Source organism: Nostoc sp. (assembly GCF_036917975.1).
In the GTDB taxonomy this organism is placed as follows: domain Bacteria; phylum Cyanobacteriota; class Cyanobacteriia; order Cyanobacteriales; family Nostocaceae; genus Nostoc.
In genome coordinates, this window is the sequence record NZ_JBALEJ010000014.1 from 115,344 (window position 1) to 173,014 (window position 57,671).

Below are 57,671 nucleotides of genomic sequence, written 5' to 3' on the forward strand. Positions count from 1 at the left end.
AAAAGACTGTAATTTAATTAGTGCGCGGCTGCGTTGGCACAACTGGTTGCGTTGGAAATGGCGTAGTCTCGATACTCGGACTTGACCCCGCAGGAATTAAAGTTCCAGGTGTAGATGAAGCGCCGATAACACTGTCGCTAGCATCGATACAAGTATCCAATGCCTGAGTAGGGGGAAGGTCGATTTTACTACGCAAACCAACCACACACTGACCAAAACGCACGGGCAATAAACTACGACCACAGTAATCTAAAGCAGCAGGATTAACTGCTTCCTTAGTACTAGAACTGACCCCAACTACACATGTAGCTAACTCCTCAGGACGGCGGGCTTTCCCACAAGAAGAAAGCGCATCTGTCGCGGCAATTTGGGTCTTCTTCTCAATTTTAACCACGCAAGCAGCCAAATCCCTGGGACGCAGTGCCTTTGCACAAGCTGGTGATGCCGCTTCTGCCGTGACACCCACGCTTAAAAGTCCAGTGGCACAGACACTATAATCATTAGTGTAAGAGGCAGCAACAGCCACATTAGGCAAGATTGTTGTCAACCATCCAGCTACAGCCAAAACTGGTACTATTAAAATCCTAGAGGTGGAATTGCTTTGTTTGTTCTTAGCTTTATTAACCACTTTTTTGCTCATTGATATTGCCAATTCTCCAAACACCCAAAGTTATGCTAACTCAAATCTCTTAAAAATCCTCTGTAATCGAAGAATTTCGGCGGTAGTAAAGTATAGACATAATTAATTATGTCGAAAGTTGTGTTAATATAACTGTTTGAAAGATAAGTAGGCAACGTAAAAAGTATTTCAGAGTAAGAATACTGCGTAAACCAATCTGATGATTGAGTAGCCTACGAAACTAAATAAACACAAAAAACTTATTGGCAGGAGTACGGCGGGGCACGTCGGAATTCAAGCTTGGATGCTAGTACGTCGGCTTTGCCGAATTAAACAACTGGCGCAAAAAAGATGCCTCTACATTGGTAGGATACGTCATACCAAGGCAAGCAGTCTCAAAAAACCAAGAATCCCCTGATTTTTAATCGGTGGAATGTCAAAATGGAATGTCTGAGTAAAGTTTAAACAGGATTAGATTAAGGAAACTCATGTCCCGATATAGAGGGCCACGCCTCAGAATTGTCCGTCGCTTGGGCGACTTACCAGGATTGACTCGTAAAAGCGCTAGACGAGCTTACCCGCCTGGTATGCATGGTCAGAACCGCAAAAAGCGCTCTGAGTATGCCATCCGTCTAGAAGAAAAGCAAAAGCTCCGCTTCAACTACGGTTTGACTGAAAAGCAATTGCTCCGCTATGTACGGAAAGCCAGACGGGTTACTGGTTCTACCGGACAAGTGCTACTGCAATTGCTAGAAATGCGCTTGGATAATACCGTTTTCCGCTTGGGTATAGCCCCGACTATCCCCGCAGCTCGTCAACTGGTAAATCACGGTCACGTAACTGTTAACGGTCGTGTAGTGAATATTGCCAGCTACCAATGCCGTCCTGGTGAAGTAATTGCGGTTAGGGATCGGGCACAATCTAGGAAGTTGGTGGAAGCTAACTTGCAATATCCCGGTTTGGCAAACCTCCCCAGTCATTTGGAGTTTGACAAAAATAAGTTGGTTGGTAAAGTCAACAGCGTTATTGAGCGCGAATGGGTGGCATTACAAGTTAATGAACTACTTGTGGTGGAATACTACTCACGACAAGCGTAATAGTCATTTGTCCTTAGTCATTTGTCCTTAGTTATTTGCAAAGGACAAATGACCAATGACTAACCTCCAATTTGCGACATGGTGCGGGTATATGTACCTGTAACGCCAGAATCGCGCCCTTTAAAGTTAATTTCTGACTTGATTCCGAGTAAATGTCTAACTTGCTCTTGTAATTTAGCGGTGCTGACACCAGAACGCAGGGCAGTTTTTAAATCTATTTGACCAGTTTCATTCAATAAACAGGGACGCAGCCAGCCATCAGCACTCAGGCGCATCCGGTTACAACGATCGCAAAAACATTCCGACATCTGACTAATAAATCCTAGTGTCCCCTTCGCACCAGGAATTTGAAAAACATCAGCAGGGCCAGCACCACGAACTTGAGATTCTGTCAAGCCCCAGCGATCGCGAATGCGTTCTCGTAAATCGGCTGAAGATACCCAACCGCGATCGCCAAATAAATGCACATTACCAATGGGCATAAACTCAATAAATCTAACGTGCCACTGTTTATCAATTGTCAGGGCGGCTAAATCGAGAACTTCGTGGTCATTAACGCCAGGAATCACCACTACATTTAGCTTCAGGGGGTCGAATCCGACCTGATGGGCAGCTTGAATACCATGCCAAACTTGTTGCCAACGAGAGCGCCCCTGATTACCAATAATTTGATCAAAAATGTCGGGATCAAGAGAGTCCAGGCTAATATTAATTCGTCGCAAACCAGCATTGTACAGGTTTTGTGCCATCGGAGCCAGCAAAAAACCGTTGGTAGTCATTGAGATATCTTGAGTTTGGGGGAGAGTTGCGATCGCACTTACCAAATCCACCACCCCCGGACGTAATAAGGGTTCACCCCCAGTCAAACGAAATCGGGTAAAGCCGACTGGAATAAATACCTCTTGAATTAAGGTGAGTAGTTCTTCATCACTCAATAACTGTTGCTTAAGAATATAGTCCAGTTCTACTCCCTCTGGCATACAGTACTGACAACGAAAATTGCAGCGATCGATTAAGCTAATGCGGAGGTAATCTACCTGGTTCATCGTTTTATTTTTATAAGAAGAATTCAGAATTCAGGAGTCAGAATTCAGTATGAATTCTGTACGAGTGGGTAATGAATATTGGTTAAAACCGTACAACTCTTAGAGACGCTACCGCGTAGCAAGATCCCCGTAGGGGTACGTCCCGCTACGCGCTTTCGCCCACCAGGGGCGAAAGAAATTAAAATATTCTCGCCTTAAAACTCTATCCCTTTATGGGTAGAGTATTCACCAATTCTGAATTCTGAATTCTGACTCCTGTTTTATTGTCTCTGATTAATTAAAGACTTTACAAAGGTGGTTTACCCCTTCTTACTATATTTGTTGTAACTCAAAATACCGTACTCCCCCTTAAGTGGGAGTCCACAGATTGTGGCATAATAAGCCGATCGCATCCACTAGTTAGTCATCAATCGTGCAAGACACCGACTCCATTAACGACCTTGCTGCTGCCCTACTACAGCCAGCCGATATCAGCTTTGAACTGCCCGATCCAGAAGATGAACAGATTCTAGAGTCAGATTTTCAACAGCAGCTAGAAATAGCTTGGCAGGTATGCGATCGCTTTGATTTGCAAACTGAAATCTGGCGGGGGCGAATTTTACGGGCGATCCGCGACAGAGAAAAAGTAGGTGGTGACGGACGCGGTACTGGCTTTCTGCGATGGCTAAAAGAGCGGGAAATCAGCAAAAGTCAAGCTTATGCTTGGATTCAATTGGCGAATAGTGCCGATACTTTGATTGAAGATGGTAAACTTGACCCCGGTTCTGTGAACAATTTCAGCAAACGGGCATTTGTTGAAACCTCCAAAGCATCCCCAGAAGTGCAACAGATGGTGAGTGAAGCCGCCCAAAAAGGCGATCGCATCACTAGGCGCGAAGTCCGTCAACTCAGCGATGAATGGACAGCCATGTCCTCAGATTTATTACCTGAAGCAGTTAAAGAAAAAGCCGCAGATAACACCCTTCCTCCGCGCTACATCGCCCCTCTGGTGAAGGAAATGGAAAAACTGCCAGAATCACACCAAAAGTTTATTCAAAAGGAAATAGCTGCCAATCCCGATGTGGATACCTTGAAACAGGTAACTACCGAAGCGCGTAACTTGGCGAAATATCTCAAAGGGGCGGCTCAAGTTCAAGCGCTGACGAAGGAAGATGTTGATATTGAAACAGCCTTAGAAGAAGCGCAAAGAGTCGGCTGTTTGAGCATTGCTGCTGATTTGGTCAATCAAGCATCGCAAATTGAACAAACGATCGCTAAATTGTACATGACTTGGAAACGCATCGGGAATTTAGCAGATCGATTATATGTAGATACTGGGGCAAGTACACCTAACTTGCGATCGCTCCTAACTTGCTTGGAACCTCTGGGTGGTGAAATTATGGAATTGCAACTTAGTGGTGCGACTGAACACACTATTCGTTTGCAAATTCAGGAAACGAGTTAGGGGAAGTTCATTAGGACGCGTACCGCAAAGCGGTACTAAACCACCCAATACTGTTCGGTTAACGTGAGTTCAACGAACCTCTCCCTGCCTTGAACTAAAGTTCAAGTCTGTCCCTCTCCGAGTCGGAGAGGGACAGTTTTGCGTAGTAAAACCTTCTTAGAGGTTTTTTGATTGAGCAAATTGGGTAGATATTGAATTCACGTTCGGTTAAGGCAAGAGACGCGATGAATCGCCGTCTTTACAATAATCAGCCTTTCGTGTTGACGGCGATTTATCGCGTCTTTGTGATGATTTATCGGAACTTTGCGATCTATAATTTTCATCAAAAAAGCCCAAATCTCTCACAAGATATCTGGATTTTCCCCTAGTTCTCTTAATCTAGCCGCTAAACGAGCCGCCTGTGCAACTGCTACTTCTGCTTGTGCAACTGCTACTTCAACCTGTGCAACTGCGGCTTCTACCTGTATAGCTGCGGCTTCTGCCTGTGCAATTGCAGCCTCTTCTGGTAACAAAACTAAATTGCCAGCCACATCATAAAACCGCAACCATATTGCCGTTTCTCTATCTATTGTTCCCTCAATCGTCCCCAACCATAAACCTAAACGCTTAGACCATAGCCATCCGCGATCGTTTGGGGTCAAAGGTTGATACTGCTGATTATCATCCAAATGCCACCCTTGCAAAGAATTAGGATCAAAGGGATCATAAACAAAATAATCTGAGGTACGGAAAGTTTGCTCATAAAGATTTTTCTTAAGACCCTTGTCTATTGCTGCTGTAGATGGTGACATTAATTCCACGATTACATCAGGATAACGACCATTTTCTTCCCAGACTACCCAGCCTTGTCTTGAGTTATTGCCGTCAACATTTAGCACTGCAAAGAAATCTGGGCCTCGGAAATCACGGTTACGAACTTGGGTACTGCTGTAGTAAATAAACATATTGCCCCCAGTGAAGAAATCATTGCGGTCAGCCCAAGCTTGTTGCAATGACCGAATCAACACATTCATAGCAATGCGGTGGCGATTTGATTCCAAGGGTTCACCATCATCAAAAATTAAATCTGTAGGTGGCATGGGGGGTTCCCAGTCCACAATGGCTGCTGGATTTGTCTCAGTAGTCATGAGCGATCGCCTTTCTCAGAAAGCCTTAGATTTCTATCATAATCTGCCGAGAGCTTCCTGAATTAAGGCGTACAGTTAACAATTCAAAATTCAAAATTCAAAATTCAAGATATTTCAGACGGGGATTTAGCGAGAAACGCGGTCTTGGGATGCATCCCAAATGGAGCGATTTCTCAAGACAAACCCCAACTGAAATGGGTGCTACATGTAGATTGCCGGTTCTTAAACCCTTTAATTTATGATAAATGGTTATAAATTATTCTTGACCCAATCTCGAAAATTACGCATAGCTTGACTTCTACCAATTGTTAAACACTGCTGAACATACTCATTGACTAATTCAACAATTGGAATATTAGGAAAATTAGGACTAGATTGAGATTTAATATACTTTCTGTCTTGTAATAATAAAATTTCTAACCCTTGTTGTGTATGTCGCCAAAGTTCAGGAACTCCTAAAATTTCATAATTATCAAATCTAGTGCGAGAAGTAATATCAATTTCGATTGCTAAATCTGGTGGTGAATCTATATTTAAATCAATGCGATTTTTTCCAATTATCGCAGCTTGATTTTGAATATAAAAACTGGTATCTGGTTCTACTGCTTGCCCCATTCTCTCATTTTTTAGTGTTGTGGAACCAAAAGGCTCAAAATCAATTTGGAGTATTTCTAACAAGATTTTGACTAAATCACCAATAAGTTCTTTATCTTTTTCGTGTTCTGGTAGGGGAACCATAATTTCTAACCAGCCATGACTATAAGAAATACGTGCGGCACGCCTTTCTCCCATTTCTGTTAAAATATTTTCTAACTGCTGCCAACTAATATCTTGGAGCAACATTTGTTGACCAGGTTTGACAACGATTTGTTGCAGTTTTAGAAGCATATCACCTCAGAGAATTGATGTAGCAATGATTATAAGCTGTTGCGCCTGCAAATTGCATCACAAGCATGATTAGGCAAAACCTGTAAATCCTCTCCCTTGCTCCCTGCACCCTGCTCCCCTGCCGCCTCAATGTGCAAACTCTAATCACAACAGCTTATGTAGGAGATGGAATTTCCAAATCAACTTTCTTAAAGTATATCGCCTCTAAGTATGAGTTTAGCAATTAGCCAAAATGAATATTTGGAAAAATATTTTTATCAGTAATTTTTAACAAAGTCCGTGGGTTTAAGTCCCCCGGTTCAATAACCGGCAAGTTTTGGGTCGGGGTCTAAATCCCCGTCACAAAACTTAATTACGAATTACGAATTACGAATTACGAATTATTTAATTTTTCCTTGTTAAAGGAATACGGATGGTAAACTCTGTGCCATATCCTGGGGTAGAATCAACTTCAATAGTTCCTGCATGTTTATCTACAATAATTTGATAGGCGATCGCCATTCCTAATCCGATTCCTTTGCCCACAGGTTTTGTAGTAAACATGTGGTCAAATACCCGATGCTTCACATCGTCGCACATCCCAATACCATTATCATAAATTTGAACCATCGCGTAATTACTTGATTTGTCAATTTGGGTTTGGATCTTAATTTGATTAGGGTTGGTTTTAAGTTCTTCAATACTCCGTTTTTGGCTAGCTTCTTCCAATGCATCGATTGCATTTACCAGAACATTCATAAACACCTGATTCAGTTGCCCGGCATAGCATTCTACTAGTGGTAAATCACCGTATTTCTTCACGATCTGAATTTCTGGTAGATTGGGTGTGGCTGTGAGGCGACGGTTCAGAATCATCAGAGTGTTGTCTAATCCTTCATGAATATCTACAGATTTCATATCTGCTTCATCAAGGCGCGAGAAATTACGCAGTGACAGCACAATTTCACGAATCCGCTTAGTTCCCACTTGCATTGATGCCATTAGCTTGGGTAAATCTTCTGCCAGAAACTCAATATCAAGGTCTTGAGCGCGATCGCGAATTTCGGGTGTAGGATTTGGGTAGGTTTGTTCATAAAGCTTTAGTAAATCGAGGATGCCTTGGCTGTATTCATTGGCATGGTTGAGGTTGGCATGAATAAAGTTGGCAGGATTATTGATTTCGTGTGCCACCCCAGCAACTAATTGTCCTAGACTAGACATTTTTTCGGTTTGGATGAGTTGAGATTGGGTATTTTGCAGTTCTTTCAAGGTTTTGCTGAGTTGCTGCGCCTGCTGGCTAGAAACCAAGGCGCGATCGCGAATCTGTTCATATAGTTGCACCTGTCGCCATGCACCGATCAACCCCACCACCAGCAATCCTCCCAAAACCGTCGCTAACAGGTTCAACGCCTGCAATGGCGATTCAATATTTTCTTGTGGCACAATCAACGCTACTGACCAATTTGCCTCTCTGAGGGGTGTGTAAGCAACATAGCTCCATCTACCATCCAATTGAGTTAATTTAATATTTGTGCGTTTAGCCACCATTTGTTGAGTAATTTCAACTAACCTGGGATTGGGTGAATTGAGGAAACTTTGGGCGGCTTTTTCGGGTGTGCCGATTAGTTCTATATTGGGATGGGCAATGGGAACTCCTTGAGAATTCAGTGCAAAGGCATAGCTACCTTTACCTTGATGTAAATTGCTGATTACCTCAACTACACGATTAACTTTAATCCCTCCCATTAACACACTTGCTGGTTTTGTGCCTGTTTTGGCAAAAATTGGCGAACTAATCTGAACCTGTAACCGATTGCTTGTGCGGCCAATAATTGGATCGGCGGCTACCGTTTCACCCGCCATACTCCGCCGAAAAAATTCCCGATCTTTAACATTGGGACGACCCCCTTGAGTATTAATTAATGCACCATCTGGTGTGATCAAAGCCATGAGCAAAAACGTTTGCAGCCGCTTCACCTCAGACTGCAAGTAAGGTTCCATCACAGACCAATCTAGCGATCGCACCACTGGAGAATTTGCCAAAGTCTTAATTTCTGTCTTCCGAATGGCTAACCAATTATCAATATCATTTTGACCTTGGTGTGTTTTTAATAGTACTTGTTCTTTAAGACTATCAAGCAACAATCCCTTAACAATCTTGTAACTAGTGATGGCGGTGGCGCTAATACTAATGGACAGAATCACCACAATTGATAACAATACTATGCTTCGCGAGTGGTATTTCAATGAGTAGTAATCTTTATCAGTTTTACCATACCGTCTAGGCATGATTTCCAACCATACTTTCCACAATTTAATTATCATTGTTGCTTGATTCTAAGTTAAAATTTAAAAGGCAAAAATCAAGAGTGTTGAGTAAACTAGAAATTACTTAGTACAGCTTTGCATAAGTTCGTAACTTTTTTTAAACGCAGAGGAACACAGAGGTACGCAGAGTTTTGCCAAAGTCAATTCGCTATGAATTAATGAAATGTTGTACTTAGCACTGGCTAAACGCACCACTAACAAAACTCAAAACTCAAAACTCATTATTGTTGTTAAGTAGATATTTGAATAACAAACTCTGTACCTTTTCCAAGTTCGGAAGTGCAGGAGAGTGAACCGCCATGTGCTTCCACCACAATTTGACGAGCGATCGCTAATCCTAATCCAGTGCCTTTTCCTACAGGTTTGGTGGTGAATAAATGGTCAAATACTTTTTGTTTAACCTCTGGTGACATTCCTACACCATTATCAGCAATCTTAATCAAAATGTACTGACCTGAGTCTGCTAAACGAGTTTCAATAGTGATGCAATTGGGGTTAGCGAGAATCGCTTCCAAACTATGCTCTGAATTGTATTGTTCAAGTGCATCAATGGCATTTGCTAATAAGTTCATAAACACCTGATTAAGTTGTCCAGCAAAGCATTCTACGAGGGGGAGTTTGCCATAATTCCTAACCACCTCAATCGCGGGACGGTTTTCGTTAGCTTTTAAACGGTGTCTGAGAATCAGAATAGTGCTGTCAATGCCTTCGTGAATATCAAAGGGAACTTTATAATCCTTATCGGCGCGGGAGAAGGTTCGCAAACTGGTACTAATACTGCGGATACGGCTAACACCCAATTTCATCGAGTCTAGCAATTTAGGTAAATCTTCGCGTAAATAATTCAAATCGATGGCATCAATTTCATCTTGAATATCTGAACCAGGATTAGGAAATTTCTTTTGATAAAGGTTAATTAGTGCAAACAAATCTCTGACATAATTTTTGGCTGGTTCTAAGTTGCCAGCAATAAAACCCACAGGATTATTGATTTCATGGGCAACACCTGCTACCAAATTACCAAGGGCAGACATTTTTTCACCTTGCACCAATTGTAATTGCATTGTTTGGAGTTCTTGCAAAGCTTGTTCTAATTGTTGCTTTTGCTGTTGTAACAATTGTTGTGCTTCATGGCGTTCGGTGATGTCTTCAGACGTGCCAAGAATGCCAAAAATATTTCCTTCTCTATCTCGTAAGGGAATTTTATTTGTATTCGACCATGTTTGTTTTTCGTCTACTTTTTGGATGGTTTCAATAATGTTGAGTTCAGCTTGTCCAGATTCCAAAATGCGGCGATCGCGCTCTACATAATAATCTGATTTTCCCCGAATCCAGGGAAGGTCGTAGTCTGTTTTACCAATAACATTTTCTGGCACTCCTACACCAGAAATTTGAGCAAATTTCTGGTTACATCCTAAATAAACACTATTGCGGTCTTTCCAAAAAACATACTGGGGGATATTGTCGATAATTAACCGCAAGCATTCTTCAGTCTGTCCAAGATTTTCGAGGGTATCTTGTGCTTGCTGATAAAGTCGGGCATTTTCTAGGGAGATTGCAGCTTGAGTACATAATAGATTGAGAATTTCAACGCGATCGCTTGTAAATGCCCCTGTAGTAAGATTGTTTTCTAAATACAAAATTCCCAATAGTTTGCCTTGATGCAAAATCGGCGTACACAGCAAGCTTTTGGGTTGCTGACGAATGATATAGGGATCGGCTATTAGCGCCGGATACACTGTTGCATTAATGATGACGGTAGGTTGTAGGCTGCGTTTGACGGTGTAAATTAGGCTATGGGGAACGTCTGCGCTGTCTTCCACAAAAATGGACTGTAGAACGGTTGATTGTTGCCCAACTTTGGCAGTGGCCTCAATTAGCAATCTATCTTCTTTAAGAAGTAGTAACGCACACTTATCTGCACCTGCATTTTCAATCACCACTTGCAACAGCTTCGTAAGTAATTTATCTAGTTCGATTTCACTAGAAAGAGTCTGAGAGGCTTTGAGAACTGCTGCCAAATCTAGCATTACTGATGCACTACTGCTAGAAGTTACTGATTTATTAAGACTTGGGTGTAAGGTAGCAATGCGGTCAATCTTGGCGATCGTCTCATTGGGTGTGAATGGTGATACTCTTTCAGAGTCGCTTCGTGAACGCGTCTGTTGTAAGATGGGAGCTAGCAATTGTGGATAACGCTCTTCTAGTTCATCAACTTTAGTTTTAGCGCCCCAGCGAGTGTAACAATAGTAAGCATTAATCAAATACTCTTGGGCAATGCGTTCTTTATCCCATTCTAAATAAAACTTCGCTGCGAGTTCGTTGGCGAGAGCTTCTTCATTGAGGTATTCGTTTTCTTTGGCTTTGGCAATGGCGCGATCGTATGATTCAATTGCATCCATATACTTGCCAGAAATTCTTGCTATTTCCGCAGATAACAATAGATATCGATGTAGAAAGTTTTTTGGGCAATTATTCGCCCAGTTTTTCTGGGTTTGTTGATGCTCTCGAATAATATCCCAATACTGTTTTTTCTTCTCTAATGTTGCATTGGGATAGAGAGCTACCAAGCTGAGGGGATAATAAAAATGATACTGAATAATTGGAAAAAAGCCAGAGTTGGCAGCAAGAGTTTTATCAGCTTCTTCTGCCGCTTTTACAGCATCTTCATAACGAGCATAAAGGTACGACAATTGAATTTTGAGAAAGCAGTACCAATTAATTCCATGCTCAAAGTTATTCTTCTGCCTCCAAACTTCTATGTAGGGAATATCTTCGCTCTTGTAATCATCTAATAAATCGGTACTTTGAGATATATCTTGCAAGTTTAGTAGAAACTGCCTCTGTAAAGTAAACGCATACAGCATATTTGTATCATTTACCTGCTGTACATAGCTGAGATATTTCTCAGTTTCCGCGTAGACATCTGAGAGGCGATCGCCCTTAATTAACATCGCCCAAATCAGAAATGAAACTGCCCAAACACCAAACACCAAATTTCCAGTTTCTTGACATACTTGGAATGATTGCTGTGAGAGTGACAAATTTGTTTTTAAATGCTGATTATAGGGATTAATCGTGTGTGCAAAGATATTATTCGTCTTAAAAATAAATTGGGTACTATTGAAGTGACGATCGAGTTTTAGTGCTAATGTACCAAACTGATATGCAGTTTGATAGTTTCCTTGATTTGCCAGATTCATTCCATATAGACAGTAAGCAAAACCAGAGCTTTCTGCATTCCCATATTTCAACGATAAACCGACCATTAATAAAGGAGCCAAGCAACTAAGATGTTGATCTCCTCCCATATAAGCGGCTGCCCAAACATCAGCTAAAAGACCCATGCAGACCTTCTTCTCTGGATCTGTCATCTCAGGTAAATCGAATAAATCTGCTATCTGAACTGTTTGAAGTTTAGTCTTTAATTCTTGAAGTTCAGTTTCGATGGCAGTTTGCTGTTCTTCAGAAGTCACAGGCAAAGGCATTCCCATGATGCTCAAACCTTTTAGCCCAGCTTTAAAGCCAGCTTCGATATTTTCGCCCTGAGTCATTTTCAGGTACATCTGAATTCCATAAATATCTGCTTTTTCAAACTTATCTTGGCTATGATTTAAAGCGAGATTGAATAATGTCTCTGCTTGATTAAAGTTGCCAGTTAGATATTCGCATTCCGCAGATTCTCGATATAATTCAAACGTTAGCTGATAATTAGTTATCCAACTTTCCTCTATTAGTAATTCTCTGCCTAATGTAAAATATTTCACGGCTGCTCGATAAGCAGTAGAAGCCTTGGCTTTTTTCCCAGCAATTAGATTCAGTTGAGCCAATTCATATTTTTGGGATTGTTCATCAATTATATCAATTCCCTCATTTAACTGATTAACAATATCAAAAATCTTGGCTTCAAGGTCTTCAATTGGTGTATTGCTTAAAAGTAATTGCCCGATTTTGAGATGAGTTGCTTTTCTTTGTGATTCAGGAATTAAAGAATAGGCAGCTTGCTGAACCCGATCGTGGAGAAATTTGTAAGAACAGGAATCAGCAAAACTATGTTGCTGAAATTCTGAATTCCGAATCCTGAATTCGGAATTATCTTGATAAAACTTGTAAACTTCATTGGTAGGAATAATCAACCCATCTTGCACAGCCTTCCAAAAGTCTGCGGCTGTTTCTAGCTGGGATTTTTCATAGACGATCGCTAATGTGGCTAAATCAAATTTGTTTCCCACACAAGCTGCTAATTTCAAAACTTCTTGAGTTTCTGTTGATAACTTCTGAAGTTGAATTGCCATAAACTCTACTACATCATCGGTCAAAGCGAGCGATCGCACCTGAGCAATATCACATTCCCACCCCCCTTGACTTCCCCCCTTGGTAAGGGGGGACTGAGGGGGGTTAAATGTAATTAGTTGATCTTGATGTAGCGCTTTGAGAAACTGGGTACTGAAAAAAGGATTGCCTTTGGTTTTGCTCAATACTAACTCTGTTAACGGTGCAGCTAACGCTAGGGAGCAACTCAATGTATCTGCAACCAAATGATTGATAGAAATCTGCTCAAGGGGAGCTAAAGTAATCGTATTGACTGTAGCATCTAACTTCTGAATCTCTTCCAAAGTCAGCATTAGCGGATGTACTGGATTGACTTCGTTATCTCGATAAGCACCAATTAAAAGTAGATAACCAATATCAGCTTCACTCATTAACAAGTGCATTAACTTTAAAGAAGCAGCATCTACCCATTGCAAGTCATCAATAAAGATTACTAATGGATGCTCTGATGCCGTAAAGACTTGAGTGAATTTCAAGAACAGCAAATTGAAGCGATTTTGTGCCGCACTCCCAGAAAGTTCCGGTGCAGGGGGCTGTTTCCCAATCATACTTTCTAGTTCAGGAATCACCTCAATCATCACTTGTCCGTTCTCACCCAAAGCAGAGAGAATTTTGGATTTCCATTGCTCAAATTGAGCATCAGTTTCACTCAGCAGTTGCCCGATTAAGTCTCGGAAGGCTTGCACAAACGCAGAGAAGGGAATGTTGCGCTGGAACTGGTCAAATTTACCTTTAATGAAATAACCCCGTTGTCGCACAATTGGCTTGTGGACTTCGTTAACCACAGCAGTTTTGCCAATCCCAGAGAAGCCTGCTATCAAAATAATTTCACTGCTTCCCTGACTGACTCTCTCGAAAGCATCTAATAAACTTTGAACTTCAGCTTGGCGACCGTAGAGTTTTTCTGGGATGATGAAGCGATCGCAAATATCCCTTTGGGCAATTGGGAAACTCTCAATTCTACCCGTGTTCTTCAGTTGCTCCAAACATTGTTCTAAATCATGCTTTAGCCCTAACGCACTCTGATAGCGGTCTTCAGCATTTTTCGCCATCAATTTCATCACAATGTCACAAAGAACCTGCGGAATTTCCTCTTCCCTCCCGCCCCCTGCCCCCTGCCCCCTGCCTCCTAATTGATCTGGTTGCTTGGCAATATGACAGTGAACCAACTCCATCGGATCATTAGACTGGAAAGGTAGGTGTCCGGCAAGTAATTCAAAGAAGGTAACGCCAAGGGAGTAGTAATCACTGCGATAATCAATTCCGCGATTCATCCGCCCAGTTTGTTCTGGGGAAAGGTAAGCGAGAGTACCTTCTAAGACATTAGGACTGTAAATTTCCTGAGTTTCTCTGGGTAAAAGAGAAGCAATGCTAAAGTCAATTAACTTGACTTGCTTGGTTTCTGGGTTAATCAGGATATTGGCAGGCTTAATATCTTTGTGGATAATCCGATGGTGATAGAGTCCATCAAGAATATTGCTCAGAGCGATCGCAACATCCAAGAATTCTGTCAAAGTATATTGGTTATCCCCCATTTTCCTGTTCATCCAATCTCTGAGGGAAATGCCGCCAAAATCCTCCATCACCAAAGCATAGCTGTTGCGGTAAGGTTCCAAACTGTAAGGACGAACAATACCAGGTAGATCAATATTTTTAGCGATCGTGTACTGATTACGGAATAACAGCAGTTCGTTGAAGGTGGGATACTCCTGCTGAAATAGTTTGATCACAACCGGAAGTTGATCGGCCTCTCGAATTCCACGATAAACTAAGGTTCTAGAGCCTGCATAAAGTTGCTCACTAATTCTGTAGTTAAAAAGCTTGTCCATTGGCTCAACTGCTTTATTCATAACTCGATCAACTCTTGTGAAATCAGCTATTTATTTAAAGTAGTCTGCCCAAAAACCAGCTTTTTCTAACTCAGTTTTCTTTTAGGCGTTGCATTTAACCTGCGTGATATATCTGTAGCTCCTCAAGCAAAACTCCCACTATTTCCGGTAAAATCAAATTCTGAGGACTGTGGATTTGGGAGAAACTTGGGGTGCCTACACTTGGCGTTAACATTGACCACATTGCCACCATCCGGCAAGCACGGCGGACGGTAGAACCAGATCCCGTAGCAGCGGCGGTGCTGGCAGAACTAGGCGGTGCAGATGGGATTACAGTACATCTGCGCGAAGATCGGCGGCATATCCAAGATCGGGATGTGCGGATATTGCGGCAAACAGTGCGATCGCATCTTAATTTAGAAATGGCCGCTACAGAAGAAATGCTTGCGATCGCTCTTGATATCAAACCAGATTACGTGACTTTAGTCCCCGAAAAACGCGAAGAAGTCACAACAGAAGGCGGATTAGATATCATCGGGAAAATTGCTAGAATAGGTGAAATCGTCGATAAATTGCAAAGCGCTAATATTCCAGTTAGTTTATTTATCGATGCCGAACTAGCACAAATTGAAGCATCTGTCAAGGTACAAGCGCAGTTTATTGAATTGCACACCGGACAATACGCTGAGGCTAAAGATGAAACAAATCGCCACCGAGAATTAGCCATATTAGCTAAAGGTTGTGAACAAGCGATTCAAGCTGGATTGCGAGTCAACGCTGGACACGGACTCACCTATTGGAACGTCTATCCCGTGGCTGCGCTTTCAGGCATGGAAGAACTGAATATTGGTCATACCATCATCAGTCGGGCAGCATTAGTAGGAATAGAAAGGGCAGTCCGCGAGATGAAAGAAGCTATAAGGGGGAATGGAGCTATTCAATTTTAGATTTTGGATTTTAGATTTTAGATTGAAATTTAATCCAAAATTTAAAATCTAAAATCTAAAATTCTTACTTCCCAATCCCCCAAAGAGGGTTGTCACTGCGAAATCTAGAAATTGGGATCAAATCTTCAGCAAAAACTTCTATGAGCGCAACACAATCTAACAACCTGCCACTTTGGGTACAGGATCGAGATCAGGTGATAGCAGAAAGCACTGATGTCGAGTGGCGCTATCAGACACCGCCTGATTATTCCCGTTCAAAAGAGAATCTCGCGAAAGAAAGTATCTACAATCACCTTGAAGGTACACTAGAAGCGATCGTGCAAAACTTAGTGCGAACCTTAGAGATGGAGGTATCCTTCAAATCTAACCCCCAACAGTGGTTATCTATTGTGAATGAACAGTTTCGCGTCAGTACCAACGGCGGAGTAGAATACACCGCAGCAGATTTATCAGCCCAAGGTACTTACAATCTATTTATGGCTGATTCAGAGTATTACAAGGCTTCAGAAGAAAGCTTTGAATCATCAGCAAAACTCTTCCACACAACATTTCCCCAAGGATTTCCTTGGGAAGTAATGGAAGTTTACTCAGGGCCACCGAATGTCACATTCAAATGGCGGCATTGGGGACATTTTAAAGGAGAATATAAAGACTATGCACCTACTGGAGAAACAGTAGAAATTATCGGCATAACTATTGCAAAAGTTACCGATGACTTGAAGGTTGTTTCCTTAGAACACTACTTTGACAATAGTCTGTTCTTGGAAAAGCTAACATCTGGTGGCAAACAGACAAAAGCTGAAAATCAGAAAAGTGCTTGTCCGTTTAGTTCTTGGTTCAAGAAATCCCAAAAAAGTTAGTTCATAAGGGTACAGAGTGCAGCACTGTACCCTTAAATTATTCACATAGTAACTACAAAGGATGAAAATGCAAACATATCATTACGTTTTGGCTAGTCAACGTTTTCTTCTCCAAGAAGAACCAATACAGGAAGTTCTCAAAGAGCGCACCCGTAACTACCAGGAACAAGAAAAACAAATAGATTTTTGGTTGGTTGAGCAACCAGCTTTCTTGGAAGCACCACAATTTAAAGAGCTAAAGGCGAAGTGTCCTCAACCAGCAGTGGCGATTATTTCTACTAATCCCCAATTTATTACTTGGTTAAAACTGCGTTTAGAGTACGTCATCACAGGAGAATTCCAGGCTCCTTCTGAGGCAATACCCGATGCATTGGCATCGCTTGTGACTGTTTCATAATTTGGGCATTGGGCATTGAAAAGAGTCAGAGGGGCGGGGTCCGGGGGGCGGAGGGGAAAATTAAAACTCTTCTCTCTTGGTGCAGCAATACTTTTAACTACACGAACTTTAAGTAAATTTGCAACCAAAGACTTACGATTTATCCCTCTCCTACCTCCTCGTCCGCAGCTGGAAATTTCATCTGTTTGGCGAGATGGGTTTGAGTCTCCACAACTAAAACTCTTCCTTAGCTTTATCAAACAGAATTCAGAAGTCAGGAGTCAGAATTCAGAATGAATTATTCTGACTTCTGAATTCTTCTTCATCAGCACGACTGAGGTGTAGATGTTTATAGGATCATAACTAGGGCTTGCTGAAAAAGTCATAAAAAAGCAATTTTTTTGGGTTGACTAGTTATTTAAGCAAGGTCAAATATAAGTTTTTGTTGCCTATAGATGGCAAAATCATAACGTTCAATTATGTCAATCGCTAAAAAAGGTCTATTTTGGAAAAATAGACATAAAAAGGCACAAAAAACCCGTGACAGGTGAGTAGAAAGATTCATGACTAAAAAAGTAATAGCAATCACAGTTAGACTTGTATGAGGAAGTTTCGCCATCACTCTACTCAAACTAAATCTTCTTTTAGCTTGTCCAAATTTGCCCTCAATACAATTACGAATCCTCTCATCTTGTAAAGCTTGCTTCTTTTTTTCTTGACTCACATTTTTTGGAGGTCTTCCTAAAGGAACTCCACTGATTCTAATACCTCTTTCTTTGCACCAAGCTCGATTTTCTCTGGTGCGATAAATTTTATCAACATGAACAGATTCTGGATAATAGCCAGTGTAGTTTTTAAATGATTCTACTTGTGCTTTTAGGTCTCCTGATTCATTAAAATTATCCCAACTAATATGGTCTAAAAAGGCATAGTAATCATTGTAACTAGCAGATAGTTTAGCGCCAAATTCCACGGCTTTACCCGCTTTTCCTCGGACAATTGGACGGATATGTGGTTGGCTTAAACTTACAATACGGTCATCAATGCTCTGCTTTTTATTTTCATACAACCATAATTGTTGACGATATACTTCTGCGACTACCAGCAACATCTTATATTGTCTATTAGTTAAATGTTCCAGAGATGCCCCTACTACAATTAGCTGGTCAATATAGGATAAGTTTCTTTTAATATATTGGAGTTGTTTTCTAATCGCTTTTCTCCTATCTTTTTGAGATACACGACGTTTTTTAGCTACTTCTAGGTAGTCAATTCTTGCTATTTCCCGGTAAGTTCTTGGTTTTTTCTCTAATGTTCCCTTTATCTGTTCATAAAGCCAGTCAATTATTCTTTCTGTCTGTTTTCTCGCTTGATTTAATAGGTTTAAATCTGTTGGATAGCTGATATCACCAGGCGCACAAGTCGCATCTAATATTAATTTCCCTCGATTTTTGGGTGGATGATCTTCTTTTTCTGGTGATAGCGCAGGTTCTTCGAGTCCGCGTTCGCGCAGCGTCTCGTAGAGAGGGTCTTCGGTTTTTTTTTTCAATGCCAATCGAAGATGTTTTATCTAGCATCTTCTTCACCATTTGTTGATTGATGTTGTTGACCAACTCCGCACTGATTCTTTCCCGAAAATGTACTAACATTGATGCGTCAAATGGAGTTTCATTACTATAAGATGACATCCCTATGAAGTACTGTAGGTATGGATTTTCTTTAATTTGTTCTACTGTTTCTCTGTCAGTTATTCCTAGCTTTTCTTTGATTATTAATGCCCCCAATGCCATCCGAAATGACTTGGCAGGCGCTCCCATATCTGCGGAGAATCCAGAAGAATATTCATCTTCAAATTCTGTCCAAGGTATTAAATCAGCCATGATTACCCACCGATTATCTTCTGACAACTTTCCCTCAAATGGCAGTTCAAAGTTTGACGGTGGAATTGGAGTTGATTCTTCTTTTCGGTACATAGTGCCTAATAATACTCTATGTCGCTTTTATCCAATGTAATGCAAGTATTTTGGGCTATTTTACCTCCTTGTCTTGCACCTGAATATACTTCTTTTGTCTGAAAATCTCAAAGTGTCAGCTTTTCTTTCTTTTTCAGCAACCCCTAACTAGTTCGCAACAGAAACCGCTTGGCGATCGCGCCGTGCCACTTGGGCACGCACCAAAGAAATCACCTCTCCATAATCAATCGCATCTTGTAGCGGATCGAAGCCTCGGATTAATAGAGTGGTAACACCAGCATCGTAGTAATCGAGTAAGGCTTCTGCAACTTGCTCAGGTGTACCCACAAGAGCCGTCGTATTACCTGCTGCACCGGTCGCTGCGGCTATTGGTGTCCACAGACGCTTATCGTAAATTTCTCCTTTTGCCGCAAAGTCTACTAAACGCTGTGACCCTACCGCTTGTGGTCTAGTTAAGGGAGCGACTTTCACCTCTTGCCGCAGTTCTTGAATCCGCGCCAAAATATTGTGTGCTTTCTCCCAGGACTAAACTCCTCATCACAGTGGCAACGCGATGCCCTCACCAAAAAAAACCAACAACCGCAACAATTCTCCAGCAGCAAAAGTTTCCCTAAAGGGCGATCGCCAATCAATTGCTATGTAGAGACAAGTGCTATATTATTTTGGGGGAACAAAATATATTTTTATAAAATCTTCTAAGACACCTTAATTTACATAATCTAACTTTTGTGCATAGATTTCAGACTTTACCAAGTGTTTTAGGATTAGCAATTGCAGGGTTGATTGGTGGCACGAGTTCTGTCTTTGCCCAACAAACCATTCCCCTTTGTCAACCACCAAATGCAGGCGAGTATCTTTTATTAGTAGTCAGTCCCACAGCGAATAATCAAAAGCAGTTACGTAGTGCCTTACCACCTGAACTTAAAACTATTACCTGCAAATATCTTAACGAAACTGTGACGCGAGTAGGTGGCTTTAACAAAATCGATGATGCCAATCGTTGGGCAAGATATGTCAGTAATATTGTTGGCTTGTCTGCCATAATTACCACTCGACCAACAACACCAGATGTGCAGGCGGTACAACCACAGCCACAGCGACGGCTACAGCCACCTCAGCAGACAGTTACCTATAATCCTCAAGCTTTAGGAGAGGGTTATGCAGTGCTGGTAGATTATTACAACCGTCCAGAACTAGCAAATAGTGTGCAGCAACTAGTGGGAGGTAATGTAGGTTTTGTTTCTTATGGACAACGCCCTTACTTGTTAGCAGTTTATACCACTAACCAAAGTGAAGCATACAACACATTACAGAAGCTCAATAATGGCGGTTTTGTTGCCAGCATAGTAGATAGTCGTAAGGTGATTCTGCTGCGCTCAACTGTGCGGTTGTAGTCATTAGTTATTAGTCATTAGTCATTAGCCCTCTTTTGTCAGAGTGGGAGAATCCAATCGCCCAAATGCTTACAGGGCTTTAATTTCCACGTTTTGTCTATAAATTCTAGTTTCTATTAGAAAATAAAGCCTCAAACCTTGATGAGATCAAAGTCTCAGAGTTTGGCTGAGATTATTGTTTTCCGAGAGTGACAAAACAGGGTTAGTCATTAGTCATTGGTTAATAAACTGTAGACTATTGACTAATAAGCAGACCTCGCTAACCAATAGATGGTTATACCCAAAGCCGCTCCAGCGATTACCTGAACTGGTGTATGTCCGAGTAATTCTTTCAGACGGTCTTGGCTAAAGTCTGGTTTTTCATGAAATAATTCATCAATCATTTGATTGAGAATACGAGCTTGTTTGCCAGCCGCTTGGCGAACTCCGGCTGCATCATACATGACAATAACGGCAAAAATCATCGCAACGGCAAAATCAGGAGATGCCCAACCCAGTGTTTGCCCGACACCAGCAGCTAGAGCCGTAACTAGAGCCGAATGGGCACTAGGCATACCTCCGGTTGTTACCAAAACACGTATATTCAGTTTGCGATTTTTGATGATTTCGATTACGAGCTTTAATGCTTGAGCAATTAAACAAGCTACCAGAGCAACCAGCAGCACGCGGTTGTCTAAAATGTTGCCTATGTCCTGCATGGTATTTTGGTTAGGTTAGTAAATATTAGCAGCAGTTGTTGGTTGAGGAAACATTTAGATTCAACCCAAAATCCCAAATTAACCTAGTACATCACGGTGGAAACAGACCAACTATTCAAAATCACCTAAAAGCTTAATGGATCAGCTTTTTGAATTTTGAATGAGTAAATTTTGAATTCCGTTGGGCGGTGTAGTACAGCATAGCGTGAATAAACCACCCATTTTCAATCAATGAAACGCTTGTGGTGTAGGAATTACGAATTACCCAAAGCGTTACTAGTTGTTGCGGCTGGTAATAAAATGAGCGATCGCTTGGAGTGGTTTGGCTCTGTCTCCAAACGGTTCCAATTCCACACAAGCTGCTTTAACTAGCTCTTGGGCTTTTGAGCGTGATTCCTCAAGTCCCCAAAGGCTGGGATAGGTCACTTTCTTAGCTTTTTGGTCTTTACCAGCTGTTTTACCTAATTGCTCTTGGGTAGAAGTGATATCTAAAATATCATCGATGATTTGGAATGCTAGCCCAATATCTTGAGCATAACGGGTCAGTCGTTGTACATCTTCAGGTGATGCCCCAGTTATGATCCCGCCACAAACTACAGAAGCTTCTAAAAGGGCTGCTGTTTTGTGTTTATGAATAAAATTTAGTGTTTCTAAGGAAATATCTGATTTCCCCTCCGACTCTAAATCGACAACTTGACCGCCGACCAAACCAGCTGCCCCCAGCGCCCGACCAAGACGGACAACTACTTGTAAGACTAGCTCTCTGGGAACACTTTGGGGGGTTTGAAGGGCAACAAATTCAAAAGCGAGAGCCAACAAGCCATCCCCAGCCAAAATCGCGACATCTTCGCCATAGACTTTATGATTCGTCAGCTTTCCACGACGGTAATCGTCATTATCCATCGCTGGGAGGTCGTCATGAATCAACGACATTGTATGGATCATCTCTACAGCACAAGCCGTCGGCATAGCCATCTCGATGCTTCCACCCATCATTTCACAGGTAGCAAGGCAAAGAATGGGACGTACACGCTTACCTCCAGCTAATAACGAGTAGCGCATCGCCTCATAAATCTTTTCTGGATAAATGACTGGGATAGACCGATCCAAAGCATTATCACAAAGCTTTTGCCGCTCTTTGAGATAGGCTGCTAAGTTAAATGTGGTTCCCTCTGGTGGTGTTTTTTGAACGTTATCAGTTGCTACCATGCTTTAATTCCTGACATTTTGGGATTCTTGTCTTATACGTCACAATTTTAAGGTGCTGTGGGGCTGAAAAAAATGAAGAGTTAGGAGTTAGGAGTTAGGAGTTAAGAGTTAGGAGTTAATAACTCTTAACTTTTAATTCATCACTTTTAACTTTTAACTCATCACTTTTAACTTTTAACTCATCACTTTCTTTCTTCTTTTGTCGCTCTGAAGTAGCTGGCAAATGTATTTTCCAACAATATGGCAACAGTCATCGGGCCAACACCGCCAGGAACAGGAGTGATAAATCCTGCTACATCAGCGGTTGATTCAAAATCAACATCGCCAATGAGGCGACTTTTGCCATTAGCATCGGTGACGCGATTCATCCCCACATCTACCACAACTGCGCCCGGTTTCACCATGTCAGCAGAGATTAGTCCAGGACGACCTACTGCTGCAATTAGAATATCAGCATTTTGGGTGATGGTTTTGAGATCGTGCGATCGCGAGTGAGCGATCGTAACTGTGGCATCAGCTTCTAATAGCATCAGCGCCATCGGTTTACCCACCAAAATACTACGTCCCACCACTACTGCCTGTTTTCCTTGCAAAGGAATCTCATAAGCTTCTAAAAGCCGCATTACACCAGCCGGAGTACAGCTACGTAAACCGCTTTCTCCCCTTACTAGTCGCCCCAAGTTAACTGGGTGCAGTCCATCGGCATCTTTATCGGGATCAATTTGATGCAGCAGAGTCACAGCATCCAAGTGGTTAGGTAAGGGCAACTGTACAAGAATGCCATCCACCCGTTCATCGTGGTTGAGTGCAGCAATTACCTCTTCTAACTCCCCAAGGGTAGTTTGGGCAGGAAAATGCTTACCAAAAGAGGCGATCCCAACTTTAGCGCAGGCTTTTTCTTTATTGCGTACATAAGCGGCTGACGCTGGGTTGTCACCAACCATCAACACTGCTAAACCGGGAGGTCGTCCAATTTTTGGTTGTAATTCTGTAATGGCGACAGAAAGTTCTTGCTGAATTTTTGCAGCTATTGCTTTACCATCAAGGAGTTTGGCAGTTTTTGTTTCCATAAAAATTCCCAGCTATATTCGCTTGTTGTCCAAAGTCCAAAGTAAAAATATTGATTATTGCATCTTGACTTTTGACTATTATTGTGTTGCTGTTTGATGTCGTAGCGTTTCTCTCACAGTAAATTCATAATGTTTATTTTCTCAGATTAACGGCATCATCTGAAGAATAAAGAATTAGGGAGTGGGGAGAAATCAATTCAAAATTCAAAATTCAAAATTCAAAATTAAAGAACTTCTGCCGACGCTCTCTACGAGACGCTAAAAGCGTAGCTTGCTTCCCTATAAGGGTATGCGGACTCGGCTATCCTGCCTCCTCTTTACCAATGCCTAATGCCCCATGCCCCATGCCTAAAATAAATAAATCGGTGGGTTTCATGCAAAAAACGAGAAATTTTCCCCTTTCATTCTTATACGGGCACAGTATTTTTCCTTACCGCTTAGGATTGACTTGTTTCCTCGTAGCGGGACTTTGTAGTTGTGGTAACTTGACATTACCTAGCTTAAGTAAGGCTGGCTTAAAATTTAGGACAAATGTGACTCCAATTGGAGAAATTAAACCAAAACAAGACAATCAGGCTATAGTTTACATCCAAGGTCAGGTAGAAAAGCAAGCTCCTCTGATCAAACAGTGGGCTTATAAAATTAGTGACTCAACTGGCAAAATTTGGGTTGTTACCAATCAAAAGAATCTGGGTGAGGGTTCACAAGTGGTGATTAAGGGTAAAATTCGCTACCGAAGTATTCCCTTAGCTGGCAAAGAATTGGGGGAAGTTTACTTAGAAGAACAGTAATCAGCAATTAAATTAAAAATAAATATATGAACTATGAACAATCAACAGGTACACGTAGCGATCGCAATTCTCTATCAAAAAAACAAGTTTCTCATGCAGCTGCGCGACAACATCCCCGGTATTCTCTATCCTGGTTACTGGGCGCTGTTTGGCGGACACATCGAACCTGGTGAAACGCCGGATGTAGCCGTAAAACGAGAAATATTAGAAGAAATCGGCTATGATTTACCACCCTTTGTTGAATTTGGCTGTTATCCCAATGAAAGAGTTGTCCGTCATGTCTTTCATGCACCACTCTTAGTGGAATTAAATCAACTGGTTCTTAACGAGGGTTGGGATATGGCGTTATTTACCCCCGAAGATATCCGTCAAGGTAACTGTTATTCACAAAATGCTGGCGAAATCCGACCTTTAGGGGCAATGCATCAGAAAATTATGTTGGATTTTATTGAGAAAAATCTAACGTAATTTGGGCATGGGGCATGGGGCATTGATTATAATTCTTCCCCTACTCCCTCATCTCCCCACTCCCCACTCCCTAGAAGCCACAATAAAGTTAGAACTCTTATCGGGTCATCACTAATGCAATCAGCAAATAAACTGCCGCGATGGTTAACTATCGGATTGGCATTTCCCGTTGCCATACTCAACGGCTGGCTATTGATCCAGGTTATACAGTATTTTCAACCCTTAGTTAGCATTATTGCCGCCGCCATCCTACTGGCTTTTGTCTTGAATTATCCAATCCAGTTTCTTCAGGAACAAGGGGTAAAACGCAATTTAGCGATCGGGGGAGTTTTGCTTTTGACTCTGGTGGTTTTAGTAGCTTTAGGTATCACCTTGGTTCCCCTGATTATTCAACAGCTCGTTGAACTGGCTAATATTTTACCCAGTTGGATTGATTCTGGTACTCAGCAGCTACAAGCTTTCCAAGATTGGGCGTTAAGTCAACAGCAACTTCCGATTAATTTAAGTGGTTTATTTACCCAAGTTCTGGAACGATTATCTAACCAACTTCAATCCTTCACTGGTAGAATTCTTGGTTTTGCTGTGGATACCATTGGTATTGTCCTCAATGTACTGTTGGCGGTAGTGCTGACTATCTACCTAATATTGAACGGTGAACGTCTTTGGGACGGAATTTTTCAGTGGTTTCCCCCTAACATTGGGTTCAAAGTGCGGGAATTACTGCGAGAAGATTTCCACAATTACTTCATCGGTCAAGCAACATTGGGAGCTGTGTTAGGGGTGACAATTACGCTGGTGTTTTTAGCGCTGCAAGTCCCCTTGGCTTTACTTTTTGGTATCGGTATTGGCTTGTTTTCACTTTTTCCTTTTGGTACGGGAGTTGGTATTACCATAGTAAGTTTGTTAGTAGCGCTGCAAAACTTTTGGTTAGGGGTGGAAGTCTTAGGTGTCGCTGTTGCGATCGACCAAGTTAACTCTAATATTATTGCACCTCGAATTCTCAGCAATTTGACCGGCTTAAATCCTGTATGGGTGGTAATTTCTTTATTACTAGGAGCAAAGTTGGGAGGAGTTTTGGGTTTGTTAATTGCGATCCCCATTGCCAGTTTTATCAAGGATATAACAGATAGCTGGCGGGCTGGAGAATTTAATAAAATAGATGATATTGAGTCAGAACCTATTGCAATAACAACTGAAAGAGCAGGAACTTACACCTAAAGCTCAATTATTGATATTAAATGAAAAACTGGTGAGCTTGTTCATAAATGAACAGCAAAACCCTGATTTATGATGCCAACAAATAAGCAGCTATAGGAATCCGGTTTGATTTCTGAAAAAAATTAAGTATTTGTAGGGTGTGTTATGACTTTAGTCTAACGCACCAAACCCTTGAAAATGGTGCGTTACGCTTCGCGATAACACACCCTACGTGTTGTTCAAAAATCAAATAGTAATCCTATATTACTTTATGTATCAATAATTTTTCAGAAATTAAAATAAGGGTAAAAAATGGGCGATCGCTATTTATATATAATGCAAAATTTGATTAAATATTAATCAATGCTGAACCCGTACAAAAACAAGATAGTGTAGGGGAGCCAGTGCGTTGTTCCGATTTCTATAATTGAAATAGGTGGCTGGATTTATGCCGTGCTTTGCTTCACGCAATTAAAAACAGCCATATCAATTAATAGACAAATTAAATATGCGTCACCCGAAAACCTTGTAGAGACGTAGCATTGCTACGTCTCTACGTCTTTTCTGGAGATGTTTAATCTTCTAAAATCTGGATTTCATCAAGTTGATTAATCACTACATCTGCACCTCGGACATTATCTGACTTACCTACCCAAGTGATACCAATACAACCTGCGGCTTTAGCATTACGCGCCATTTGCATATCACCAACTGAATCACCCACCATCAATGTAGCGTTCGGTTCAACTCCCAAAGCTTGACAAGCTTGCAAAAATAGCACTGGATCTGGTTTACTCGGCCCTTCATCTACGCCCATTTCTAACTGGATATAATCACTTAACTGGTGATTGGCTACAAAATTACGTACTTCTTCAGTTGTCGCAGCTGAAAGGATGCCAAGTTTCAAACCCCCTTCTTGTAGATATTTCAACAAGTCTAAGCTACCCACAAATAATGGTGAAGCACTTTGTCCAATGTACTTTTCCGCTTCATCCAAAGCTTGACGGGCTATTTTTAAGCACTCAAACCATCCTCTTCCAGTTTCGGCAATATATGCCGCCGCCGCAACTTCTGTTTCGCGGCGGCTTGCTACTGATATTAAGCCTGCGGGATCTAGAAAATTGCCATTGATACCAAATGCCATTAACAAGGGTTCCCCAGTTCCAGGGATTTGAGCATCTATTAACCTTGTTGCTTTTTGAGCGAGCGATCGCAAATACGTTTCTGAATCTTCTAGAGTACCGTTTTTATCAAACAAAATTGCCTGGATATTATCAAAAGTGATATTTCTACATTTAATGGTTGCCATAATATTTAACTTCTAACTACTGCCAATTCTTTATTTTTACTGATTTTCCACATAAAAAAAGAGGGGAAAACCCTCTTTATAAAATGATTTGATACTCTTACTTAAAAATAAGTAAAACTATAAAAAATCTATTACTCTTCAATAGCTGCTGGAATTTCCTTTTCAATTTCCGCAACTACTGAATTTTCTTGTTCAAGTTCTGCTGCTGGTGGAATCTCTTCTTCAAGTTCTGCTGCTGGTGGAATTTCTTCGTCTGCTACAACTTCCGCAGGTGCAGCCGGTGCAGCAGTAGCACCTTGCTGCTTGGCTAATAACTGTTCGCGATACTTAGCAGCCATTTCTTCTGCCTTATCGTAGACCAAATCCCGGTTCTTAATCATGTCGCCGGGTTCAGGTTCTAGTTGCTTGGTAGATAGGGAAATCCGACCCCTTTCTGCATCCAAGTCAATGATCATAACTTTCACTTCATCATTGACATTGAACACACTATGAGGTGTATCAATATGTTCGTGAGAAATCTCAGAAATATGTAATAGACCACTGACGCCGCCAATGTCGATGAAAGCACCGTATGGCTTAATACCACGAACAGTACCAATTACTACTTCGCCGACTTCTAGGCGGTTCATCTTACGCTCAACCAACGCCCGACGGTGAGATAGAACTAGGCGATTACGTTCTTCATCCACCTCTAGGAATTTCAACGGCAGATCCTCGCCGACCAATTCTTCTTTAGGTTTGCGGGTACTAATGTGGGAACCTGGGATAAAGCCACGTAATCCCTCAATCCGTACCAACGCTCCGCCGCGATTGGTTGCAAATACGCCAGAACGGACAGTAGCATCTTCTGCTTGCAACTGTCGCACGCGCTCCCAAGCCCGCATATACTCAATACGGCGAATGGAAAGGGTTAATTGTCCATCTTCGTTTTCATCGGTAAGGATGAAAAATTCCCGCGTTTCGTTTGACTGTAATACTTCTTCCGGGCTATCCACCCGGTTAATAGACATTTCTTGTATAGGTATATATGCTGCGGTTTTAGCACCAATGTCAATCAGAGCGCCGCGCGGCTCTATACTGAAAACTGTTCCTGGGACAACATCGCCAGGGCTAAAATGATAATCGTATTTGTCAAGTAGAGCAGCGAAATCTTCGTGAGTGAATCCAATTTCTGTAGCGGTTAAATTCTGATTGACCATGCTGATTTGTTCCTGGTTCTAGTCTCCGTAAAGGTTGTGCGACAAGCGCGATGTGCTATGTAAGCAGTTCTATGGCAGCCTACACAAAACATCCATTTTCATCCTAGCGCAGAAAAGCTAGTATTAACACATATCTACTCCCAAGATTGGAAATTATATCACAATATGAAAATGATTGGTTATTTACTTAGTAGTTAACCTGCGCCTTCCTTGGAGACTCACGTTAATTTAATGGAACAATGGGCGAGTTTGTAACCAAATTAAGCAGTTTTCATATATTTAAACCACATTTGTCGTAAAGGCACAGCATTGCTCATTGGTGTCAACTTCAGATGAAACTCTTTTCAAATCTCCTTTTCAAATCTCGTTTCCAGCCTCCGGCTGGAAATGCTGCTCCTGGTGGCTCTGCCGCCAGTAAGAGAGGCAGCAGCCCCAACGACGAGCATTCCCAGTCTCCGACTGGGAACGAGGCAATCTAAAAGCTGGTTATAGACTTGCTTTCACTTTAAGTTGACACCAATGAGTATTACTGTGCCCCTAGCGTGTGGTCTATTATTCAGCCATTCTTTAGATATCAAGTAGACATGAACTAAAAGCTAGTTAAATGTTTGCTTGCTGACGTTGATATAATGACCAATACAAACCCTTTTGTTGCAACAACTGTGAGTGAGTACCACGTTCAGCAATTACGCCTTGCTCCAATACCAGAATCAAATCAGCACGTTTGAGGGGGGCAAAGCGGTGAGCAATCAGGAACACGGTACGATTAGCGGAAATTTTTTGTAGGTTTTGCAGTACTTGTTGTTCAGTTTCACTATCCAAAGCGCTGGTAGCTTCATCTAAAACTAAAATCGGCGCTTGGGAAAGAAATAGTCTTGCTAGGGCAATACGTTGTCTCTGTCCACCAGATAAAGCAGTACCGCGTTCACCAACATTGGTTTCGTAACCGTAGGGTAATTGACTGATGAAATCGTGTGCTACTGCTAGTCTTGCCGCCTCTACTACTTGCTCTGCGGTAATGTCGGGACTACCGAGAGTGATATTTTCCAAAATGGAACCGTTGAATAAAAAGTCTTCTTGAAGAACCACACTAACTTGTTGCCGCAGTGAGGCTAAGTCGGCACTTTTTATATCAAAACCATCAATGAGGATACGTCCTGATTCAATTTGATAGAGGCGTTGCAATAGCTTAGACAGGGTACTTTTTCCAGAACCACTGCGTCCGACAATGCCGACAAATTGCCCTGGTTCGGCATTGAAGGATATTCCCCGCAAAATTGCTTCAAAGTTTGGCCGGTAGCGGAAAAATACTTGCTCGAAGGTAATTTGTCCTTTCAGAGGTGGTAAAACTAGACCAGTTCCCAGTTCTGCTTCTGGGGAGACGTTGAGAATATCACCAATGCGATCTACAGAAAGTAGCACTTGTTGGAGGTTTTGCCACAACTGTACTAAACGCAAAAGTGGGCCTGTAACTCTGCCAGACAGCATTTGAAAGGCAACTAGCTGTCCAATTGTGAGCTTTTGTTCGATGACTAACTTAGCGCCAAACCAGAGAATCAGCATAGTAGACAAATTGGTGAGAAAGTCACCAATGTTGCTGCTGATATTGGAGGTGGTGGAGGCTTTAAAACCTGTGCGAATGAAGCGAGCAAATAAGCCTTCCCAGCGATCGCGGGCTACTGGTTCGGCTGCATGGGCTTTAACGGAGTGAATTCCAGTGATTGTCTCTACTAGAAACGATTGACTATCGGCAGAACGGTTAAAAGTTTCGTTGAGCCAGTTACGCAAAATGGGGGTTGAAACGATCGTTAATGTGGCAAATAGCGGCAGTACTGCTAAGGCGACAAAGGTGAGTGGGACGTTATAGTAAAACATCAATACCAGATACACCACAGTAAAGATGCTATCTAGAATTACTGTTAACGCTGTACCTGTGAGAAACTGACGAATTTGTTCGAGTTCCTGGACTCTTGCTACTGTGTCTCCGACGCGCCGGGACTCAAAATAAGCTAACGGCAGACGCATCAGATGGCGAAATAGCTGTGCTGATAAACTCAAATCTAGACGACGAGCTGTATGGGTAAAGATGAATAGGCGGAGAATGCCCAGTACGGACTCAAATACGGCTACGAACAAAAGTGCGATCGCCATGACATCAAGAGTCGGCAAACTCCCCTGAACCATCACTTTATCAATGACGACTTGCGTGATTAGGGGTGTTGTTAACCCCAAAAGCTGCAAGGTAAAAGATGCCAACAATACTTCTACGAGTAAGCCCTTATACTTCCAAACTGCTGGGGTGAACCAATTCAGGTTAAATTTTTCTTGCCGAGATACGAGTTCTACTTGCCATAATTGTCCATCCCAAGAGGCTTCAACTATGGACTGTGGCAAGCTTTCACAAGTTCTTTCGGGATTGAGAGGATTAGCGATAATTAAGCGATCGCCCTTAACTCCATAAGCCACCACCCAGGATGGACTCTGGGGTGAGTCAGAATTCCACAGCAGTAAAGCTGGAAATGACAACTGCCGCAACTCGCCCCAACTCACTTGTAACCGCCGCAACACTAACCCTAATTTTTCTGCTGCTTCCACAACCTGTTTTGGGCGTTGTCCTCTGAGTTGGCGCTGCACCCATTCCAGTTGCACAGAATTTTCTAACTGTTGCGCCACCATTGTTAAACACGCCGCAGCAGTATTCCAACTAGCAACAAAGGGATAATTTGCAACGATCAGATTGGCTGCTGGGAGTCCTTTTTGGGGTTGGAGGCTGTGGGGGCTGGAAGTTCCGTCTGAGGTTGATATTACTGAAGGAGTGGAAGAGAAGGAAAATGTCTCCCTTTCTCCTTCTGTCTGTACTGGTAATGCTTGCCAAAACTCTTGAATTTGTGGGTGAGAAAATTCTGCCCAAAGTGCAGTATCCCAACAAATTACTATCACTTCTTTACTAGCAGCTACAGCTTTAAAATCCGCAGACAGCTTTTGGAAGTCGCCAAACCAATCCCCTGCATCTAGGGCGGCTATTGGTTTGCCAATGCCCTCTTCTCGTAGGCGGACTTTCCCGGCTACAATTAAGAATTGATAACCACCGACATCATTTGACCAGATTTTTTCTCCAAGACGATACCGGCGGGCTTGGGATTCATTTTCTAATTGGGATTGTTGTTCGGGAGTCAGCCAGCATAGCGGTGGCTGATTCCAAGGCAAAGAAGCTAGAACTTTTAATCGTAAAGATTCATTATCCAGAATTTTTAACTCACTTGTAACTTGACTGTCAGTTTTTGAATTTTCTCTGCTAGCCATTTTTCAAATAACTCATTTTGTAGTACTTGCTTTAGTTGAGTATCTTCTAAAGACGCTGGCAGAAATTGTTCTACTCGAAACAAACCATAAGGTCCTTCTCCTTGGGGAGAGTCTTTGCCAACGATTTCTATTGGGCCTACCAATTGTCCTGGACTAGCGACATCAATAGCTGCGCGTAATATATCCGGCATACTGCCTCGGCTGACGATTCCCATCATGCCGTTTACAATTCGGTCATCTGAAAGTGAATACTCTTTGGCTAGTTGCTCAAAACTACCTCCTTCTTCAATTTGGGTATGGAGTTCGTCTGCCAGTTCTCGATTATTGACAACAATCCGAGAAAGTACTACCCGATCCAAAAAAATTTTGCGTTCAATGAAATATTCTTGGATTTTTGTTTCCGTTACTACAGCTTTTAGCCTTTCTAACTTGTAACCAAAAGTAACCGATGTGTGAAATGTAGCGTAATCTGTGTTGTTGATCTTTAACCATTCTTGAAAACTTTCGGGATCAGTCAGTTGATTTTTCAGCCTAAAGTCAATAATTGACTGTTCAGTTATTGCTGTGCCAATTTCAATATCGTTTCGTGTTCTGATTTCTTCCTCAATTACGTACTGGCGGAGAATATCCCCAATGAACTGTCCCAACTTTCCAGAGGCTTGCAGGTACTTTACTGCTTCCTCAACAGAAATTATTTGGTCATTAATTGTCAAAAATGATGAAGATTCCATGAACTAATTATGTGAAAATGGTTAAACACTTATAGGACTTTTAATTTAAATCATATAGAAATCATCTGGTTGTTGATGGATAAATATGATAAAGATTCCATGAACTAATTACATCTAAATGGTCAAAAAATTATATAACTAGTGAATAATATAATTTCTCTTGATCTCTTTTACAGTCTGGTGAGGACAAAACAGGATTGAACTGGGCATTGGGGATTGGGCATTGGGCATTGGGCTTGGGGAAGAAGTAAGGGAGCAGGGAGCAAGGGAGAAGAATTTTCCCCTCAGCAAGAGCAGCACCCCGCACCTCTGCCTCTTTTCAATGCCCAATGCCCCTCAAAAATGCTGAATAATGAGTGCTGAGTAGGGAAGAAGCAAGGGAGCAGGGAGAAGAATTTTCCCCTCCGCCCCCCGCACCCTGCCCCTCTGCATCTTTTCAATGCCCAATGCCCAATTCCCCACCTAGTTATTTTCACAGATTTACTTAATGAAACTTATCCATGTCCAGGCAAGTAGCACAGATGCGATCGCACCGATTAATGTATTAAAAATATTTACCACTTCATTGGTCAGCCAGGCATACTTAGATTGCAGTGTTGCACCAATTACACTTTCTAAGTTGGTAGCAATAAATGCTGCTAATACACACCAAGCGACTCCTAATAGATCAATTAAACCAACTCCCCAACCAATAAATGCGATCGCAACAGAAGCCACAATCCCAGCTAAAGTTCCCTCCAAGCTTACCGCTCCTTCTGTACCCCGTGGCACTGGTTGGAGTGTGGTAATGAGAAAGGTACTTTTACCATAAGCTTTACCAACTTCACTAGCAGTAGTATCAGCCAGCTTGGTACTGAAACTTGCTACATAAGCTAACAATAATAGGGATTGGGGATTGGGTACTAGGGATTGGGGACTAGCTACAAAGAATCCCGAATTTATTATCCCTACTCCCAAAGCACAGAGCGCCCCAGTCAAAGCCGAACCCCAAACATTTTCTGGGCCTCTTGCCCCAGAACGTTTTTCGGCAATTCCTTCTGCCTCCTTCTGCGCCATACCGATGCGGGTAACGCCAGAACCAACCAGAAAATAGAACATTACTACTGCATATCCTTGCCAGCCTAGAGTTACCCAAATTAAGATAGCCAGGAACCAGGCATGAAATAATCCAGCAGGGGTAAGTAGCTTTTTCGGAGAAATCCAAGCTAAACCCAATAAAAGTGTGTTTAACACTACTGCTACCAACCAGGGATTTACAGAATCAATTGAGGGTGACATCAGCAATTAATTATGAGTAATTTTTCTGAATATCAACAGAATAGCGAATTTATGATACTTAGTGCTTAACTTCTGAAACCTCTCCAGCTAAAGTAATATGTGGTTCTTGCGCCCCTTTTATGGTGATTGAGGATTGATTGTGACAAAACCCTTGCCCCGCAAGGGTTATAAGAAATTATGGTACTGTTTTAAATGAAATGCTTACAGGGTAAGGCTTTTAATGGTTTTGAACCAGGTTTTCCATAAAAATAACCGAAGAACCTAATATGTTTGTATTATTAACTAAATAGCATAGGCATTGCGCCGAAAGCTGATGTTTAAGTTGACCACAATCAAGACTTAACAGCCTAAATTGTAGATAGCATCAACCATTAGTCTTTTCCACACAAGTTATGAGTCAAACTTTATTCCATCTAGCTTTCCCTGTAACTGATATTGCCCAGACAAAAGCATATTACGTAGATGGCTTGGGCTGCATTCCTGGCCGTGAAAACCGCCATGCCCTAATTCTCAATCTCTACGCAATACCGTTCGGTTAAGGTTTTTTGATGAAAATTATAAATCTCAAAGACGCGATAAATCGGCGTCTCTACAAAAGACTGATTATTGTAGAGACGCCGATTCATCGCGTCTCTTGCCTTAACCGAACAGTATTGAATCTCTACGGACATCAATTAGTAGCTCACATCACCAAAGAACCTTTGATACCGCAATCCACTATCTATCCCAGACACTTTGGGCTAATTTTTACCCAAGAACGTGACTGGCAAGACTTACTAAAAAGGGCACAACAACAACAGCTACTTTTTCGCGAAGAAACCAAAAATCGCTTTGTTGATTCTCCTCTTGAGCATCGCACTTTCTTTTTAGAAGATCCTTTTTATAATCTCATGGAGTTTAAGTACTATAGTCACCCAGAGGCAATTTTTGGAAGTTACGAATATACGCAAATTGGGGATAGGGCTTAATAAATTAAAAATAAAAAATAAAAAATAAAAAATAAATCTAGTACACCACGGCGTAAATAGACATACCATTCAAAATTTCTGAAAACCTTATGCTCTATTCATTTTGAATTTTGAATTTTGTTAGCGCCGGCGGCAAGCGAGTCTTCTCCCAAGGGGAGACGCTAAGAGCGAACGAGCGTCATTTTGAATTCCGCCTTGCGGTACTAGTGTGGTAAGCATTCTAGCTACTGACTGGATTTTTTATTCAGCAAGGATAACTTAATAGGCTCTGATAAGGTTGCTGTGACTACTGCTAAACTTCTGGAGTCTGTCAGCATCCAAGGGTGTAGAGCAACTGGTACTGTTACTTCCTGTCCTACTGGCATTTGTGAACTATTTGCTGGGACAATCATCAAATCATAAGGTGTCCAGATGGACGTAAAATCTAGCTGCCCCAATATTACAGCATCAGAATTTAAATCCTTGAGAAAAATGCTGTTAGGGCGCATTTGTATGCAACCAGGACGCCAGGAACCATAAGCAACAACAGTTCCATGATGGGGTGAAGAGATGGTAAGAAATCTCTGCACGCGGTTAAGTCCTCCTAGTCGCTGGATATAGTAACGGCTAACAATTCCTCCCATGCTGAAGCCTACTAAATCTAGGCTTTGTTCTGGTGCAAAGGTAGCTGTAACAAAATCGGCTACTTGCTTTGCCAACTCATCAAGACCCACATCACCATTATTAGGAACTAGATTCAGGCTATAGACAGACCAACTCCGTTGTATGAGGTATGCCCTCATTTTATGAAAAACTGCTTCCGTGTCGTCAATGCCATGTATTAATAAAACGGGATTGCGTTGTTGATTTTCAATATTCATTTACAAAATCTAGCTGAATTAAGGGGGTATATTTTACCTTTGTCGGCACATACTGCTCTACAAACTGAAGCTATTGCTTTTCGGATTCTTTAAAAGATATTTTTGCAAAACTGAAATGCTTCTACAAAGAGAGTTTGTATAAAATTTAACTAGTCAATCTTGCCATCTGCCAATAGGCTATCACTGGTTGAGAGGAAAATGCTTGTTCAACTTCAATTGGGTATTTACCAAACAAAGAAATGTTAATTGTTGTAAAGCTTGCTTTCAGAATCTTGCTCTTAGTTACAGTAAAATTTAATAATTAGTTCTTGGTGTATGTAGGTTGCAAAATGCTTGCAATAGAACATTTGCCCTGTGATTTTACTACAATGTTAATTAAGCACAAGCCTATAAAGGTTGTCACCAGAACGAGGTGACGCAAAGTAGAAAATGTAATATTTTGTCGTAATTTTTAACAATTACGGTAGAGTTCCCAATATAAAAGGTAAAAGCAGGAGTAATTGTAATGGATTTTATCAAAAAGTTAATTTCGGGTATTCTGGGTTTCATTACCGGACTGTTACCAGGCAAGAAGAAAAGCAATGGCTACTTCTTAGAATTGGACGAAGCCAAAGATGCTGCCAAAGATGCTGTTAAAGAGGTCGCATCGAATGCGAAGAAAGTAGCAGATACAGTTTCATCGAATGCTAAGAAGGTAACGGCAACAATTACATCAGAAGCAGCAACTCCATCCAAGCCAGAGTCATTGAATGGAACAAAAACCGCTGCGGCTAAGGCAAAATCGGCTAAAAATTCTAAAGCAGCTGATGTTCAACTAGTTCAGACTGCTGAAGGTCTTAAAGTTGAACCCGCTAAAAATGGAAAAGCCGCAGCAGCCAAAGTTATTAAAGAGCAGCCAACTGAAACCACCTTTGCGCCAAAATATCTTGCTCCTTCGGCTACAAGCTCTAATGGTCGTCGTCGTCCAGGGGCGAATATGAGTGCTTATCTAGAACTGGCACGTCAGATAAAAACCCCTAAGAATTAATTAATTTGTAGAGACGCGAAATTGCATTTTGTATCGCAATACTAACGCGTCTCTAACAATTAAATGTGAAGATGTAAGGTTAAGATAACTTTGCCGGTTGTAGATGGAGAAACTCTCCAAAGTAGGAGCGATCGCTTAATTTTCTCTACTACAACTGCATCTTTTAGGTTAGAGGCTTCCTCTTTATTCCTCTATAATCGGTGGCTACGCTACGAGCAGAATCAGTAGCTCTGGGAATTGATAGCAATTGTTCATAATCTTTTGGTGTATCAATATCGATATCCCCTAGAGGAAAGGGAATGGAAAACACTTCATTCAGGTTATTATTAATAACTTTTTTTGCTCCTGAAGTTCCTTTTAAAGCAGCAAGTTCTGAAAAAAATCTCTGACCAAATAGAGCGGGTACACCTAATGTACCCGCATATTCACAAGCAATGATCTGTTTTTTTGTTGAATAATATGCATCAACAAGTTGATTAATAATTTGCTGAGAAACAAATGGCTGGTCGCAAAGTGTAATAACTACTGCTTCTAATTTTTGCGGAAGATTATTTAACAATTCAATACCGCTCTTGATTGAAGCACTCATTCCACAAGCCCAATCCAAGTTTTTAACTACTTTAACGGGAAGTTGTTTAATTTGGGGATGAATCTGTTCTGCATTGGCTCCAAGTACTATTACGACAGGTTGACAAACTGAAGCGATCGCCATTTCTGTAATGTATTGCAAAAAGCTACGTCCTTGGTAAAGCAATAGTTGTTTCGGTGTACCCATCCGAGTAGATGCACCAGCAGCAAGAATCATAATTGCTATGGGTGATTTGTCGTTGTCTATTTCCTCAGTCATAAAAACTATGTGGTAAGTAGCAATTTTGAGTTGCTTTCATAACATTGGTGAATTGGTTGATTGCGATTTCTTAAAAAATTACCACTGCGGTTTGTTAGCACTGCTTGAATTTCCGCAATAATGGCGATCGCTATCTCTTCAGGTGTATCTGCTCCAATGTCAATTCCAATTGGGCCATGTAATCTTTTTAATTGTTCGGTAGTATAATCTCTTCCTTGCAGACGTAAATCTTCCAGCAATCTTTCAGTACGCAGCTTTGGGCCTAAAACCCCTATGTAGGGTGCAGGAGATGGCAGCAACATTTTCAAAATTTCTAGGTCGTCAAGATAATTATGGGTCATCACTACAGCAACTGTGTGGGCATTTATAAATACCTGTTTATGTACAATTTCTCGCCGACTAAGAATGACATCACAAGGTAGAGGAAATCGCGCTTTAGTTGCCTCATTAGCTCGACAATCGACTATAGTAACGTCCCAACCTAATGCTTGAGCAAACTGGGCTACGGGTACAGCATCATAACCTGCACCAAATATTATTAAAGGTGTAGGTGGTTGGATGACTTCAATAAAAACTTCTACACTGCCTAAAGGTAACTGATAATTGTTTACTTTTGACTTTTGATTAGCAAAGGCTACTTGACTATCTGCAAGCAGAGATTGAATTAAATTTGGATCTTTGATATCAGTGATAATTTTACCATTTGGATACAGCAAGAAGCGCGATCCAAGTTTTACTTTGACTGCACCTTCAAAAGCAAAGACTGTAGCAATAATACCCAAATGTTTTTGATGAAAGCACTCTTGTGTAAATGCGATCGCATTCGGTGTGCTTTCTTTCTCAAGACGTTCGATGAGAACTTGCACTATCCCATTGCATCCCAGACCAAAGCCCCAAAGAATATCTTCCGAGGCGGTGCTATCGTAAGTAACAACAATTGGTTCACCGTCTGACATTCGTTGTTGAGTATACTCAAATACGTCTTTCTCCAAGCAACCAGCGCTGATCGTGCCAATCATCCGACCTGTATTTGTCATCAGCATTTTAGCACCTGGTCGGCGATAAGTTGAACCTTGAGTTTTGACTACAGTGGCCAGGAATGTGATTTCACCACTTTTTTGACTGGACTCGAAGCCTTCTAAAATTGTTTGTAATTCGTTCATAACAATGATTTTTTCTCAGATCGTGCTGCTTAGGATTGGTGAGCATAAATCATGTGAGAAATAACTGGGGGTTCTTCGCCTTGATGAAAGGCAAAAACCTTTTGGCGAATCTCTCGATCTGCTACTGTAAACCGTTCATACTGACGTAGATGATCTACCCAAGATTCGACGATAAATGTCTCTAAGTAGCGATTCGGCACAGATGTATCATGAAAGATGCCCCAACGAATCGCACCATCTCGTAGTCGCACCACTCGCAGGGCATGAATTGCCGCAATGAATTCTTCTGTTTGCTCTGGGTTAATACAATATTCAAGTGTGACTAAAACTGGCCCTTCTTCTGGTTGCAATTCAATTACTACTAGCGGTTCAGCTCGTCGTAATGCTGGAGCTAAATCAAGTTTTCCTGATAGCAACGGGTAACGCCACGCGGTGAAAGTTCCCCCGAATAAGCCAAGGGCAGCAACGAATAAGGCACTTGGCGTTCCCCAATGTTCTGCCGCCGCACCCCAAACAATACTACCAATTGCTGAACCTCCTTGAAATACCATTTGATAAGTTCCTAACGCCCGCGCTTGCACCCAAGCCGGAACAGCAAGCTGCACTGTAATATTCAAGCTGGATGTCATAATTGTCCAGGCAATTCCAGCCGCCAGCAAAGCTAGCAACACCAAAGGTACGTTGTGAATGAATGCCACAATTAATGTAGCAACTGCAAATACCAGAGTTGCTGCAATTACAACTCCATCGGCTGTCAGATGTTGCCGCACTCGTGGCAGCAAAATCGCACCGATAATCGCCCCAAATCCAAAGCTACCGAGTAATAAACCATAACCACCTGCACCTTGTTGCAAATCCTGCTGTGCTACTAAAGGCAACAATGCAAACAAAGCACTGGTACAACTAGTTAAAACACCCCCTCGAATTAACACGGCTTGCAGGGCTGAAGAGAAACGGACATAGCGTATACCAGCCCGCATAGAACCTAATACTCGCTCTGCGGGGAGGGCACTTTCGTAAAACGGTTTGCGCTGCCAACGGTAGAGAATGAAAATCACCCCAATAAAAGAGAGGGCATCAATTAAAAAGACGACTCCTGCATTGGCTGCCACCAGTATAAAACCTGCGATCGCAGGGCCAATTGCTCGAGCAATGTTAAATCCAGCACTATTTAAAGCGATCGCAGCCATAAGTTCCGATCGCGGTACTAATTCTGGTACAATAGCTTGCCAAGCTGGGCCATTCATTGCCGCTCCCAAGTTAAGCAAAAACGTCAGCCCCAACAGTGACCACGGTGTAATCGTACCTGCAAAAATTAATCCACTCAAGATCAGTGCAGCAACCAGCATCCAGGCTTGCCAAAACAGGAGTAACCGACGGCGATCGAAAATATCTGCCGTTGCTCCGGCTGGTAATCCTAAAAGCAGCACTGGTAAAGTTGCGGCTGTTTGCATGAGTGCCACCAATAGGGGAGAGGTGGTGAGAGAAGTCATTAACCAAGCTCCCGCCGTGTCCTCCATCCAACCGCCAATGTTGGAGACAATTGAGGCAATCCAGCGATCGCGAAACAAAGATTTACGGAGCGGACTCCAAGCAGAGGTTGTCATGACTGCAATATGGACGTATTTACTTCAGCATTCGAGGAGCGGGGCCACGAGTGGTATCTAATCCTGATACACGCGGTAGGGTAATCGTTTTGCCTGTTTGTGCGGCTTCGTAAATCAAGGCTATCAGTTTTTGGTCTTGCAAACCTTCTTCCCCAGGTGTATGAGGTTGCTTATTCTGAATCACACAATCTGCAAAATGATCGATTTCTAAAGCGAACTGGTTCTTCTCACTTATCCGCACTTCGCTAACATTTTCTGCCATGCTATTTGTTGGTGATTTGCGCGAAACCATCATCCGTAAACCATTGTACGAGAACGCCGGATCGAGTTGTCCCCAAGCATCAGAGCCGAAGACGCGAAACCGCCGCCCTTCGTGGAAGCCGTAGCTAGTGGAGCAAATTCCTAGTATTCCACTGGGAAACCGCAGCTGGAAGGTGACACTTTCTTCTACTTCTTTGAAGCGCGGATCACCAGGAGTGGTGAAGATTTGGGCGCTAATTGCGATCGGTTCCTCTCCTGTTAAATAGCGAGTTGCATTTAGGCAATAAACTCCCACATCTGGTAAACAGCCACCTCCAGCTAAAGCGCGTTTCAATCGCCACTGATTTAAGTCACCGCCTTGGTTTTGGCCGTTATCTGCCTGAATTACCTTCACAGTTCCCAATTCTTTGCTGCGGATCATCTGAATCATGGCGCGATGGTGCGGCTCATATTGACAGCGATAAGCAATCATCAGCTTGCGATCGCTTTGTTTACACGCATCGATCATCTGCTGACAATCTTCTACTGTGGTTGCCATTGGCTTTTCACACAGAATATGCTTCCCAGCTTTTGCACCACGCACCGTATATTCTCGGTGCATACTGTTGGGCAGTACAATATAAATCACATCAACGTCTGGATTGTTGCGGAGATTGTCGTAATTCTGATAGTTGTAAACGTTCTGCGGTTTGATGCCATACTGTTGGGCAACAAGATTTGCTTTGGCAGCATCACCACTAACTAATGCAGTTGGCTTTGCTAATTTACATTCTGCAAACGCAGGCATAATTTCTTCTAATGCTAGTCTTCCCAGTCCGACGATCGCAAATCCTAAGCGTCGCTCTGGAGGTAATGCAGTTGGTGGCCCACCCGTATCAACCTCTGTCTTTTCTGAAATGGGCGGGAACTGAATCTGAGGCGGCAACTCGCCTCCGCGTGGAGTAGCTTGCACAGTTGGCTGTTGAGCAGCAACTTCTTCGCCCATACTACCAATTGCGGCGGCTGAAATGGCTCCTAACCCAGCAGTAGTCAGAATCTTGCGACGAGAAAATTCTCCTTTAAACAATTTAGACATCGTGGTTTTTTAATGATGAAATGATGAAATTTTGGACTTAGTACAGCAATTTGTCGCAAATTAAATTTGACAATATCCTGCAATGCCAATGCATCGACTTACAATACCAATGCATCGACTTACAAATACCAATGCATCGACTTGCAATGCCAATGCATTGACTTGCAATGCCAATGCATCTACTTGCAATGCCAATACATCTACTTGCAATGCCAATACATCTACTTGCAATACCAATGCATCGACTTACAATGCCAATGCATCGACTTGCAATCGCCTCGTTCCCAGCCTCTAGGCTGGGAACGTATTCCGAGAGGTTCTACCTCTTGTCAAGAAATAGGAGGCGGAGCCTCCCAGAATGTGTTCCCAGCCTTCAGGCTGGTAACCAGTGAAAGGGAAAGAAGATATGCTGAACTAAACTGTATTGTTTTACCATACTCAGCACTCAGCACTCGGAACTCAGCACTTTTCATGGGGTAGTGGTTGGAGTTGGGGTGCTAGTTGAACTTCCAGGATTAGCAATGGCACGAACCTGTTGCAGATGTTCTTGGAGGGTTGGTAGCGCTTGAGCCGCAAATGCTTTCACGTCTGGATCTTGTCCTTTTTGAGCTTCATTCTGAAATGCGGAGACATCTTTTTCATGACCTTGAAGCATCTCATTTATATATAGGCGATCAAATTTAGCACCAGAAAGTGCGGATAAGCGTCGGAGGGCTAGCTGATTTGTCCTACCGATAGTAGTTGGCAGCGTGACACTTTTTTGAGTCGCTAACTGTTTGAGTTGATTATTTACCTGGGTATGATCTTGAACCATACGCTGTCCAAACTGTTTTACTGCATCACTGGTTCCACGTTGTAACGCCAGTTTTCCTAGTTGGACTTCTGCTAAACCATCTTGAGCGGCATTAGTCACGAACTTTCTGTCTGAAGAACTGAGGTTATTTTGCCCTGATGAGGTTGGTGAGGTAGTTGGGGATGGACTCTCAGTTGCTTGTACAGGCACAGCAGATGGAATTTCAGATGTATTCTGGTCATGGGGAGTAGTTGGTGTGCAACCAGTCGCCAGAGATAAGGCGATCGCTACTAAACCAGTAGAATATATTTTGAAGTTGGACATAATTAGTGTTTTCCTTGGATAAAGCTATATTTTGAAACGTTGAATGAAAAACAAGTGCGATCGCACAGTTAAGTAAGCTACAAACAAACACTTATGATTTAATGGTTACTCCTGCTTCTAACTCCAAAGCTTTGATTAATGCCGATGCATTTTCTTCTCCCCATCCTTGATTAACTGCTGTTTTAATGGTTTCTCTAACAATTGCCGCAGCAGGCGTGGGAGAATTTAAATCTTGGGCAAATCGAGCGATCAAATTGGCATCTTTCAGCAGATGCTTTAAAGCAAAACTCGGTGTAAAGTCTCGATTCACCAGCGTCTTGCCCATACCGTCAAAAATCGGAGAGCGAAAATCTACTACGTGCAGGACATCAAGAACGTCTTGTGGATTCAGCCCGGCTTTGGTTGCCAAAATCAGCGCTTCCCCTAAAGCTTCAATTTGGGTTGCCACTATAGAGTTACCAATAAGTTTCATTGATGCGCCTTTGCCAGTATCACCCAGGTAATGGATTGTTTCGCTTAACGGCTCTAAAATTGGTTTGACTTGCTCAAATACCTCCCGCTTGCCACCAACCACAATCCACAATCCCCCATTTGCAGATTCGTTTTTGCTGCCGAAAACAGGGGCATCAAGAAATTCAACGTGCTTTTGGGCATAAGCTGCGGCTTCTTTGCGGGAGGTGTCAGGATGAACTGTACTCATGTCGATGGCAATTTGTCCCGATTGCACCTTTGATAAAATGCCATCTTGCCCAAAGACAACCTCTTCAATCGCATTATCATTGGCTAGCGAGTATATAATCACCTCGGCATTTTCTACAGCTTGTGCAGGTGTTTGTGCTTGGGTTGCACCTTGTTCTACTAGAGGCTTACAAGGCTCTGGGCTGCGATTCCAAACCCGCAGATCGTAACCAGCTTTGAGCAAGTTGGTTGCCATACCACTGCCCATGATGCCGAGTCCTAAATATGCAATGCGTTTGCTCATGATGTTCTCGTATAGTGTCTTACTTCAAAAAAATCGGATTAATATTTAGCCAAGAAAAGCTGGATTCATGGCTGTACTATCATTTTGGGTTGTAGTTTTATATCGTTCGTACTGCCCTTTAGCTGCTGCCTCACGAGTCCGCGCTAACAGTGCTGTAACTTGTGCTTGATCCATTGGCTTAAAGGTGCGGACTGCCTCAAACGCCTGGTCTAAAATTCCCATGCTGTCGATGCCTGTAATTACCACTGACGTTGGTAAATTCATTGCGTAGTGCAGGCACTCGATTGCACTGACGGTGTTGCTTCTGAGAATGTAAGATTCTCCAATGGATTTCATTCCCAGCACACCAATATTGTTTTTCACTAACACAGGTAAAACCTGATGTTCAAAACTTCTAAAATGGGCATCCATCACATTCAAAGGCATCTGCACGGTATCAAAACGGAAACCATTTTGTGCCGCAGTTTCCAGCATTTGCAGGTGAATCAGGGGATTTTTGTGTCCTGTGAAGCCGATATAGCGAATTTTACCTGCTTTCTGGGCTTCTAAAACTGCTTCCATTGCGCCACCGGGAGCAAAGACGCGATCGGGGTCTTCAAAGCGCAGTATTTCATGATGCTGCAATAAATCAATGTGATCGACCTGCAAATCTTTGAGCGATTCATCAATCTGCATTTTGGCAGCGCCTTTGGTGCGACCGTCGATTTTTGTCATTAAGAAAACTTTTTGGCGATAACCATCCTTAAGAGCATTTCCCATCCAACGGTGGCTACGTCCGTTGTGATAGTCCCAAGAGTTATCCATAAAGTTGATGCCGCGATCGATCGCACTGCGGATTAACTTGATACTTTCTTGCTCTTCTGGAATTTTTCCAATGTGATACCCCCCCAAGCCAATCAAAGATACTTGTTCTCCGGTGCGTCCGAGATGGCGATACAACATTTCGCCGCGTCGAGTTGAAGCGGGTGAACTTTGGGCTAACAGTTGAGTATTTTCATCAACAGTTTTTGTTTGAGCGAGAATTGGTTGCAAAAATCCTTCCGAAACTGCAAGTCCTGCTGCCACTAATCCCGAAGCAGAAGCAGTTTTTAATAAGCTGCGTCTACTGATTTCCATAATTGTCTCCTACAAGTAACAACAGGAATGAGCCGTATACTATCACGGCAATCTGACATGAAGACTCTAACTAAGGTGTGTTTTGAAACATACTCCGCAAGATACATTAGACATCTCCAGAAATTAAATATGCGTCTACCCAGAACCCTTGTAGAGACGTAGCAGTGCTACGTCTCTACGTTCTTTTTCGGAGATGTCTATTAGAGACCTCCACAAAAAGAAATGCCCAATTGTCATTGCGTATGGAGCGTTCGCGGTAGCGTCTCGTAGAGAAGCGAAATGAAGCAACCGCAAAATCTTGGGATTGCTTTGCTACACTCCGTTTCGCTCGCAATGACAGCTTTTGGAGCAATCATTCTGTGGAGTTCTCTTAACAATGCAAGCCGATGCATTCACAATGCAAGCCGATGTATTCACAATGCAAGTCGATGTATTCACAATGCAAGCCGATGCATTCACAATGCAAGCCGATGTATTCACAATGTAAGTCGATGTATTCACAATGTAAGTCAATGAATTGCAAAAACTTACCCTTTTTTTAAGATTGCCCAATTTAAAACTTGGTCTTACTGATAGATTTTTAGTGGCAATGGGTACATTAAATACAACCTATATTACTGTATACATCTATGACTATCCAAGACACAACACGCCGTTTGCGTCCTCAAGCCATTAGTCAAGATATTGACTCATTCCACGGTTTGCAAACCGTCAGCACCTATAACACAACTCGTGCTGATGCCTCAGCTGCAAACTTAGAGGAAGTTTATCAGGCGATGTTGATTTCTCAGCAAACCGAAACTGAGAAACTAGCTTTATACCGTGCGGCTGCTGATGCTGCCCGATTAGCAGAGTGGGAATTTCATAATGCTGTATTAGCGATGAAAGAAGTTGTACGCGGGCAATATGGCTCAGATAGCGATCAAGCTCAAGCAGTAGGACTGAAGAAAAAATCAGACCGCAAGCGTCCTTCGCGTAAAAAGCAAGTTGCAATGGCGTAACCGCCCTCCGGAAGCGATCGCATTTGCAGTACTCGGCGTTACAGTTGATGAGAGTGCGATCGGCAGCAATTAATCTCTTATTTCATATCTTGCATTTGCTGATTGCTCGAACGCTCCAACTCCAAATCTTCCCAAGAAACTGGATCTTCTACAGGTTCCAGATGAGTTGTAACGTGAGTTGAAGGCAGCACCCCAAGAATAGCAAGCTCAATTGCCTCGCATAAATCATGCCCTTGTTGCACTGTCCAAGATCCAGGCACAAGAACATGAAAGGAAACAAAGCGACGGGTTCCAGCAGTGCGGGTTCGCAAGGCATGAAACTGGATATCTTGACGTTTGTACTCGTTAAGGATGCTCTTGATTGCGTCAATTTCTTTTTTAGGCAAAGCTGCATCCAGTAACGCGCTACTGGTTTCCCGCAGCAAACGAAATCCTGTCCAAGTAATATTTGCTGCTACTATCAGGGCGACAATTGGATCGAGTACGAGAGTGCCTGTTAGCTTGACGAGTAAGATTCCAACGATCACACCACCCGAAGTCACCACATCGGTAAACAGATGGTGAGCATCAGCCCTCAGTGTAATGGAACGCAATCGTCGCCCTGCTCGTAGCAAGATAAAGGCAACAACGCCGTTGATTGCGGTTGCAAATAGGGAGAGTGCCAACCCGAATCCCAACTGTGTTAATGGTTCTGGATGCAGCAAGCGTCCCCAAGCTTCAACAGCAATGCTAATGGCTGCCACTATAATCAACGCACCTTCTGCACCACTGGAGAAGTATTCAGCTTTAGAATGCCCAAAGGCGTGTTCGGCATCGGCTGGTTTATCAGCATAGGTCAATGCCCATAGAGCGACCAATGCAGCTAGGAGATTTACAATTGATTCAATAGCATCTGAAAGCAAACCTACTGACCCGGTTAGCAGGTAAGCGCCAAATTTTAGGGCAATAGTGATGATTGCTGCTGCAATCGACAAGAAAGCGTAGGATCGGGCTGTTGGACTACTCATCTCGGTCACGGACGTAATTACAGTGATTCCGAGCTAAGAGTACCAAATTTTACTTGAGTGGTCATCAGTCTTGAGACTTTTACTGATTGGTATTTCAAGACGCGATAAATCCAAGACGCGATAAATCCAAGACGCGATAAATCGCGTCTCTACAAGTACAGGATATTTGTTGCGATCGCCATATCTACAGCAGTTTGTCTAATGTAATTGGCAAATCGCGGACGCGCTTACCTGTGGCATGATAAACAGCGTTAGCGATCGCTGCCGCAGTGCCAGTAATGCCAATTTCACCAACTCCCTTGACACCAAGCGGGTTGATATGTGGATCGTGTTCATCGACAAACAACACCTGAATATCGGGAACGTCTGCATTTACTGGTACGTGATATTCAGCTAAATCATGGTTGACAACGCGTCCTAGATTCGGGTCTATTACCGTATGTTCCATTAACGCCATGCCAATACCATAAATAATCCCACCAATCAGCTGACTATTGGCTGTTTTAGCATTGAGGATGCGTCCAACCCCAAAAGTTCCCACCCAACGCGATACTCGCACTTCACCCAAATCAGGTTCAACGCGGACTTCGGCAAACTGCGCTCCAAATGCGTGCATTGAGAACTTCTTTTGTTCTTCTCCAGGCTTGGCATCTGCACGCGCTTCGATCATTTTCATTCCATGCCGTGCCAAGATTGCCTGATATGTTTCGGTTGCAGAGGATTTATTTTTCAAGAAAAAGCTGCCATCTTGGGCAATCACATCCTCAGCATTGGACCTATAAAGCGGCGATTTTTGATCGGCTAGTGCTAGTTGCAAAAGCTGACTGCGAGCTTGATTCCCCGCTAAATGCACCGCCGAACTGACACTAGCGGCAGTTTGCGAACCACCAGAAACGGGGCTTTGTGGCATCTTCGTATCGCCTAGTTCAAAGCGGACTTTGCTAACTGGTAGACCGAGTGCTTCGGCTGCAACTTGAGTCATTACAGTATAAGTTCCTGTGCCAATATCTTGCGAACCGCTCAATACAACGGCTGTACCGTCTGCCATAATCTGAGCGATCGCTGATGCCGGCGAACGGTTGGTAGGATAAGTTGCTGTCGCCATACCCCAACCAATCAAATAATTACCATCGCGCATCGAACGGGGTTTGGGATTGCGCTTTTGCCAGCCAAACTTTTCTGCGCCTAATTTGTAACATTCTCTCAGTGATTTGCTCGACCAAGGGAGTTTTTTAGTAGGATCAACTTCAGCATAGTTACGCAAACGCAATTCAATGGGATCGATATTGAGCGCATAAGCTAGTTCGTCCATTGCTGATTCTAGGGCGAATGACCCAGAAGCTTCGCCCGGGGCCCGCATAAAGGTTGGTGTTCCTTGATCAAGCTGAACTAGGCGATGGCTGGTTTCGATATGCGGGCAAGCGTAAATCATGCGGGCGCTTTTACCAACAGGCTCGATAAATTCATCGAAAGTTGAAGTCTGTGAAGTCCCAGCGTGTCGGAGTGCCGTTAATTTACCATCGCGGGTTGCACCTAGAGAAACCTGTTGAATTGTCTCCGGTCGAAAGCCTACAGGCCCATACATTTGTATGCGTCCCAGAACTAATTTTACTGGGCGATTAACTTGCTTTGCGGCGATCGCTGCTAGTGGCACGTGCGACCAAGCCGATCCTTTACAACCGAAGCCACCGCCCACAAAGTAAGACATAATACGGACATTCTTTGGATCGATTCCCAATGCCCCCGCAACTTTTTGTTGAACCTGAAAGATTCCCTGAGTTGCATCATACAGCAGCAGTTGATCGCCTTGCCAAACTGCTGTTGTGGCATGAGGCTCCATCGGATTGTGATTTTCGATCGGTGTTGTATAGGTTTGCTTGACGCGGACAACCGCCGCCGCTAGTCCCTGGCTGACATTGCCATGAGTTGAATCGGGCGGCTCCTCTTTGGGGATTTTTCCTTTAGGCAAGTATGCCTTAGCGAGGTTTTCCCGCATATTGATGGTTGGTTTCTCTTCGTCATAATGAACTTGTACGAGTGAGGCAGCATACATTGCTCGTTCAAAGGTATCGGCAACTACAACACCTATGTGCTGACCACTATACAAGACAACGTTATCTTGTAGGACTTGTAGTTTGCGACCACCGCCCTTTTCTCCAGATGCCTTCGGTGCATTGAGATGGGTAATAACTGCTAATACACCTGGTACTCGTTCCGCCGCCTTTGTATCGATTTGGGCTATTTTACCTTTGGCGATCGCACTTTGAATTGTCACGCCATAAGTCATTTTTGCTACCGGAAACTCAGCCGCGTAACGTGCGCTACCAGTCACCTTCAGGTATCCATCAACTCGATTGAGCGGTTTGCCGACAACTGTATTTGTGTCCCCTGTATTCATGCCATCCCTCCTACTGTTGCCAGCGCTTTCACAATTGTGCGTTTAGTCAGTTCGACTTTAAAGCCGTTGTATTTTTGAGGTTTAGCTCCGGCGATCGCAGCCAATGCTGCTGCTTGAAATGTTGCCTGGTTTGCGGGCTTGTTCAGAAGCACTTTTTCCGCTTCAAAGGCCCGCCAAGGCTTTGTTCCTACGCCACCAAGGGCAATGCGTGCCGAGCGAATGATGCCATTTTGAATATCTAATGCAGCTGCAACCGATGCCATTGCAAAGGCATAGGAGGCGCGATCGCGGACTTTTAAATAGTGCGATCGCTTCCCAAAGGTTGAAGCAGGTAAGTCAACGGCAATAATTAACTCTCCGTGTTCTAAAACCGTCTCTCTTTGTGGTGTATTACCCGGTACGAGATGAAAATCTACAAGGGGAATGCTGCGCTCTCCTTTCGGCCCGCGTGTCTGTACAACCGCATCAAGTGCTACCATTGCCACCGCCATATCAGAAGGATGGGTGGCAATACAGCGATCGCTACCACCGAGAATCGCGTGAATGCGATTGTAGCCCTCGATTGCCGCACAACCTGAACCGGGAACGCGCTTGTTACAGGGCATCGAAGTATCGCGGAAGTAGTAACATCGGGTACGTTGCAGCAAATTTCCGCCCACCGTCGCCATATTTCGCAGTTGCGGTGATGCCCCAGACAGCAAGGCCTCTGACAGCACAGGGTAACGCTCTTGAATGATCGGATTATATGCAACGTTGCTATTGTTTGCCGTTGCTCCAATCCGCACACCATTACCCTGTATTTCTATCTTGGTTAGCGGTAGTGGGTTAATGTCAACTACCTGTGTTGGCGTTTGGACATTCAACTTCATTAAATCAATTAAGCTTGTACCCCCTGCTAGATAAGCAGCTTGCACCTCTGGAGTAACCAACGCCACAGCATTGTCCACTTGTCCTGCTTTTTTATAATTAAACGGCTGCATCTTTTTTTCCCTCTAAGACATCGCGGACAGCAGCCACGATATTTGGATAAGCGCCACAACGACAGATATTCCCGCTCATCAGTTCCCGAATGTCGGCATCCGACTTCGCATGTCCTTCGTTCACCAAACCCACCGCCGAACAAATCTGTCCCGGTGTGCAGTAGCCGCACTGAAATGCATCGCGGGATAGAAACGCAGCTTGCATCGGGTGCAGATTGTTTCCTTGTTCCAACCCTTCAATAGTTGTGATTTTTGCGTCGGTGTGCATAATCGCAAATGTCAGGCATGAATTAATCCGTTTTCCATCAATGAGCACCGTGCAAGCACCACATTGTCCATGATCGCAACCTTTTTTAGTCCCAATTAGTCCTATGTATTCCCGAAGCGCATCAAGTAAAGTAACACGTGGTTCAATTTGCAAACTATGTGCTGTTCCATTGACTTGTAGCGTCACCTTCACAGTTTCAGGTGTCGAAGTTGCCAGTATTGGAGTAGTTTTTTTTACCTGAGTTTCTGCTACAGCTTTCTCTACAAAATTAGCGATCGTCGCTGCTACTGTGCTGAAGACCATCAATTGACCAAACTTGCGGCGTCTTAGGACAAACCTCATCTGTTTACTCCATTCTGTTTTTGTTGAGTAATAATTAATATTCAGTAATTCTCTAGAATTCAACAGGCCGCGCCCACGATTGCCCAACTTGCTGCCCTGTTGGCAAGTGCGTCTCGTAGAGAAATTGGGGAATACTAGACGATCCCGGACTGGGGATTGGAGACTGGTACTGAGCAATAAATTCCTTGATTGTTTTGGTTCGGGTCTGAATCCGCATCCAAATCTTCCCAGTCACCAATCCCTATTCCCCAATGCCCAATCCCCATTTCAATTTTTTATAGAAAACCACTTTTTTTACAGACATTTCCCTCAAAATGACATTGTTAATAGAATACAATTTCATCTTGTTATGGTGTCTCTATCAGAAGATTTATGCCATAAGTTGCTATAAGTATTGAGCGATCGCACTATAGCAATCCGATTTGATTTCTGAATCACTCGTAGAGGTAAGGGACTGGGGATTGGGGACTGGGGACTGGGAAGAAGGAATAAAGGTGTACTGAGTTTTGTTCAAAAATCAAATATGAGTCCTATATTTGCTATAGCTAATTGAAGAAGAATTCTGTTCGATAAATTAGACATCTCCGAAAAAGAACGTAGAGACGTAGCACTGCTACTTCTCTACAAGGGTTCTAGGTAACGCATATTTAATTTCTGGAGATGTCTATTATCTAATTTGGCTCATGGCTGACATCTGCATTCACAACTTACAGAGGATTAGTACTGATACCGCCCACAAAAATATCTACACAGGTTTCGATATAGTTCTCACAGCTATAGTTGCCTTGATTAAATTTGACAGTGCGGCACAGCATTCCAGCTAACAGCATTCCTGTAAACATATCGACTGCGGGAAATGGATCGAGGTCTGCTTTGACAGTGCCTCGTTTCTGACTCGATTGCAGGTAAGCTACCAGTTTCTCCCCTAATGGCTTGGCAGCTTCTTGAATCACTTGTTTGGCTGCCTCAGGATGACGTTTGGCTTCTCCAATGAAGGTACGAATTAAGTCTTCCTGTGCCTCTAGCATTGTATTGTAAAGATAGGCATACTGTCTTAAATCAGTTTTTAGATCCTGTGTCCAGGCTTCGGGATGTGCAAGGGCTTCTGTCTGGAGTGCCAAAGCATTTTTCATTACTGCTCCCAGAAGTTGTTCTTTGCTAGCAAAGTGGCGAAATAAAGTCACCTCATTCACACCAGCAACACGGGCTATTTCACGGGTAGTTGCTCCTTGAACACCTAAACTAGCAAATACCTGCAAAGCAGCTTCTATCAAACGTGTACGGGTAAGAGTTGATGAACGGATGGTTTTATGCATTGATGCTGGCAAGTACCTTACTTCAATAATATGTTATGTAGAAAAAGCGGTCGTAACTTGGGAAAAAATAATCTTGATTCCAGCATTTTTAAAGTTCTTGAAAATCTTTACCCTCTCAAATTGATTTTGGTGCAGGAGCTAATATTTTACTCATTTTAGTAACTGGAACAACTATGCCACTTCTTAAATAATGAGGCGCTCTTTCAATGGCAGTAAATCCCAGTCGTAAATAAAACCCCTCAGCATAAAGGCTAGCAGTTGTAATTACCTTATCTACACCTTTCTCAGTTGCTTCTTCACAAAAATGTTGAACTAAAGCACGGCCAATCCCTTTTCCTTGATATTTAGGATGGACGTACAGCCCGATTAGTTCATCAACAATGAAGCTAGCAAAACCTATAACAGCATCTCCCGCGATCGCAACCCAGAAAGTTTCCGCTTTCATACTTTTCAAGATATTTGAACCATCAGCTTTGTTGCGGTAATTACGCCAAGCTAAAAGTTCTTTTTGGGTGTAAAAAGTTGCAGGCAGAGCTTTGATAGCAGCAATATGAATTGCACTCAGCACCCAGGCATCTGTTTCCTGGGCAGGTCGAAGAGAGATTTCGTTAGCACTCATAGGTTCAGGACTGGCATTCAGATTATACCATTTTGGATTTTAGATTTTATACTCCTACGGAAAAGGGACTTCCAAATAAAATCGCAACACATAAATTAACTGATATTAGTAGTTTGTAATTGAGTCACAACTCGCTGGACAATTTGCCTTCTGATTTCTTGAAGATTGTGACTCGCAGCAGTAACTTGAGCAAGTACAGCCGCCGGGGCAGTTTGGGGAGAACCACTGTTAAAGGGCGGTTGGGGATTGTATTCGATTCCTAGTTGAATTCCTTGGGCGATCGCTTCCCCAAATAACTCAGCAGCGATCGCTAACCCAAAATCAATGCCAGCTGTCACACCGCCGCCTGTAATTCGATTGCGATCAATGACAACTCTTTCTGTAACTGTCTCAACTCCCAACATCTCAAGCAAATCCAGCGATCGCCAGTGAGTAGTGGCGCGATAGCCCTGAAGTAACCCCGCCGCCGCCAGCAGCAAAGAACCAGTGCAGACAGCTGTAACGTAGCGGGCTTGTTTACCTTGGGTTTTGAGAAAGTTGAGAAACTTTTCATCTTCCATTTTGGCATTGATACCTGGGCCTCCTGGCACAAATAACACATCTAAGGCTGGGGTTTGAGCAAAGGTGGTGTCAGGTAAAAAGGTGAGGCCGCGATCGCTCCGAATTGGTTCGAGTGTTTCCGCTAGCAGATATAATTGCACCTTTGGCAATTTGGCAAAGACTTCATAAGGCCCCGTGAAATCTAACTGTGTCAAATTTGGGAACAATACTATTCCAATGCATAGAGAAGGAATTTGTTCTATACTAGTCATTATTTATACCCTTATTCACGAAAATCTTGATTCAGTTGCTCCTCCAACCTGCCCAATAGTATAGCTACTGAAATATAATCTACGGTAATTTTATCTGCATAAAGTATAATAAGTTCTAATTACCAGTAAACCTATCGGCAAACCGTATATTATGGATAAAGCAATAAAATAATCGGCTTCAAAAGACTAATTTTGAAGTAATCAAACAATATCTTGTGATATTTGGCTAATTTTGCGGTGTTTATTTTGAATATATTCTCAAAGCTTGCTCCCTTAGAGTATTAACCAAGCTGGAAGACATTAGGAAGTCAAAAGGAGTGAATGTGATCAACGCCATACAGATTAACGAAAATTTAACAACTACAGGACAAGTCATACCGAAACAGCTTGAGCAAGCTATTCAAGAAGGTTTTAAATCTGTTCTAAATTTGCGATCGCCTGATGAATTAGGATTTTCTAAGGATGAGCAAAAAATAGCAGAAGCATTAGGGCTGTATTATCAAAATGTTCCACTCAAGGTGGATCTAAAAAATTTAAATGAAGAGGTGATTACCAAAATCCTCACGACACTCGAACAAATTCCTAAACCAGCAGTTGTACATTGTGCAGCTGGGATGCGCTCAACTGGAATTGCGCTCTTAAGTATCGCTATTCAGGAAGGATTAACACCAGAAGAAACCCTAGCAAAAGCTAAGAGTCTTGGTTTTGGATTCTTTGAACACGCTGGTATTAGTCCCCGATTGAAGCAATTATTTGTGGACTACGTTAACAAACACGCAAAGGTAGCTGTACCTGCTAGTTGATTTGAGGTGCTAGTGATTTCTAATTGTTATGTCCTAATAGACTAGTACCGCAAGGCGGAATTCAAAATTCAAAATTAATACAGCGTAAGCGTTTCATTGATTTTGAATGGGTGGTTTATTTACGCCGTGTTGTACTAGACATTTGCTATACAAATCATTGAATTCAGAATTCAGAAGCGGAACCGGAGCTTCTCCGGCTCCGGTCATAATCAAGATGCTCTCTACGAGACGCTGCGCGTGGCTTGTTTTTTTGCAGAGGTAGAGAGTTGTACAGAATTCAGAATTAAATTTTGTTTCCTGACTCCTGAATTCTTTCTTGTTAAATTAAAAACTGCTCTTGCCGAAAGTAGACAAGAGCAGTTTTTAATCGCAAAACCCAAAATAATAATTTAGGCATCTTCAAGTTCAAATTGAGCCACCGTAACGGCGTTCAAAGCGAAAGCTAAAACTAAGGGCATCGGCGACTGAAACCAAAAGGTAAAAAAAACAGCTAAAATTGTGCCAATCACTGCGGACATTGACCACAATTGTTCTTCAAAAGTCAGCCCATTTTCGGCTTTAATCAATCTGAGAGCATGAACTGGAATCGGTTCTGGCATTACCCCACCCGGAGGGAAAGCCCAGAAGTTATTACGTCGCTCGACAAACAAATCTGTCCAGCCATTCTCTTGGCACCATGCCTCAATCCATTGAAGTGAGTAATGATTCATCATCGGGTTTGGGAGTTCGGTTTGTGGAAGTTGTGTACTTGGTGAATGTCAACTCTTGGAGATTCCTGAAGAACTAACTAATCGCTATAAAATTAACGCTAATTATCGAAGTTTTAAGCTTTGTTAAGCAATTGAGACGCATATAATTACGCTCAAACCTTTGCTTTCATTAATTAAAAGACTAACAGTTGAGCGGGGCTATTGAATTTAAAAGACAACAAACTTTACTTGAAAAATTGAAAGTCAAGAATTGTAAATAAGTCGGTGAGTATTACTGCTCAAAAAACTCTTTATATCTTGAAATTGCAATCTAAAAATGAAGAATTGTGAACAAATCAACAAACTTAACCAATGGCGTATCCCGACAAGAAAGCAAGCCTTGTCTGCGACATCGTAGAGAAGCAACCTGACCTCAGTTATTTTCCAAACTGAGTTAAATTAGTTTTCTTTCTCAAGAGCGACGATTTAAAGTTATATACCTCTCTGAAGATAAATAGAATTAAAGTCAAGTTAGGAGTAAAGTATATAAGCAAATAAAAACTTACTTGAATCAGAGCAAATATTATATGTTTAGTATAATTTGGGGCATTGTTGTTGTACTGGTTGCTTTTTGGGCATTAGGACTGGCACTTCATATTGCCGGAAACTTAATTCATGCAGTGTTGCTTTTAGCCATTGCCCTTGCTATCTATAATTTTTTCAAAGCGCGTGATGTATGAAGAGAGTTGCGTGAAACGGGCGGTTAGAAACCGCGTCTACACAAACAAAAGCTACCGATCCTGGGTTTCAAAACCTTGATTTGCCTCGTTTTGCCTCGTTCCCAGTCGGAGACTGGGAATGCTCGTCTTTGGGGCTGCTGCCTCAAGACTCGCGGCAGAGCCGCTTTTGAGTTGCATTTCCAGCCGGAGGCTGGAAACGAGGTTTTAAAGGAGTTTCGTTTCAGCTTAACTGTTGGTTTCCATGCCCGCCCAGTTCATAATTTGGCTCTCGTGTCGCCCACCCCACAAGAGTTAATTGAATATTTTTTTATTTGGAAGTCCCTAAATAACTTTTATAAAGGGCATTTTGTTAATCCAGGTTGATATATTCTAGTATTTTTATGAAACTGTGTTTATTTATTATCAATATCTATCTAAAGGTGAATTGCAATTTTCAACCTATCTTTTAAAAGATATTTTGAATAACAAAATTAAACACAATAACCATCACGAATAAAAATACAACACATGTCTGTAATAGAACTGACTTGGAAACACGATTATATAACTACTAATGGGGTGAAGCTACACTACGTTACCCAAGGTGAAGGCCCCTTAATGTTGATGTTACATGGGTTTCCTGAATTTTGGTATTCTTGGCGGCATCAAATACCAGAATTTGCTCAAGATTTTAAAGTCGTCGCCATTGATTTGCGTGGCTACAACGATAGTGATAAACCAAATGAGCAATCTGCTTATGTAATGGATGAATTTATCAAAGATGTTGCAGGAGCAATTAAAGCCTTAGGATACCAAAAATGTGTTTTAGTTGGACATGATTGGGGCGGTGCGATCGCTTGGGCTTTTGCTTATGCTCATCCCGAAATGGTAGAGCGATTAATTATTCTTAACCTGCCTCATCCTGCCAAATTTGCCCAAGGCTTACGCACTCTTCCACAGTTGCAACGTAGTTACTACATCTTCCTGTTTCAATTACCCTGGATGCCAGAATTATTCTTACAATCTTCAGATTATCAAGCAATTGAAACAATTTTTAAAGGTACAGCAGTTAACAAGAGTGCTTTCACTAAAGCGGATATTGACGCGTACAAAGATGCTGCTGCAAAACGCGGTGCCCTCACAGCAATGTTGAACTATTACCGCAATATTTTTCAGCAGAGAATGCTAAATCCAAGTTGGGGCGTTTTGGAAGTGCCAACACTGATGATTTGGGGAGAAAATGACACTGCACTTGGCAAGGAACTTACTTACAACACCGCAGCTTATGTCAGAAATTTTCAAATCAAGTACATTCCTAATTGTGGCCATTGGGTGCAGCAAGAACAGCCGGAATTGGTTAATCAGTATATGCGAGAATTTCTGAGGAATGAAGCTCAACCATCAATTTATAAAGTATAAATACTTATCAACCCAACTATGGTGAATAAATCCAGCTTTTCCAAAGATTTAATAGTAATTTAATACTGGCTTTTTTTGAGGAATTATCAGCTAAAATCGCCATAAATCAGAATTAATGGTGTTTGTGACATTACTTTATATTCTCTTTCAGATCGCAATAAACCTGTCAGGAGATAGATTGTCACAAGATAGATTGACCTCACGAAGTTTAGTGAGATAATAGAGTTGTGAGGGACAGAACGGACGCAACTTGATTATTAAGGGGGAAAATTATGAAACTCCAGCTATTAGCGGCCATGGCCTTAGCAACACCCCTATTTTTTGCTAGCTCGGTTAGAGCTGAGAATCCACAGGATTTACAAAAGCTGCTTTCAACTGGGGAATGTGTTAAGTGCGATCTATCGGGAGCTAACCTCAGTGGCGCTCATTTGATTGGTGCTGACTTGAGAGGCTCAAAGCTTCAAGGAGCAAACCTGGTAGGAGCTAACCTCGAAGGTGCTGACTTAACTGGTGCAAACTTGGCAGGTGCTAACCTAACATCTGCTTATGTAACCAATGTGAATTTGAAGCAAGTCAATCTCAACGGAGTAAATTTTACTCGCGCTACAATTCAGGATTCTAATGTGTATCAAGCATCAATGAACGATCTCAACCTTACCGATGCAGAAATATTTAACACTGGAATCGGTATTGGTGGAGAAGATTCCAACGGCCCCATCATTCCCGATTGGAAATAGCCTTAACTAAGTTGCCAGGTTAAAATCAACACAACATCGGTTTTGG

At 42.4% G+C, this 57,671-nt stretch carries 53 protein-coding genes and 1 pseudogene; 19 read left to right on the top strand and 35 right to left on the bottom strand.

Annotated features, from left to right (window positions below):
- Positions 1 to 13 precede the first annotated feature (13 nt).
- Positions 14 to 640 (bottom strand): hypothetical protein, encoded by a 627-nt coding sequence (locus V7K76_RS05265; protein ID WP_334774886.1) that lies wholly within the window; start codon positions 638 to 640, stop codon positions 14 to 16.
- 467 nt (positions 641 to 1,107) lie between these two features.
- On the opposite strand from V7K76_RS05265, the gene rpsD reads away from it, so the two are divergent.
- A complete protein-coding gene (gene rpsD, locus V7K76_RS05270) occupies positions 1,108 to 1,716 on the top strand; it encodes a 30S ribosomal protein S4 (protein ID WP_094349733.1) in 609 nt (202 codons plus the stop codon).
- 59 nt (positions 1,717 to 1,775) lie between these two features.
- Here the strand turns inward: rpsD and moaA are convergent, their stop codons facing one another.
- Positions 1,776 to 2,762, bottom strand: a complete 987-nt coding sequence (gene moaA / locus V7K76_RS05275) for a GTP 3',8-cyclase MoaA (protein WP_334774885.1) — start codon at positions 2,760 to 2,762, stop codon at positions 1,776 to 1,778.
- Between the two features lie 412 nt (positions 2,763 to 3,174).
- Between moaA and V7K76_RS05280 the strand changes: the two genes are divergently transcribed.
- Both V7K76_RS05280 and V7K76_RS05285 read left to right on the top strand, forming a co-directional pair.
- Entirely contained in the window at positions 3,175 to 4,206 is a 1,032-nt protein-coding gene (locus V7K76_RS05280; protein ID WP_292719938.1) for a hypothetical protein, read from the top strand.
- Positions 4,207 to 4,430: 224 nt separating this feature from the next.
- The gene (locus tag V7K76_RS05285; RefSeq protein ID WP_334953832.1) at positions 4,431 to 4,574 is read left to right on the top strand and encodes a hypothetical protein; all 144 of its coding nucleotides are present in this window, start codon (positions 4,431 to 4,433) and stop codon (positions 4,572 to 4,574) included.
- Here the strand turns inward: V7K76_RS05285 and V7K76_RS05290 are convergent.
- From V7K76_RS05290 to V7K76_RS05305, 4 genes are all read right to left on the bottom strand, one after another.
- Complete coding sequence (locus tag V7K76_RS05290) at positions 4,548 to 5,333, bottom strand: Uma2 family endonuclease (protein ID WP_334774883.1); 786 nt, start codon at positions 5,331 to 5,333, stop codon at positions 4,548 to 4,550. The genes V7K76_RS05285 and V7K76_RS05290 overlap by 27 nt on opposite strands.
- 249 nt (positions 5,334 to 5,582) lie before the next feature.
- Positions 5,583 to 6,221 carry a Uma2 family endonuclease gene (locus V7K76_RS05295; protein WP_334774882.1) on the bottom strand — a complete coding sequence of 213 codons (639 nt, stop codon included), beginning with the start codon at positions 6,219 to 6,221 and terminating at the stop codon, positions 5,583 to 5,585.
- A 384-nt stretch (positions 6,222 to 6,605) separates the two neighbouring features.
- Positions 6,606 to 8,489, bottom strand: coding sequence for a sensor histidine kinase (locus V7K76_RS05300; protein WP_334774881.1), 1,884 nt, complete (start codon positions 8,487 to 8,489; stop codon positions 6,606 to 6,608).
- Positions 8,490 to 8,758: 269 nt separating this feature from the next.
- Positions 8,759 to 14,710 (bottom strand): trifunctional serine/threonine-protein kinase/ATP-binding protein/sensor histidine kinase, encoded by a 5,952-nt coding sequence (locus tag V7K76_RS05305; protein ID WP_334774880.1) that lies wholly within the window; start codon positions 14,708 to 14,710, stop codon positions 8,759 to 8,761.
- Positions 14,711 to 14,901: 191 nt separating this feature from the next.
- Here V7K76_RS05305 and V7K76_RS05310 point away from each other — a divergent pair, with 191 nt between their 5' ends.
- The 3 genes from V7K76_RS05310 to V7K76_RS05320 all read left to right on the top strand — a co-directional run bounded on the left by V7K76_RS05310 (position 14,902) and on the right by V7K76_RS05320 (position 16,893).
- Positions 14,902 to 15,636 carry a pyridoxine 5'-phosphate synthase gene (locus V7K76_RS05310; protein ID WP_334774879.1) on the top strand — a complete coding sequence of 245 codons (735 nt, stop codon included), beginning with the start codon at positions 14,902 to 14,904 and terminating at the stop codon, positions 15,634 to 15,636.
- A gap of 140 nt (positions 15,637 to 15,776) precedes the next feature.
- The gene (locus tag V7K76_RS05315; RefSeq protein WP_334774878.1) at positions 15,777 to 16,496 is read left to right on the top strand and encodes a SnoaL-like polyketide cyclase; all 720 of its coding nucleotides are present in this window, start codon (positions 15,777 to 15,779) and stop codon (positions 16,494 to 16,496) included.
- A gap of 67 nt (positions 16,497 to 16,563) precedes the next feature.
- The gene (locus V7K76_RS05320) at positions 16,564 to 16,893 is read left to right on the top strand and encodes an MgPME-cyclase complex family protein (RefSeq protein WP_334774877.1); all 330 of its coding nucleotides are present in this window, start codon (positions 16,564 to 16,566) and stop codon (positions 16,891 to 16,893) included.
- A 397-nt stretch (positions 16,894 to 17,290) separates the two neighbouring features.
- Here V7K76_RS05320 and V7K76_RS05325 read toward each other — a convergent pair.
- Positions 17,291 to 18,845, bottom strand: a protein-coding gene (locus tag V7K76_RS05325) for an IS5 family transposase (RefSeq protein ID WP_442936261.1) whose coding sequence is annotated in 2 segments (ribosomal slippage) — positions 17,291 to 18,430 and positions 18,432 to 18,845 — 1,554 coding nt in all. Because the reading frame shifts where the segments join, the coding sequence is not laid out codon by codon here.
- Between the two features lie 147 nt (positions 18,846 to 18,992).
- A complete protein-coding gene (locus V7K76_RS05330; RefSeq protein ID WP_442936262.1) occupies positions 18,993 to 19,346 on the bottom strand; it encodes an LLM class flavin-dependent oxidoreductase in 354 nt (117 codons plus the stop codon).
- Positions 19,347 to 19,573: 227 nt separating this feature from the next.
- Between V7K76_RS05330 and V7K76_RS05335 the strand changes: the two genes are divergently transcribed.
- On the top strand, positions 19,574 to 20,239 hold the full coding sequence (locus V7K76_RS05335) for a hypothetical protein (protein ID WP_334774875.1): 666 nt from the start codon (positions 19,574 to 19,576) through the stop codon (positions 20,237 to 20,239).
- Between the two features lie 242 nt (positions 20,240 to 20,481).
- Here V7K76_RS05335 and V7K76_RS05340 read toward each other — a convergent pair whose 3' ends face one another.
- From V7K76_RS05340 to folD, 3 genes are all read right to left on the bottom strand, one after another.
- Positions 20,482 to 20,937: a divergent PAP2 family protein gene (locus tag V7K76_RS05340; RefSeq protein ID WP_334774874.1), complete on the bottom strand. Its 456-nt coding sequence runs from the start codon at positions 20,935 to 20,937 to the stop codon at positions 20,482 to 20,484.
- A gap of 276 nt (positions 20,938 to 21,213) precedes the next feature.
- Complete coding sequence (gene crtE / locus V7K76_RS05345) at positions 21,214 to 22,146, bottom strand: geranylgeranyl diphosphate synthase CrtE (protein WP_334774873.1); 933 nt, start codon at positions 22,144 to 22,146, stop codon at positions 21,214 to 21,216.
- A gap of 182 nt (positions 22,147 to 22,328) precedes the next feature.
- A complete protein-coding gene (folD, locus tag V7K76_RS05350; RefSeq protein ID WP_334774872.1) occupies positions 22,329 to 23,216 on the bottom strand; it encodes a bifunctional methylenetetrahydrofolate dehydrogenase/methenyltetrahydrofolate cyclohydrolase FolD in 888 nt (295 codons plus the stop codon).
- 344 nt (positions 23,217 to 23,560) lie between these two features.
- Between folD and V7K76_RS05355 the strand changes: the two genes are divergently transcribed.
- The 3 genes from V7K76_RS05355 (at position 23,561) to V7K76_RS05365 (ending at position 25,693) form a co-directional block, all read left to right on the top strand.
- Positions 23,561 to 24,007, top strand: a complete 447-nt coding sequence (locus V7K76_RS05355) for a hypothetical protein (protein WP_334774871.1) — start codon at positions 23,561 to 23,563, stop codon at positions 24,005 to 24,007.
- Between the two features lie 33 nt (positions 24,008 to 24,040).
- Positions 24,041 to 24,475 (top strand): NUDIX hydrolase, encoded by a 435-nt coding sequence (locus V7K76_RS05360; RefSeq protein ID WP_334774870.1) that lies wholly within the window; start codon positions 24,041 to 24,043, stop codon positions 24,473 to 24,475.
- Positions 24,476 to 24,649: 174 nt separating this feature from the next.
- Entirely contained in the window at positions 24,650 to 25,693 is a 1,044-nt protein-coding gene (locus tag V7K76_RS05365; protein ID WP_442936264.1) for an AI-2E family transporter, read from the top strand.
- Positions 25,694 to 26,246: 553 nt separating this feature from the next.
- Here the strand turns inward: V7K76_RS05365 and V7K76_RS05370 are convergent.
- Together V7K76_RS05370 and V7K76_RS05375 are read right to left on the bottom strand one after the other, a co-directional pair.
- Positions 26,247 to 26,981, bottom strand: coding sequence for an HAD family hydrolase (locus V7K76_RS05370; protein WP_334953834.1), 735 nt, complete (start codon positions 26,979 to 26,981; stop codon positions 26,247 to 26,249).
- Between the two features lie 131 nt (positions 26,982 to 27,112).
- Positions 27,113 to 28,180, bottom strand: coding sequence for a 30S ribosomal protein S1 (locus tag V7K76_RS05375; RefSeq protein WP_334774867.1), 1,068 nt, complete (start codon positions 28,178 to 28,180; stop codon positions 27,113 to 27,115).
- Between the two features lie 332 nt (positions 28,181 to 28,512).
- Here V7K76_RS05375 and V7K76_RS05380 point away from each other — a divergent pair, with 332 nt between their 5' ends.
- Positions 28,513 to 28,659, top strand: a complete 147-nt coding sequence (locus tag V7K76_RS05380) for a hypothetical protein (protein ID WP_334774866.1) — start codon at positions 28,513 to 28,515, stop codon at positions 28,657 to 28,659.
- Positions 28,660 to 28,780: 121 nt separating this feature from the next.
- On the opposite strand, the gene V7K76_RS05385 is transcribed toward V7K76_RS05380, so the two are convergent.
- The 3 genes from V7K76_RS05385 to V7K76_RS05395 all read right to left on the bottom strand — a co-directional run bounded on the left by V7K76_RS05385 (position 28,781) and on the right by V7K76_RS05395 (position 33,492).
- Positions 28,781 to 31,483 (bottom strand): type I secretion system permease/ATPase, encoded by a 2,703-nt coding sequence (locus tag V7K76_RS05385; protein ID WP_334774865.1) that lies wholly within the window; start codon positions 31,481 to 31,483, stop codon positions 28,781 to 28,783.
- Positions 31,432 to 32,214, bottom strand: a complete 783-nt coding sequence (locus V7K76_RS05390) for a peptidylprolyl isomerase (RefSeq protein ID WP_334774864.1) — start codon at positions 32,212 to 32,214, stop codon at positions 31,432 to 31,434. The genes V7K76_RS05385 and V7K76_RS05390 overlap by 52 nt, the downstream gene beginning before the upstream one ends.
- 480 nt (positions 32,215 to 32,694) lie before the next feature.
- Positions 32,695 to 33,492 carry a TIGR00297 family protein gene (locus V7K76_RS05395; RefSeq protein WP_334774863.1) on the bottom strand — a complete coding sequence of 266 codons (798 nt, stop codon included), beginning with the start codon at positions 33,490 to 33,492 and terminating at the stop codon, positions 32,695 to 32,697.
- A 392-nt stretch (positions 33,493 to 33,884) separates the two neighbouring features.
- On the opposite strand from V7K76_RS05395, the pseudogene V7K76_RS05400 reads away from it, so the two are divergent.
- A pseudogene (locus V7K76_RS05400) lies at positions 33,885 to 34,001 on the top strand (VOC family protein); the annotation flags it as partial.
- A gap of 39 nt (positions 34,002 to 34,040) precedes the next feature.
- Complete coding sequence (locus tag V7K76_RS05405; protein WP_334774862.1) at positions 34,041 to 34,460, top strand: glyoxalase; 420 nt, start codon at positions 34,041 to 34,043, stop codon at positions 34,458 to 34,460.
- 224 nt (positions 34,461 to 34,684) lie between these two features.
- On the opposite strand, the gene V7K76_RS05410 is transcribed toward V7K76_RS05405, so the two are convergent.
- Complete coding sequence (locus V7K76_RS05410; RefSeq protein WP_334774861.1) at positions 34,685 to 35,320, bottom strand: esterase/lipase family protein; 636 nt, start codon at positions 35,318 to 35,320, stop codon at positions 34,685 to 34,687.
- Positions 35,321 to 35,825: 505 nt separating this feature from the next.
- Here V7K76_RS05410 and V7K76_RS05415 point away from each other — a divergent pair.
- The gene (locus tag V7K76_RS05415) at positions 35,826 to 36,347 is read left to right on the top strand and encodes a hypothetical protein (protein ID WP_334774860.1); all 522 of its coding nucleotides are present in this window, start codon (positions 35,826 to 35,828) and stop codon (positions 36,345 to 36,347) included.
- A gap of 163 nt (positions 36,348 to 36,510) precedes the next feature.
- On the opposite strand, the gene V7K76_RS05420 is transcribed toward V7K76_RS05415, so the two are convergent.
- From V7K76_RS05420 to V7K76_RS05455, 8 genes are all read right to left on the bottom strand, one after another.
- Positions 36,511 to 37,194: a nucleotidyltransferase family protein gene (locus V7K76_RS05420; protein WP_334774859.1), complete on the bottom strand. Its 684-nt coding sequence runs from the start codon at positions 37,192 to 37,194 to the stop codon at positions 36,511 to 36,513.
- 5 nt (positions 37,195 to 37,199) lie between these two features.
- Complete coding sequence (locus tag V7K76_RS05425) at positions 37,200 to 38,357, bottom strand: XdhC family protein (protein WP_334774858.1); 1,158 nt, start codon at positions 38,355 to 38,357, stop codon at positions 37,200 to 37,202.
- Positions 38,358 to 38,386: 29 nt separating this feature from the next.
- Positions 38,387 to 39,964, bottom strand: coding sequence for an MFS transporter (locus tag V7K76_RS05430; protein ID WP_334774857.1), 1,578 nt, complete (start codon positions 39,962 to 39,964; stop codon positions 38,387 to 38,389).
- 19 nt (positions 39,965 to 39,983) lie between these two features.
- On the bottom strand, positions 39,984 to 41,300 hold the full coding sequence (locus V7K76_RS05435) for a Gfo/Idh/MocA family protein (protein ID WP_334774856.1): 1,317 nt from the start codon (positions 41,298 to 41,300) through the stop codon (positions 39,984 to 39,986).
- A gap of 60 nt (positions 41,301 to 41,360) precedes the next feature.
- A complete protein-coding gene (locus tag V7K76_RS05440; RefSeq protein WP_334953835.1) occupies positions 41,361 to 41,537 on the bottom strand; it encodes a hypothetical protein in 177 nt (58 codons plus the stop codon).
- Between the two features lie 232 nt (positions 41,538 to 41,769).
- The gene (locus V7K76_RS05445) at positions 41,770 to 42,417 is read right to left on the bottom strand and encodes a DUF4142 domain-containing protein (RefSeq protein WP_334774854.1); all 648 of its coding nucleotides are present in this window, start codon (positions 42,415 to 42,417) and stop codon (positions 41,770 to 41,772) included.
- A gap of 91 nt (positions 42,418 to 42,508) precedes the next feature.
- Positions 42,509 to 43,399 carry an NAD(P)-dependent oxidoreductase gene (locus V7K76_RS05450; RefSeq protein WP_334774853.1) on the bottom strand — a complete coding sequence of 297 codons (891 nt, stop codon included), beginning with the start codon at positions 43,397 to 43,399 and terminating at the stop codon, positions 42,509 to 42,511.
- A 45-nt stretch (positions 43,400 to 43,444) separates the two neighbouring features.
- Positions 43,445 to 44,515 (bottom strand): aldo/keto reductase, encoded by a 1,071-nt coding sequence (locus tag V7K76_RS05455; RefSeq protein WP_334774852.1) that lies wholly within the window; start codon positions 44,513 to 44,515, stop codon positions 43,445 to 43,447.
- 629 nt (positions 44,516 to 45,144) lie between these two features.
- Between V7K76_RS05455 and V7K76_RS05460 the strand changes: the two genes are divergently transcribed.
- A complete protein-coding gene (locus V7K76_RS05460) occupies positions 45,145 to 45,516 on the top strand; it encodes a hypothetical protein (protein WP_334774851.1) in 372 nt (123 codons plus the stop codon).
- Between the two features lie 77 nt (positions 45,517 to 45,593).
- On the opposite strand, the gene V7K76_RS05465 is transcribed toward V7K76_RS05460, so the two are convergent.
- From V7K76_RS05465 to V7K76_RS05500, 8 genes are all read right to left on the bottom strand, one after another.
- Positions 45,594 to 46,523, bottom strand: coding sequence for a cation diffusion facilitator family transporter (locus V7K76_RS05465; protein WP_334774850.1), 930 nt, complete (start codon positions 46,521 to 46,523; stop codon positions 45,594 to 45,596).
- A 184-nt stretch (positions 46,524 to 46,707) separates the two neighbouring features.
- Entirely contained in the window at positions 46,708 to 48,921 is a 2,214-nt protein-coding gene (locus tag V7K76_RS05470) for a xanthine dehydrogenase family protein molybdopterin-binding subunit (RefSeq protein WP_334774849.1), read from the bottom strand.
- On the bottom strand, positions 48,918 to 49,901 hold the full coding sequence (locus V7K76_RS05475; RefSeq protein WP_334774848.1) for an FAD binding domain-containing protein: 984 nt from the start codon (positions 49,899 to 49,901) through the stop codon (positions 48,918 to 48,920). Before V7K76_RS05475 ends, V7K76_RS05470 begins: the two co-directional genes overlap by 4 nt.
- Complete coding sequence (locus V7K76_RS05480; protein WP_334774847.1) at positions 49,888 to 50,511, bottom strand: (2Fe-2S)-binding protein; 624 nt, start codon at positions 50,509 to 50,511, stop codon at positions 49,888 to 49,890. Before V7K76_RS05480 ends, V7K76_RS05475 begins: the two co-directional genes overlap by 14 nt.
- 385 nt (positions 50,512 to 50,896) lie before the next feature.
- Positions 50,897 to 51,025 carry a hypothetical protein gene (locus V7K76_RS05485; RefSeq protein ID WP_335029711.1) on the bottom strand — a complete coding sequence of 43 codons (129 nt, stop codon included), beginning with the start codon at positions 51,023 to 51,025 and terminating at the stop codon, positions 50,897 to 50,899.
- A 193-nt stretch (positions 51,026 to 51,218) separates the two neighbouring features.
- Positions 51,219 to 51,827 (bottom strand): TetR/AcrR family transcriptional regulator, encoded by a 609-nt coding sequence (locus tag V7K76_RS05490; RefSeq protein WP_334774846.1) that lies wholly within the window; start codon positions 51,825 to 51,827, stop codon positions 51,219 to 51,221.
- 115 nt (positions 51,828 to 51,942) lie between these two features.
- The gene (locus V7K76_RS05495; RefSeq protein ID WP_334774845.1) at positions 51,943 to 52,446 is read right to left on the bottom strand and encodes a GNAT family N-acetyltransferase; all 504 of its coding nucleotides are present in this window, start codon (positions 52,444 to 52,446) and stop codon (positions 51,943 to 51,945) included.
- 95 nt (positions 52,447 to 52,541) lie between these two features.
- On the bottom strand, positions 52,542 to 53,258 hold the full coding sequence (locus V7K76_RS05500; RefSeq protein ID WP_334774844.1) for a DJ-1/PfpI family protein: 717 nt from the start codon (positions 53,256 to 53,258) through the stop codon (positions 52,542 to 52,544).
- A gap of 323 nt (positions 53,259 to 53,581) precedes the next feature.
- Between V7K76_RS05500 and V7K76_RS05505 the strand changes: the two genes are divergently transcribed.
- Positions 53,582 to 54,061: a beta-lactamase hydrolase domain-containing protein gene (locus V7K76_RS05505; RefSeq protein WP_334696283.1), complete on the top strand. Its 480-nt coding sequence runs from the start codon at positions 53,582 to 53,584 to the stop codon at positions 54,059 to 54,061.
- Between the two features lie 389 nt (positions 54,062 to 54,450).
- Here the strand turns inward: V7K76_RS05505 and V7K76_RS05510 are convergent, their stop codons facing one another.
- Positions 54,451 to 54,774, bottom strand: a complete 324-nt coding sequence (locus V7K76_RS05510) for a hypothetical protein (protein WP_334774843.1) — start codon at positions 54,772 to 54,774, stop codon at positions 54,451 to 54,453.
- A gap of 563 nt (positions 54,775 to 55,337) precedes the next feature.
- On the opposite strand from V7K76_RS05510, the gene V7K76_RS05515 reads away from it, so the two are divergent.
- A complete protein-coding gene (locus V7K76_RS05515; RefSeq protein ID WP_334774842.1) occupies positions 55,338 to 55,490 on the top strand; it encodes a lmo0937 family membrane protein in 153 nt (50 codons plus the stop codon).
- Positions 55,491 to 55,541: 51 nt separating this feature from the next.
- Here V7K76_RS05515 and V7K76_RS05520 read toward each other — a convergent pair whose 3' ends face one another.
- Positions 55,542 to 55,667 carry a hypothetical protein gene (locus V7K76_RS05520; RefSeq protein ID WP_334774841.1) on the bottom strand — a complete coding sequence of 42 codons (126 nt, stop codon included), beginning with the start codon at positions 55,665 to 55,667 and terminating at the stop codon, positions 55,542 to 55,544.
- A gap of 330 nt (positions 55,668 to 55,997) precedes the next feature.
- On the opposite strand from V7K76_RS05520, the gene V7K76_RS05525 reads away from it, so the two are divergent.
- Positions 55,998 to 56,888: an alpha/beta fold hydrolase gene (locus V7K76_RS05525; RefSeq protein ID WP_334774840.1), complete on the top strand. Its 891-nt coding sequence runs from the start codon at positions 55,998 to 56,000 to the stop codon at positions 56,886 to 56,888.
- Positions 56,889 to 57,160: 272 nt separating this feature from the next.
- Positions 57,161 to 57,625 carry a pentapeptide repeat-containing protein gene (locus V7K76_RS05530; protein ID WP_334774839.1) on the top strand — a complete coding sequence of 155 codons (465 nt, stop codon included), beginning with the start codon at positions 57,161 to 57,163 and terminating at the stop codon, positions 57,623 to 57,625.
- The last annotated feature ends 46 nt before the right edge of the window (positions 57,626 to 57,671 follow it).

Bases quoted from the DNA above. Each gene is read 5' to 3' on its own strand.
- V7K76_RS05265 (WP_334774886.1), bottom strand. From the start codon at position 640: ATGAGCAAAAAAGTGGTTAATAAAGCTAAGAACAAACAAAGCAATTCC.
- rpsD (WP_094349733.1), top strand. From the start codon at position 1,108: ATGTCCCGATATAGAGGGCCACGCCTCAGAATTGTCCGTCGCTTGGGC.
- moaA (WP_334774885.1), bottom strand. From the start codon at position 2,762: ATGAACCAGGTAGATTACCTCCGCATTAGCTTAATCGATCGCTGCAAT.
- V7K76_RS05285 (WP_334953832.1), top strand. From the start codon at position 4,431: ATGAATCGCCGTCTTTACAATAATCAGCCTTTCGTGTTGACGGCGATT.
- V7K76_RS05290 (WP_334774883.1), bottom strand. From the start codon at position 5,333: ATGACTACTGAGACAAATCCAGCAGCCATTGTGGACTGGGAACCCCCC.
- V7K76_RS05295 (WP_334774882.1), bottom strand. From the start codon at position 6,221: ATGCTTCTAAAACTGCAACAAATCGTTGTCAAACCTGGTCAACAAATG.
- V7K76_RS05300 (WP_334774881.1), bottom strand. From the start codon at position 8,489: ATGCCTAGACGGTATGGTAAAACTGATAAAGATTACTACTCATTGAAA.
- V7K76_RS05305 (WP_334774880.1), bottom strand. From the start codon at position 14,710: ATGAATAAAGCAGTTGAGCCAATGGACAAGCTTTTTAACTACAGAATT.
- V7K76_RS05315 (WP_334774878.1), top strand. From the start codon at position 15,777: ATGAGCGCAACACAATCTAACAACCTGCCACTTTGGGTACAGGATCGA.
- V7K76_RS05320 (WP_334774877.1), top strand. From the start codon at position 16,564: ATGCAAACATATCATTACGTTTTGGCTAGTCAACGTTTTCTTCTCCAA.
- V7K76_RS05340 (WP_334774874.1), bottom strand. From the start codon at position 20,937: ATGCAGGACATAGGCAACATTTTAGACAACCGCGTGCTGCTGGTTGCT.
- crtE (WP_334774873.1), bottom strand. From the start codon at position 22,146: ATGGTAGCAACTGATAACGTTCAAAAAACACCACCAGAGGGAACCACA.
- folD (WP_334774872.1), bottom strand. From the start codon at position 23,216: ATGGAAACAAAAACTGCCAAACTCCTTGATGGTAAAGCAATAGCTGCA.
- V7K76_RS05355 (WP_334774871.1), top strand. From the start codon at position 23,561: ATGCCTAAAATAAATAAATCGGTGGGTTTCATGCAAAAAACGAGAAAT.
- V7K76_RS05360 (WP_334774870.1), top strand. From the start codon at position 24,041: ATGAACAATCAACAGGTACACGTAGCGATCGCAATTCTCTATCAAAAA.
- V7K76_RS05370 (WP_334953834.1), bottom strand. From the start codon at position 26,981: ATGGCAACCATTAAATGTAGAAATATCACTTTTGATAATATCCAGGCA.
- V7K76_RS05375 (WP_334774867.1), bottom strand. From the start codon at position 28,180: ATGGTCAATCAGAATTTAACCGCTACAGAAATTGGATTCACTCACGAA.
- V7K76_RS05380 (WP_334774866.1), top strand. From the start codon at position 28,513: ATGAAACTCTTTTCAAATCTCCTTTTCAAATCTCGTTTCCAGCCTCCG.
- V7K76_RS05385 (WP_334774865.1), bottom strand. From the start codon at position 31,483: ATGGCTAGCAGAGAAAATTCAAAAACTGACAGTCAAGTTACAAGTGAG.
- V7K76_RS05390 (WP_334774864.1), bottom strand. From the start codon at position 32,214: ATGGAATCTTCATCATTTTTGACAATTAATGACCAAATAATTTCTGTT.
- V7K76_RS05395 (WP_334774863.1), bottom strand. From the start codon at position 33,492: ATGTCACCCTCAATTGATTCTGTAAATCCCTGGTTGGTAGCAGTAGTG.
- V7K76_RS05405 (WP_334774862.1), top strand. From the start codon at position 34,041: ATGAAAATTATAAATCTCAAAGACGCGATAAATCGGCGTCTCTACAAA.
- V7K76_RS05410 (WP_334774861.1), bottom strand. From the start codon at position 35,320: ATGAATATTGAAAATCAACAACGCAATCCCGTTTTATTAATACATGGC.
- V7K76_RS05415 (WP_334774860.1), top strand. From the start codon at position 35,826: ATGGATTTTATCAAAAAGTTAATTTCGGGTATTCTGGGTTTCATTACC.
- V7K76_RS05420 (WP_334774859.1), bottom strand. From the start codon at position 37,194: ATGACTGAGGAAATAGACAACGACAAATCACCCATAGCAATTATGATT.
- V7K76_RS05425 (WP_334774858.1), bottom strand. From the start codon at position 38,357: ATGAACGAATTACAAACAATTTTAGAAGGCTTCGAGTCCAGTCAAAAA.
- V7K76_RS05430 (WP_334774857.1), bottom strand. From the start codon at position 39,964: ATGACAACCTCTGCTTGGAGTCCGCTCCGTAAATCTTTGTTTCGCGAT.
- V7K76_RS05435 (WP_334774856.1), bottom strand. From the start codon at position 41,300: ATGTCTAAATTGTTTAAAGGAGAATTTTCTCGTCGCAAGATTCTGACT.
- V7K76_RS05445 (WP_334774854.1), bottom strand. From the start codon at position 42,417: ATGTCCAACTTCAAAATATATTCTACTGGTTTAGTAGCGATCGCCTTA.
- V7K76_RS05450 (WP_334774853.1), bottom strand. From the start codon at position 43,399: ATGAGCAAACGCATTGCATATTTAGGACTCGGCATCATGGGCAGTGGT.
- V7K76_RS05455 (WP_334774852.1), bottom strand. From the start codon at position 44,515: ATGGAAATCAGTAGACGCAGCTTATTAAAAACTGCTTCTGCTTCGGGA.
- V7K76_RS05460 (WP_334774851.1), top strand. From the start codon at position 45,145: ATGACTATCCAAGACACAACACGCCGTTTGCGTCCTCAAGCCATTAGT.
- V7K76_RS05465 (WP_334774850.1), bottom strand. From the start codon at position 46,523: ATGAGTAGTCCAACAGCCCGATCCTACGCTTTCTTGTCGATTGCAGCA.
- V7K76_RS05470 (WP_334774849.1), bottom strand. From the start codon at position 48,921: ATGAATACAGGGGACACAAATACAGTTGTCGGCAAACCGCTCAATCGA.
- V7K76_RS05475 (WP_334774848.1), bottom strand. From the start codon at position 49,901: ATGCAGCCGTTTAATTATAAAAAAGCAGGACAAGTGGACAATGCTGTG.
- V7K76_RS05480 (WP_334774847.1), bottom strand. From the start codon at position 50,511: ATGAGGTTTGTCCTAAGACGCCGCAAGTTTGGTCAATTGATGGTCTTC.
- V7K76_RS05490 (WP_334774846.1), bottom strand. From the start codon at position 51,827: ATGCATAAAACCATCCGTTCATCAACTCTTACCCGTACACGTTTGATA.
- V7K76_RS05495 (WP_334774845.1), bottom strand. From the start codon at position 52,446: ATGAGTGCTAACGAAATCTCTCTTCGACCTGCCCAGGAAACAGATGCC.
- V7K76_RS05500 (WP_334774844.1), bottom strand. From the start codon at position 53,258: ATGACTAGTATAGAACAAATTCCTTCTCTATGCATTGGAATAGTATTG.
- V7K76_RS05510 (WP_334774843.1), bottom strand. From the start codon at position 54,774: ATGATGAATCATTACTCACTTCAATGGATTGAGGCATGGTGCCAAGAG.
- V7K76_RS05515 (WP_334774842.1), top strand. From the start codon at position 55,338: ATGTTTAGTATAATTTGGGGCATTGTTGTTGTACTGGTTGCTTTTTGG.
- V7K76_RS05520 (WP_334774841.1), bottom strand. From the start codon at position 55,667: ATGCAACTCAAAAGCGGCTCTGCCGCGAGTCTTGAGGCAGCAGCCCCA.
- V7K76_RS05525 (WP_334774840.1), top strand. From the start codon at position 55,998: ATGTCTGTAATAGAACTGACTTGGAAACACGATTATATAACTACTAAT.
- V7K76_RS05530 (WP_334774839.1), top strand. From the start codon at position 57,161: ATGAAACTCCAGCTATTAGCGGCCATGGCCTTAGCAACACCCCTATTT.